The sequence below is a fragment of the Chryseobacterium ginsenosidimutans genome, from assembly GCF_039536845.1.
In the GTDB taxonomy this organism is placed as follows: domain Bacteria; phylum Bacteroidota; class Bacteroidia; order Flavobacteriales; family Weeksellaceae; genus Chryseobacterium; species Chryseobacterium ginsenosidimutans_B.
Genome location: NZ_BAAAZJ010000010.1, coordinates 691,779 through 749,449, shown reverse-complemented (window position 1 = coordinate 749,449; position 57,671 = coordinate 691,779). Strand labels below are relative to the sequence as shown.

58 protein-coding genes and 1 pseudogene (1 of these 59 only partly in view) are annotated in these 57,671 nt (G+C 33.2%); 30 read left to right on the top strand and 29 right to left on the bottom strand.

Translation table 11 applies throughout. The features are described 5' to 3' along the window. On the top strand, positions 1-491 hold the end of the coding sequence (gene gldG / locus ABD745_RS15360; protein ID WP_425549809.1) for a gliding motility-associated ABC transporter substrate-binding protein GldG. Its footprint begins 1,093 nt before the window's first position; only the last 491 of its 1,584 coding nucleotides appear in the window; its start codon lies off the left edge, out of view; it ends in the stop codon at positions 489-491. A gap of 154 nt (positions 492-645) precedes the next feature. On the opposite strand, the gene ABD745_RS21630 is transcribed toward gldG, so the two are convergent. The 8 genes from ABD745_RS21630 to ABD745_RS15325 all read right to left on the bottom strand — a co-directional run bounded on the left by ABD745_RS21630 (position 646) and on the right by ABD745_RS15325 (position 5,782). Beyond that, a complete protein-coding gene (locus ABD745_RS21630) occupies positions 646-858 on the bottom strand; it encodes a type II toxin-antitoxin system RelE/ParE family toxin (protein ID WP_425549802.1) in 213 nt (70 codons plus the stop codon). Continuing rightward, positions 800-1,084: a hypothetical protein gene (locus tag ABD745_RS15355; protein WP_344831778.1), complete on the bottom strand. Its 285-nt coding sequence runs from the start codon at positions 1,082-1,084 to the stop codon at positions 800-802. The genes ABD745_RS21630 and ABD745_RS15355 overlap by 59 nt, the downstream gene beginning before the upstream one ends. Positions 1,085-1,186: 102 nt before the next feature. Then, entirely contained in the window at positions 1,187-2,101 is a 915-nt protein-coding gene (locus ABD745_RS15350) for a helix-turn-helix domain-containing protein (protein ID WP_344831777.1), read from the bottom strand. A gap of 279 nt (positions 2,102-2,380) precedes the next feature. Further along, complete coding sequence (locus tag ABD745_RS15345; RefSeq protein ID WP_344831775.1) at positions 2,381-3,220, bottom strand: oxidoreductase; 840 nt, start codon at positions 3,218-3,220, stop codon at positions 2,381-2,383. Positions 3,221-3,381: 161 nt separating this feature from the next. Beyond that, on the bottom strand, positions 3,382-4,119 hold the full coding sequence (locus ABD745_RS15340; protein ID WP_344831773.1) for an SDR family oxidoreductase: 738 nt from the start codon (positions 4,117-4,119) through the stop codon (positions 3,382-3,384). A 128-nt stretch (positions 4,120-4,247) separates the two neighbouring features. Then, positions 4,248-4,817 (bottom strand): Crp/Fnr family transcriptional regulator, encoded by a 570-nt coding sequence (locus ABD745_RS15335; RefSeq protein ID WP_344831770.1) that lies wholly within the window; start codon positions 4,815-4,817, stop codon positions 4,248-4,250. 92 nt (positions 4,818-4,909) lie between these two features. Then, positions 4,910-5,311 carry a hypothetical protein gene (locus tag ABD745_RS15330; RefSeq protein WP_344831767.1) on the bottom strand — a complete coding sequence of 134 codons (402 nt, stop codon included), beginning with the start codon at positions 5,309-5,311 and terminating at the stop codon, positions 4,910-4,912. Positions 5,312-5,353: 42 nt separating this feature from the next. Continuing rightward, positions 5,354-5,782 (bottom strand): DUF4268 domain-containing protein, encoded by a 429-nt coding sequence (locus ABD745_RS15325; RefSeq protein ID WP_344831764.1) that lies wholly within the window; start codon positions 5,780-5,782, stop codon positions 5,354-5,356. 306 nt (positions 5,783-6,088) lie between these two features. On the opposite strand from ABD745_RS15325, the gene ABD745_RS15320 reads away from it, so the two are divergent. The 6 genes from ABD745_RS15320 to ABD745_RS15295 all read left to right on the top strand — a co-directional run bounded on the left by ABD745_RS15320 (position 6,089) and on the right by ABD745_RS15295 (position 10,816). Beyond that, positions 6,089-6,496, top strand: a complete 408-nt coding sequence (locus ABD745_RS15320; protein WP_047398206.1) for an RrF2 family transcriptional regulator — start codon at positions 6,089-6,091, stop codon at positions 6,494-6,496. A gap of 87 nt (positions 6,497-6,583) precedes the next feature. Beyond that, positions 6,584-7,276 (top strand): phosphoadenylyl-sulfate reductase, encoded by a 693-nt coding sequence (locus ABD745_RS15315; RefSeq protein ID WP_344831756.1) that lies wholly within the window; start codon positions 6,584-6,586, stop codon positions 7,274-7,276. Positions 7,277-7,296: 20 nt separating this feature from the next. Then, positions 7,297-8,205 (top strand): sulfate adenylyltransferase subunit CysD, encoded by a 909-nt coding sequence (gene cysD, locus ABD745_RS15310; protein ID WP_344831754.1) that lies wholly within the window; start codon positions 7,297-7,299, stop codon positions 8,203-8,205. Positions 8,206-8,304: 99 nt separating this feature from the next. Continuing rightward, complete coding sequence (locus tag ABD745_RS15305) at positions 8,305-9,546, top strand: sulfate adenylyltransferase subunit 1 (protein WP_344831751.1); 1,242 nt, start codon at positions 8,305-8,307, stop codon at positions 9,544-9,546. 2 nt (positions 9,547-9,548) lie between these two features. Then, on the top strand, positions 9,549-10,433 hold the full coding sequence (locus ABD745_RS15300; RefSeq protein WP_344831747.1) for a sulfite exporter TauE/SafE family protein: 885 nt from the start codon (positions 9,549-9,551) through the stop codon (positions 10,431-10,433). A gap of 92 nt (positions 10,434-10,525) precedes the next feature. Continuing rightward, positions 10,526-10,816 carry a putative quinol monooxygenase gene (locus tag ABD745_RS15295; RefSeq protein WP_344831743.1) on the top strand — a complete coding sequence of 97 codons (291 nt, stop codon included), beginning with the start codon at positions 10,526-10,528 and terminating at the stop codon, positions 10,814-10,816. A gap of 119 nt (positions 10,817-10,935) precedes the next feature. Here ABD745_RS15295 and ABD745_RS15290 read toward each other — a convergent pair whose 3' ends face one another. Next, entirely contained in the window at positions 10,936-12,210 is a 1,275-nt protein-coding gene (locus ABD745_RS15290; protein WP_344831738.1) for a T9SS type A sorting domain-containing protein, read from the bottom strand. Between the two features lie 232 nt (positions 12,211-12,442). Then, positions 12,443-13,246 carry a T9SS-dependent choice-of-anchor J family protein gene (locus ABD745_RS15285; protein WP_344831733.1) on the bottom strand — a complete coding sequence of 268 codons (804 nt, stop codon included), beginning with the start codon at positions 13,244-13,246 and terminating at the stop codon, positions 12,443-12,445. Between the two features lie 95 nt (positions 13,247-13,341). On the opposite strand from ABD745_RS15285, the gene ABD745_RS15280 reads away from it, so the two are divergent. From ABD745_RS15280 to def, 9 genes are all read left to right on the top strand, one after another. Then, positions 13,342-15,480 carry a TonB-dependent receptor plug domain-containing protein gene (locus ABD745_RS15280; RefSeq protein ID WP_344831727.1) on the top strand — a complete coding sequence of 713 codons (2,139 nt, stop codon included), beginning with the start codon at positions 13,342-13,344 and terminating at the stop codon, positions 15,478-15,480. Positions 15,481-15,491: 11 nt separating this feature from the next. After that, positions 15,492-16,592, top strand: a complete 1,101-nt coding sequence (locus ABD745_RS15275) for an HmuY family protein (RefSeq protein ID WP_344831723.1) — start codon at positions 15,492-15,494, stop codon at positions 16,590-16,592. Between the two features lie 25 nt (positions 16,593-16,617). Next, a complete protein-coding gene (locus tag ABD745_RS15270) occupies positions 16,618-17,496 on the top strand; it encodes a heme/hemin ABC transporter substrate-binding protein (protein WP_344831719.1) in 879 nt (292 codons plus the stop codon). Next, positions 17,480-18,520 carry a FecCD family ABC transporter permease gene (locus ABD745_RS15265; protein WP_344831715.1) on the top strand — a complete coding sequence of 347 codons (1,041 nt, stop codon included), beginning with the start codon at positions 17,480-17,482 and terminating at the stop codon, positions 18,518-18,520. Before ABD745_RS15270 ends, ABD745_RS15265 begins: the two co-directional genes overlap by 17 nt. Continuing rightward, positions 18,520-19,290, top strand: coding sequence for a heme ABC transporter ATP-binding protein (locus ABD745_RS15260; RefSeq protein WP_344831710.1), 771 nt, complete (start codon positions 18,520-18,522; stop codon positions 19,288-19,290). Before ABD745_RS15265 ends, ABD745_RS15260 begins: the two co-directional genes overlap by 1 nt. 1 nt (position 19,291) lies before the next feature. Then, complete coding sequence (locus tag ABD745_RS15255; RefSeq protein WP_344831707.1) at positions 19,292-19,942, top strand: class I SAM-dependent methyltransferase; 651 nt, start codon at positions 19,292-19,294, stop codon at positions 19,940-19,942. A 4-nt stretch (positions 19,943-19,946) separates the two neighbouring features. Next, the gene (locus ABD745_RS15250) at positions 19,947-20,975 is read left to right on the top strand and encodes a hemin-degrading factor (RefSeq protein WP_344831705.1); all 1,029 of its coding nucleotides are present in this window, start codon (positions 19,947-19,949) and stop codon (positions 20,973-20,975) included. A gap of 233 nt (positions 20,976-21,208) precedes the next feature. Beyond that, positions 21,209-22,081, top strand: a complete 873-nt coding sequence (locus ABD745_RS15245; protein WP_344831701.1) for a ChaN family lipoprotein — start codon at positions 21,209-21,211, stop codon at positions 22,079-22,081. A gap of 137 nt (positions 22,082-22,218) precedes the next feature. Then, positions 22,219-22,848: a peptide deformylase gene (gene def, locus ABD745_RS15240; RefSeq protein WP_344831699.1), complete on the top strand. Its 630-nt coding sequence runs from the start codon at positions 22,219-22,221 to the stop codon at positions 22,846-22,848. 21 nt (positions 22,849-22,869) lie between these two features. Here the strand turns inward: def and ABD745_RS15235 are convergent, their stop codons facing one another. The 15 genes from ABD745_RS15235 to ABD745_RS15165 form a co-directional block, all read right to left on the bottom strand. After that, a complete protein-coding gene (locus tag ABD745_RS15235) occupies positions 22,870-23,703 on the bottom strand; it encodes a DUF4886 domain-containing protein (RefSeq protein WP_344831695.1) in 834 nt (277 codons plus the stop codon). Between the two features lie 64 nt (positions 23,704-23,767). Beyond that, a complete protein-coding gene (locus ABD745_RS15230) occupies positions 23,768-24,913 on the bottom strand; it encodes a lactonase family protein (RefSeq protein ID WP_344831690.1) in 1,146 nt (381 codons plus the stop codon). A 46-nt stretch (positions 24,914-24,959) separates the two neighbouring features. Then, positions 24,960-25,328 carry a hypothetical protein gene (locus tag ABD745_RS15225; protein WP_344831686.1) on the bottom strand — a complete coding sequence of 123 codons (369 nt, stop codon included), beginning with the start codon at positions 25,326-25,328 and terminating at the stop codon, positions 24,960-24,962. A gap of 26 nt (positions 25,329-25,354) precedes the next feature. After that, positions 25,355-26,083: a lipoyl(octanoyl) transferase LipB gene (gene lipB, locus ABD745_RS15220; RefSeq protein WP_344831681.1), complete on the bottom strand. Its 729-nt coding sequence runs from the start codon at positions 26,081-26,083 to the stop codon at positions 25,355-25,357. A 31-nt stretch (positions 26,084-26,114) separates the two neighbouring features. Beyond that, positions 26,115-26,849: a tryptophan synthase subunit alpha gene (trpA, locus tag ABD745_RS15215; protein ID WP_344831676.1), complete on the bottom strand. Its 735-nt coding sequence runs from the start codon at positions 26,847-26,849 to the stop codon at positions 26,115-26,117. Positions 26,850-27,058: 209 nt separating this feature from the next. Then, on the bottom strand, positions 27,059-28,237 hold the full coding sequence (gene trpB / locus ABD745_RS15210; RefSeq protein WP_344831671.1) for a tryptophan synthase subunit beta: 1,179 nt from the start codon (positions 28,235-28,237) through the stop codon (positions 27,059-27,061). After that, on the bottom strand, positions 28,227-28,742 hold the full coding sequence (locus ABD745_RS15205; protein ID WP_344831668.1) for a hypothetical protein: 516 nt from the start codon (positions 28,740-28,742) through the stop codon (positions 28,227-28,229). Before ABD745_RS15205 ends, trpB begins: the two co-directional genes overlap by 11 nt. Positions 28,743-28,878: 136 nt before the next feature. Further along, positions 28,879-29,331 (bottom strand): IS200/IS605 family transposase, encoded by a 453-nt coding sequence (gene tnpA, locus ABD745_RS15200; protein WP_344831665.1) that lies wholly within the window; start codon positions 29,329-29,331, stop codon positions 28,879-28,881. Between the two features lie 88 nt (positions 29,332-29,419). Then, positions 29,420-30,091 (bottom strand): phosphoribosylanthranilate isomerase, encoded by a 672-nt coding sequence (locus ABD745_RS15195; RefSeq protein ID WP_344831662.1) that lies wholly within the window; start codon positions 30,089-30,091, stop codon positions 29,420-29,422. Positions 30,092-30,110: 19 nt separating this feature from the next. Beyond that, positions 30,111-30,890, bottom strand: coding sequence for an indole-3-glycerol phosphate synthase TrpC (gene trpC, locus ABD745_RS15190; RefSeq protein WP_344831660.1), 780 nt, complete (start codon positions 30,888-30,890; stop codon positions 30,111-30,113). A gap of 5 nt (positions 30,891-30,895) precedes the next feature. Next, a complete protein-coding gene (gene trpD, locus ABD745_RS15185) occupies positions 30,896-31,882 on the bottom strand; it encodes an anthranilate phosphoribosyltransferase (RefSeq protein WP_344831658.1) in 987 nt (328 codons plus the stop codon). Positions 31,883-31,906: 24 nt separating this feature from the next. Next, positions 31,907-32,521: an anthranilate synthase component II gene (locus tag ABD745_RS15180; protein WP_344832337.1), complete on the bottom strand. Its 615-nt coding sequence runs from the start codon at positions 32,519-32,521 to the stop codon at positions 31,907-31,909. A 1-nt stretch (position 32,522) separates the two neighbouring features. Then, positions 32,523-32,786, bottom strand: a complete 264-nt coding sequence (locus ABD745_RS15175; RefSeq protein ID WP_344832335.1) for a four helix bundle protein — start codon at positions 32,784-32,786, stop codon at positions 32,523-32,525. Positions 32,787-32,935: 149 nt separating this feature from the next. Beyond that, positions 32,936-34,360 (bottom strand): anthranilate synthase component I family protein, encoded by a 1,425-nt coding sequence (locus tag ABD745_RS15170; protein WP_344831656.1) that lies wholly within the window; start codon positions 34,358-34,360, stop codon positions 32,936-32,938. 276 nt (positions 34,361-34,636) lie between these two features. Continuing rightward, the gene (locus ABD745_RS15165; protein WP_344831653.1) at positions 34,637-36,220 is read right to left on the bottom strand and encodes an AraC family transcriptional regulator; all 1,584 of its coding nucleotides are present in this window, start codon (positions 36,218-36,220) and stop codon (positions 34,637-34,639) included. A gap of 156 nt (positions 36,221-36,376) precedes the next feature. On the opposite strand from ABD745_RS15165, the gene ABD745_RS15160 reads away from it, so the two are divergent. The 6 genes and pseudogenes from ABD745_RS15160 to ABD745_RS21625 all read left to right on the top strand — a co-directional run. Next, entirely contained in the window at positions 36,377-36,598 is a 222-nt protein-coding gene (locus ABD745_RS15160) for a hypothetical protein (RefSeq protein ID WP_344831650.1), read from the top strand. Further along, positions 36,598-36,975, top strand: coding sequence for a c-type cytochrome (locus ABD745_RS15155; protein ID WP_344831647.1), 378 nt, complete (start codon positions 36,598-36,600; stop codon positions 36,973-36,975). The genes ABD745_RS15160 and ABD745_RS15155 overlap by 1 nt, the downstream gene beginning before the upstream one ends. Positions 36,976-36,978: 3 nt before the next feature. Then, the gene (gene rlmF, locus ABD745_RS15150) at positions 36,979-37,908 is read left to right on the top strand and encodes a 23S rRNA (adenine(1618)-N(6))-methyltransferase RlmF (protein ID WP_344831646.1); all 930 of its coding nucleotides are present in this window, start codon (positions 36,979-36,981) and stop codon (positions 37,906-37,908) included. Between the two features lie 121 nt (positions 37,909-38,029). Beyond that, positions 38,030-39,730 (top strand): lysine--tRNA ligase, encoded by a 1,701-nt coding sequence (gene lysS / locus ABD745_RS15145; RefSeq protein ID WP_344831644.1) that lies wholly within the window; start codon positions 38,030-38,032, stop codon positions 39,728-39,730. 160 nt (positions 39,731-39,890) lie between these two features. Continuing rightward, positions 39,891-40,475, top strand: coding sequence for an OmpA family protein (locus tag ABD745_RS15140; RefSeq protein WP_344831642.1), 585 nt, complete (start codon positions 39,891-39,893; stop codon positions 40,473-40,475). Positions 40,476-40,493: 18 nt separating this feature from the next. Further along, positions 40,494-40,658: pseudogene (locus tag ABD745_RS21625) on the top strand (OmpA family protein); the annotation flags it as partial. 17 nt (positions 40,659-40,675) lie between these two features. Here ABD745_RS21625 and ABD745_RS15135 read toward each other — a convergent pair. Genes ABD745_RS15135 through ABD745_RS15125 form a run of 3 tightly spaced genes read right to left on the bottom strand, consistent with a single transcriptional unit; the run spans position 40,676 to position 43,306 of the window. Beyond that, a complete protein-coding gene (locus ABD745_RS15135) occupies positions 40,676-40,945 on the bottom strand; it encodes a hypothetical protein (protein WP_344831640.1) in 270 nt (89 codons plus the stop codon). A 16-nt stretch (positions 40,946-40,961) separates the two neighbouring features. Next, on the bottom strand, positions 40,962-41,966 hold the full coding sequence (locus ABD745_RS15130; RefSeq protein WP_344831637.1) for a cytochrome d ubiquinol oxidase subunit II: 1,005 nt from the start codon (positions 41,964-41,966) through the stop codon (positions 40,962-40,964). Then, positions 41,963-43,306 carry a cytochrome ubiquinol oxidase subunit I gene (locus ABD745_RS15125; protein WP_344831634.1) on the bottom strand — a complete coding sequence of 448 codons (1,344 nt, stop codon included), beginning with the start codon at positions 43,304-43,306 and terminating at the stop codon, positions 41,963-41,965. Before ABD745_RS15125 ends, ABD745_RS15130 begins: the two co-directional genes overlap by 4 nt. Positions 43,307-43,535: 229 nt before the next feature. Between ABD745_RS15125 and gyrB the strand changes: the two genes are divergently transcribed. The 8 genes from gyrB to ABD745_RS15085 all read left to right on the top strand — a co-directional run bounded on the left by gyrB (position 43,536) and on the right by ABD745_RS15085 (position 56,094). After that, complete coding sequence (gene gyrB / locus ABD745_RS15120) at positions 43,536-45,470, top strand: DNA topoisomerase (ATP-hydrolyzing) subunit B (RefSeq protein ID WP_344831632.1); 1,935 nt, start codon at positions 43,536-43,538, stop codon at positions 45,468-45,470. 140 nt (positions 45,471-45,610) lie between these two features. Beyond that, entirely contained in the window at positions 45,611-47,506 is a 1,896-nt protein-coding gene (locus tag ABD745_RS15115; protein WP_344831628.1) for a DUF3857 domain-containing protein, read from the top strand. 104 nt (positions 47,507-47,610) lie between these two features. After that, a complete protein-coding gene (locus ABD745_RS15110; protein ID WP_344831623.1) occupies positions 47,611-49,431 on the top strand; it encodes a DUF3857 domain-containing protein in 1,821 nt (606 codons plus the stop codon). Between the two features lie 132 nt (positions 49,432-49,563). After that, entirely contained in the window at positions 49,564-51,456 is a 1,893-nt protein-coding gene (locus tag ABD745_RS15105; protein ID WP_344831618.1) for a DUF3857 domain-containing protein, read from the top strand. A 1-nt stretch (position 51,457) separates the two neighbouring features. Next, the gene (locus tag ABD745_RS15100; protein WP_344831614.1) at positions 51,458-53,389 is read left to right on the top strand and encodes a transglutaminase-like domain-containing protein; all 1,932 of its coding nucleotides are present in this window, start codon (positions 51,458-51,460) and stop codon (positions 53,387-53,389) included. Between the two features lie 80 nt (positions 53,390-53,469). Beyond that, positions 53,470-54,300: an RsiV family protein gene (locus ABD745_RS15095; protein ID WP_344831612.1), complete on the top strand. Its 831-nt coding sequence runs from the start codon at positions 53,470-53,472 to the stop codon at positions 54,298-54,300. 85 nt (positions 54,301-54,385) lie between these two features. After that, positions 54,386-55,198, top strand: a complete 813-nt coding sequence (locus ABD745_RS15090) for a DUF3298 domain-containing protein (protein WP_344831609.1) — start codon at positions 54,386-54,388, stop codon at positions 55,196-55,198. 44 nt (positions 55,199-55,242) lie between these two features. Continuing rightward, positions 55,243-56,094 carry a diacylglycerol/lipid kinase family protein gene (locus ABD745_RS15085; RefSeq protein ID WP_344831607.1) on the top strand — a complete coding sequence of 284 codons (852 nt, stop codon included), beginning with the start codon at positions 55,243-55,245 and terminating at the stop codon, positions 56,092-56,094. A 320-nt stretch (positions 56,095-56,414) separates the two neighbouring features. On the opposite strand, the gene ABD745_RS15080 is transcribed toward ABD745_RS15085, so the two are convergent. Continuing rightward, on the bottom strand, positions 56,415-57,671 hold a 1,257-nt coding region (locus ABD745_RS15080; protein ID WP_344831604.1), incomplete at its 5' end, for a dicarboxylate/amino acid:cation symporter.

Sequence of the window (57,671 nt, the reverse complement as noted above, 5' to 3'; positions counted from 1 at the left end):
CAAATTATGTTAGCTTAGAAGAAATCAACAGTGTCGACAGTCTTGGACAAATGGAAAAACCAAGTACGCCAAAGATTTTTGCAGTGGCGTTGCAGGGGAAATTCACTTCGGCTTATGCTTCAAGAATTGAAAGAAAATCTTATCCCGGTTTTAAAGCTTCAAGTCCTGAAAATAAAATGATCGTTATTGCAGACGGAGACATCGCAAGAAATAAAGTCGTAAAAGGAAAACCGCTTCCTTTAGGAATGGATGTCCTTACACAGGAACGTTTCGGAAACGAACAGTTCTTAAAAAATGCGCTGGATTATCTGTTGGACGACAGCAATCTGATGGAATTGAGAAACCGTAATATCGAAGAAAGACTTCTCGACCGATACCTGATTAGTGAAGAAAGAAATTACTGGCAATGGTTTAATTTGCTGCTTCCTTTAGTGATTATTGGTATTTTGGGAGGTTTGTTCTTCTGGTTGAGGAAGAAGAAGTTTGGATAATATAAAATAAAAAAGAGAAGTGTGAGCTTCTCTTTTTTTGTTATTTAAAGTTATTGTCTTTCTTGAATTTTTCGGGATTTTGCCTTGCATCAAAAACATCATTGATTTCTACTCGTTCTTTTCTTCGTTGAACCAATAAATGATTTTATAATTTTTATAAATCAGATATCTGAAATTTTCTTTTCTTGATGAAAGAAGTTGTTTTTTTTTGTCCTATTTCTTTTTGAAAATCAAGGGTATTTGTCTTTTCAACAATTCCGGTAACTAAATTTTTTGCAATTTTAGGACTGGCTTTTAATTTGTAATAATCAAAGATGTTCCTTAATTGCTCTTTTGCAAAATCTGTCCAGAATATCTTTACTGCCATTGCTTAATTTCAGAAAGTAAATTTTCGACTCAATAACTTTGTCGTTTTTAGAGTCTTCTAATGATTGATCAATCCGTTTATTTAGTTCTTCAACTGAAAATGGTTTAGTATGATCTTCTTTCTCTAATTTTGATAAAATATATTCCTCAATTTTTTCAAAGAAACTCTCATCCTGAAGCTGAGCAAGATAAGTGATTAAATTTAATTTTCTGGTTTGAATATCCATGACTGATATATTTGAATCAAAATTGCAAATTAATTTTTAAAGTTGAATTTTTGTTATAATTATAGACAAGTAACTTTTATTTGTTAAAGTAATAAAACAATATCAATTAAACAACCTCCTAAATTCCCCCGGCGACTGATTCGTCTTCTGCTTAAATAACTTGCTAAAAGACTGCGGATGCTCAAATCCCAGTTCATAAGCGATTTCACTGACGGATAAATTTGTCGTGCTTAATCTCTCTTTTGCAGAATCAATCAATTTATTCTGAATATGTTGCTGCGTGTTTTGTTGGGTGTGAATGCGCAACAAAGTTCCCAGATAATTAGGTGAAATATTCATCTGTTCGGCAATTATTTTTACAGACGGAATTCCGTTTTCAAGAAGATTTCCGTTGCTAAAATGTTGAGAAAGAACTTCTTCAAATTTATCCAGCAACTCGTGACTGGATTTTTTTCGGGTAAAAAACTGACGCTCATAAAAACGTTCAGCATAGATCAAAAACAACTCAAGCTGAGCAACAATTAATTCCTGAGTAAATTTATCAATATTCGTCTGATATTCCTTTTCGATATTTTTGAACAAATCAACAATAATTTTCTCTTCTTTATCAGATAGAAAAAGCGCTTCATTGATCTGATAACTGAAAAATTCGTAAGATTTGATTTTCTTAATAAGAGACGTTCCCCAAAGGAAATCGGGATGAATAAGCAATAAATATCCTGTCGGTTCTACTTCAACGTCGGGCTTCATTTCCAGACTCAAAAACTGAAGCGGTGAAACGAAACACAAAACCCCCGAGTCAAAATCATACTGTTGCTGACCGTAATTGAACTTAGCATTGACATTCCGTTTCAAGCCGATCGAATAAAAATTCTGGATCCATTTCAGCTCATCATCATTCACAGGATAACGGACCTTGCTATAATCTATCAGGCTGATCAACGGATGTTCCGGATTCGGAAGATTACAGAAAGCATGAAATTCGGAAATGGAATTAAAACGGAATGTCTGTTTCATAATTGCTAAGTTATTTAATTATTTTTAATTTAAACTTCAAGTTCAACTGTTAGTATTAGCGTTGTCATCCTGAGGCTCTCGAAGGATTCCCTATTTATTTTATAAAAAGGTTTCGAACACCTCAGCCTGAGATCTCTAAACTTTATGTTTAAATTACAGAGAAGAATTAAAGTCTAGTATTAACGATGTCATCCTGAGGCTCTCGAAGGATTCCCAATTTATTTCTAAAAAAGCATCGAGAACCTCAGTCTGACAGAATAGGATTTAATAGCTGACAAATTAAATCACAGTCGACAGCGTCAAGCTTTCCCACTTTTCAGCATCTCCTTTAATCATACCAATTTTAGTGTCCAACAACTCCGATGCACCGCTTCCCAATAAGAAATGTACAGGCGGATTTTGTTCTTCACTGATTGTAATCACGGCTTCTGCTGCTTTTTCTGGATCGTTGGGCTGATTACCGTTTATTTCATTCAGGTGAGCTTGTTGAGAATTTCTTGCCGCTTCATAATCCGGAATAGCATTTTCAGGTGTTTTTACAGAATCTTTGCTTAAAAAATCTGTTCTGAAATATCCAGGATAAACAACGGTTGCTTTCACTCCGAAATCCTTAATTTCTTCTGCCAAAGATTCCGTAAGTCCGGCAACGGCAAACTTAGTGGCACAGTAAATTCCCCAACCCGGAAAACTTGCAAAATAGCCTCCTATCGAAGAAATATTGAAAATGTGCCCTGATTTTTGCTGACGAAGATAAGGCATTGCATTTCTGATTACATTCAAAGTTCCGAAGACATTGATGTCGAAATTGGTTCTGGCTTCCTTGTCTGAAAGTTCTTCCAAAGTTCCGATTTGTCCGTATCCTGCATTATTAACGATCACATCAACTTGCCCGAAATGTTCAATACTTTTTGCGATCGCCGATTTTACATCTTCATTGTCCGTTAAATTTACTTCAAGCGGTAAAAATGTTTCCGATGTTTCACCAACTTCTGAAATTAAAGATTGAGAGTTTCGGCTTGTAGCAACAACACGGTAATTGTTTGCTAATAATTTTTTAACTAGGGCTAATCCAAGACCTTTTGAAGCTCCTGTCACGAACCATACTTTTTTTGTTTCCATTTTTAAATATTTTATTTGTTTTAAATGATGGTACAAAGATGGAAAGTTGCGGAACGGAAAAAGTAGCTCAATCAATGAATGATGTGTCCAAATCGTGAATGATATAAAAAACAAAAGAGAAACCCGAAAGTCTCTCTTTTGTAATTGGTTTAAACCTTTTCTTACCAAGGACTAATTCCTGTTTCATCCTCAATATCATTGCTGAAATATTGTCCGGTCGGTCCGTTTTCGTCTGTCAAAGTATGTTTGATGATAAACGAAGCTGCACTTTCTACAGAACCCGGTCCGCTGTGATGATTGAAGTCTGTTGCAGTATAACCGGGGTCGATCACATTTACTTTAAAGGATAATTCTCTCAATTCATAAGCTAAAACAATTGTATAAGCGTTTAAAGCTGATTTTGAAGGTCCGTAAGCTGCTGCTTTTACATGATAATATTTCCATGTCGGATCGCTGTGCAACGTTAAGGATCCAAGTCCTGAAGTAATATTGCTGATTCTCGGACTGTCAGATTTTTTAAGCAAATCTAAGAAAGTCTGTGTAACATTGATTACTCCGAAGAAATTAGTCTCAAAAACTTCTTTAATGTCTTTAACGGAAGTTTCAGCTGCCGTTTGAGGATTTACACCCAGGATTCCGGCATTGTTGATCAGAATATCAAGTTTTCCCTGTTCGTTTTCGATAATATTTTTTGCTTTTGCAATTGATTCCGGATTCGTAACATCAATTTCGATTGCTTTAATATTTTGAAATCCTTTTTCGTTCAGTTCATTTACTGCTTTTTCACCATTTTCAAGGCTACGGCTTCCTAAGTAAACAAATAATCCTTTTTCGGAAAGTTGTTTTGCTGTTTCAAGACCAATACTTCTGTTGGCTCCTGTAATTAATACTGTTTTCATTTTTTGTTTAATTGATGATGTAAAATTCCGTCAATTAAACAGGATAACATTTGTCATTTGGCAAAAAGTGATTTATTATCTAAAAATTTGAATTTATTATTATTCATTTTTAGTTTTTCACTCTTCATTTATTTTATATTTTTCCTAATTCTACTTAATGAAGATTGCGTAACGCCCAAATAAGAAGCAACATAAGAAAGCGGAATACGGTTCACTGCGGTAGGATAGATCTCCAAAAACTTTAAATATCTTGTAGTTGCATCTTCAGAAACCAACGGACTTCTTCTTTCTACTTTTTGCATCAATGCCCGTGAAATGATTTTATGAACAATTGCATCGAATCCAACAATAGTTTGTAAAAGCTCCAACCAGTCTTTTCTTTGAAAAACGATGAGTTTACAATCCGTCACCGCCTGAACATAAGCGCTTGAACAGATCTGATTATCAAAACTTTCCAGATCTACAACCAGATTATTTTCTTCAATGAAATATTTTGTGATTTCTTCACTTTTATTGTTGTAATAGCAAACTCTAAGAATTCCGTCCACAACAAACCCGACTTGCTTTGCAATTTTTCCAGCCTCAGAAAAATATTCTTCTTTTGGAAGATTCAGTTCTGTCGCTTTACCTGCAATGAAATCCATTTGTTGTTGGTTGAGGTTTCCGAATCTTAAAATAAAATCGAATAGTTCTTTCATGAATGCAAGTTAGCTAAAGAATTTTTTTTGGCATTTGTCATTTGGTAAAAAGGAACGAGAAACTTTCGGTTTCTTGTTTGTTAAATGATTTCTTATTTTTTATTCTTTAAAATATCTTCTAATTTTTCCAAAACATTAAGTTTATAATTTTCAAGTCTTGAAGTTAAATTACTAGCATAAACAATGTTTGCTGTTTCCTTATCTTGTTTAGATGAATCATTTTTCCATATATTATCTTTTACGGCCTTACCATATTCAGCTTTGTTAAAATTTAGTAGTAGATTTAGATTTTCCTCACCTAATTCTTTTGAATAGGATAAAATTGTAGCTTTAGTTTCATTATAATATCTGTCCCTCTGAATGCCAATAGGAGAAGTTGATATATAGTTTTTTGTTTCTTCAAATTGTTTTATTTTTTTCTCTTTTTTTTCTTGTGCATTTATAGACATTACGGAACAATAGATAATAGCGGCGAAATAAATTGTTTTTCTCATAAGTTTTATTTTTTTATTAAATATAATGATTTTTTTTTAAAATCAAACATCCTTTATAAAATCCTCATACTCATAATAAAACCTTTCAAAGCCATCCATTTTCTCCACAAAAAATTCAAAAATTTCCTGCCAAGTATTTTTATTGAAAATAGAAACTCCATGTTTTTCAGTCCAGATTTTTGCGATTACTTTTCCGTTTTCTAGGGTAAAATATTCTTCTTTTTGAAAATCTCCTATAAAATCTTTAAGAATATCTTCCAGCGACCAGATCTTATCATAATAAGCATTTCGAAAAATCTCATCTTTCATTTCGATATCCAAAGAAACTTCTGCTTTTTTATTATCTGCATTGAATTTAAATGAAAAATCTTTGACTTTCGTGTCATACAAAATCCATTTTCTGGGAAAAGACTTTCCAAAAGCCGTCCAAAATTCTTTTTTTAATTGCTGTGCTTCCTGTTTACTGAACATAGAACAAACTTAATGATTTAAGCGGAAAATCACAAAAAAGCTGATAGCTGTTGTCATTCAGAACGAAGTATAGTTTAGTGAACAATCTACAACTGTCCCGATAAGATCCTTCGACAAGCTCAGGATGACATCACTAATACTAAATCTTTACACAGTGTCGGGCTGAGGCTCTCGAAGCCCTTTTTCTGTGAAAATCTGTGGGAGAATAAAAACTTCCCATTTGTGCAATTAGTGCAAAAATTAGTGCTATTTGTGTTTAAAAATCCAGTTTCATAATATTAAAACTATTTTCTTAAATTTGCTGTAATGCTGTCTAAAAAATCTCAATATGCTTTTAAGGCACTGTCATATCTTGTAGAAAGAAGGAATGACGGTCCGATTCTTATTTCTGAAATCGCAGAGCGAAAAAAAATTCCTTTAAAGTTTTTAGAAAATATCTTACTTGAGCTTAAAAAAGCGGACATTCTTGATAGTAAAAAGGGAAAAGGCGGCGGATATTTTTTCAAAGAAAATCCTGAAAATGTAAAACTCGCCAAAATTATCCGTTTGGTAAATGGTCCGATTGCACTTCTGCCTTGCGTAAGCTTAAATTTTTATGAAAAATGTGATGACTGCAACGAAGATCACTGCAGTTTGCATGATGTCTTAATAGAAGTTCGTGATGCTTCACTTAAAATATTAGAAGAAAAAACTTTACTGGATTTGATCGACTGATCTGATCCTTTTTTTGAATAATTAGTCTACTTGTTTGGTAGGATAATTATTTTATCAGATATTTGCAGTACTTCAAATGAACAAAATATGATTTCAAAAGAAGATGCAGATACACTGAAAAAGCTTTCAGCAGAGGAGGGATTGAAATTTATCTCATCAAAATTCTCGAATGGAGTTGTTTTCTCCACATCACTTGGTCAGGAAGATCAGGTGATTACAGATATCATTTTCAGAAACCAATTGCCGATAAAAGTTTTCACATTAGATACAGGAAGACTTTTTTACGAACATTACGAATTACTCTCACAAAACAATTCACGGTATAAAATAAAAACGGAAGTCTATTTTCCGGAAGCTTCCGATGTAGAAAAATATGTGAATGAAAAAGGGATCAATGCTTTTTATCATTCCGTTGAAAATAGAAAAGAATGTTGCTTTATCCGGAAAGTTAAACCTTTAAACAGAGCTTTAGAAGATGCTAAAATCTGGATCACAGGTTTACGTTCCGAGCAGTCGGAAAACCGGGAAAATATGCCGATCATCGAGTGGGATGAAGACAGGAAATTATACAAATACAACCCATTGATCCATTGGAATTACCAGGATGTTTTAGATTATTTGGAACAAAATAAAGTTCAGGAACTGTCTTTGCATAAGAAGGGCTTCATAAGTGTTGGTTGTCAACCATGTACAAGAGCAATCGAACAGAGAGAAAATCCTCGCGCCGGACGTTGGTGGTGGGAAAGTTCACAAAAAGAATGCGGTCTGCATACGCATTAATTCAAAAAATTTAAACTAAAATGAGTACATATAAACTAGACTATCTGGAACAGTTAGAAGCCGAAAGTATCTATATCATGAGAGAAATTGCGGCTCAGTTTGAAAAACCTGCATTACTTTTCAGTGGCGGAAAAGATTCTATTACATTGGTTCATTTGGCGAAAAAAGCTTTTGCTCCGATGAGAATTCCGTTTCCGTTGGTTCATATTGATACGGGGCATAATTTTCCTGAAGCATTACAATTCAGAGATTATTTAGCAGAAAATATTGGCGCAGAATTGATTGTAAGAAAGGTTGAAGATACAATTAAAGCTAAAAATTTAACCGAGCCAAAAGGAAAATTTGCTTCAAGAAACTGGTTGCAGACTCATACTCTATTAGATACAATCGAAGAATTTCAGTTTGATGCGTGCATTGGCGGAGCAAGAAGAGATGAGGAAAAAGCAAGGGCTAAAGAGCGTTTTTTCTCTGTTCGTGATGAGTTTGGGCAATGGGATCCGAAATTGCAGCGTCCGGAATTGTGGAATATTTATAACGGAAGAATCAACAAAGGTGAAAATATAAGAGTTTTCCCGATTTCGAACTGGACGGAGCTTGATGTCTGGAATTATATTAAAAAAGAAAATATCCAATTACCGTCAATTTATTTCTCGCATAATCGTGATGTGATCGAACATGACGGACAGTTAATTGCTGTTTCTGATTACATTCAAATCGATGAAAATGATGAGATTGTGAATAAAAAAGTTCGTTACAGAACTGTTGGAGACATGACATGTACGGCAGCGGTTGAAAGTTCTGCCGAAACATTAGATGAGGTGGTGAATGAAATTACAGCATCAAGAATCTCCGAACGCGGTGAAACCAGAATTGATGATAAAGTGACAGAAGCCGCAATGGAAGACCGAAAAAAAGGAGGATATTTTTAATCTAAAAGCTACTGGATAGCTGAAAGTTGGAGGTTTTTAATCTTAACCTTAATCTCAAACACAACCTTAATTAAATTACTCATTATTAATAAAATAAACGTGGACATATTAAGATTTATAACGGCAGGAAGTGTAGACGACGGGAAAAGTACCCTCATCGGAAGGCTTTTGTACGACAGTAAAAATATATTGATCGACCAGCTTGAAGCGTTGGAAAAACAATCGAAAAATAAAAACGAAAACGGAGTAGACCTTGCAATTTTAACGGACGGATTGAGAGCCGAAAGAGAGCAGGGAATTACCATCGACGTTGCTTACAGATATTTTTCGACACCGAAAAGAAAATTTATTATTGCTGATGCGCCGGGACATATTCAATATACCCGGAATATGATTACGGGCGCTTCTAATTCACAACTGATTGTCATTCTGATTGATGCAAGACAAGGCGTCATCGAACAAACCAGAAGGCATTCGATTATTGCTTCTTTGTTGAAGATGAAAAATGTCGTTGTGGCGATCAATAAAATGGATTTGGTGGAATATTCTGAAGAAGTTTATAATGATATTAAAGCTCAGTATCAATTGGTTGCAAAGAAATTAGGCTTGGAGAATGTCAATTATTTTCCGATTTCTGCTTTTCATGGAGATAATATTGTTGAAAGATCTGAAAATATGCCTTGGTATGAAGGTTCTACCTTGTTGGATTTTCTTGAAAATATTGAAATCAACTCAGATAAAAACTTTGAAAGTCCAAGATTTCAGGTGCAATATGTGATTCGCCCGCAAACTGATGAACTGCATGATTACAGAGGTTATGCGGGAGAAGTGATCTCTGGAATTTATAAAAAAGGTGATGAAATTACCGTTCTTCCACAAAATATTCAAACTAAAATTTCCAAAATAGAAACGGGAGGAAAAGAAGTGGAAGCTGTTTTCACCAATCAACCTGCAGTTTTACATATTGAAGACGATACTGATATCAGCAGAGGCGATTTTTTAGTGAAAACTGAAAATCTTCCGAAAGTTGAAAATGAAATTGAAGCCGTTGTCTGTTGGCTCGATAAAAAAGAATTAAATGAAGGCAACAAATATTTTATTCAACATAAAAGCAAGGTTTTAAAAGCTATTGTAAAAGAAATCGATTATAAAATTGATGTCAATACTTTAGAAAAAACACCAATTTCTGAAAGTGTAAAATTAAATGAAGTCGTAAAAGTTCGTTTAAAAATAGCTTCACCATTGGTTTTTGACAGTTTTGAAGAGAGTAATGCTACGGGAAATGCTGTTTTGATAGACGAAACGAGTAATTCAACAGTTGGTGCTGTAATGATTTTATAATTATGGTAATCTCAAGGAAAATTCAGATCAGGCTCAATGTTTTTTTTGTGACATTGGCTTTATTGTTTATCGTCGTTTTTTCGATGTACGAAATGGGGTATCTCGATGAACTTTTAAATATTTTAGCCAAAGACAATTACATTTTTTACTGGATGATGCTGGTCGGAGTTTTAGCGGAAATCGTTGCAGGATCAATGGGAATGGGATACGGCGTGATCTGTACGACGACACTTTTATTCCTGGGAATTCCTCCGCACGCTGTAAGTGCAAGTATTCATTCTGCGGAAAGTTTTACAACGGCAGCCGGAAGTATCAGTCATATTAAATTGAAAAATGTAAGTAAAAGTTTAGTCAAAAAACTGGCAATTCCTGCCATTTTCGGAGCCATTATCGGAGCTGTTTCGCTGACTTATCTTGGAGAATATTATTCAAAAATCACAAAAACCATTATCTCTTTTTATACATTATACCTTGGAATTCAAATTTTATCAAATGCTTTTAAAGAAAAACAGGATAAAAGATTAAAAAGAAAAACGAATTTAACGAGATTGGGTGCAATTGGTGGTTTCATCGATGCTTTTGCAGGCGGAGGATGGGGACCGCTGGTGACGGGAACTTTAATTAAAAATTCTTTTACCCCAAGATTTGCGGTGGGAAGCTCTACGGTTGCGAAGTTTATCCTGACTTTAACGGCAGCAATTACTTTTATTTTTACATTGGGAATTCAACACTGGAATATTATTCTCGGACTTTTAATCGGCGGAATTGTTACTGCACCATTTTCTGCAATGCTGACGGCAAAACTTCCCGTAAAAAGTATGTTTATAGTCATCGGAATTTTGGTGATTGTGATGAGTTCTATAACTATTTACAAATCTGTTTTTTAAAGATAATTTCTCTTAAATGTGGAAAAATAAGATGAATAAAAGAACTTTTGGTTTTGAAAATATTCTACTTTTACATCATTAAAAAAATAACAATGAATTTACATGTAGTTGCACTTTTCAAGTTTAATGAAAATTATCTGATGGAAGCGGTGGAACTTTTTCAGACTTTGGTAAGAGAAACCAGAAAAGAAGAAGGCTGTCTGCAATATGATCTTATTGAAGATAAAGAGAATAAAGGAACTTTTTTCATGGTAGAATTGTGGGAAAGTGAGGAACATCTGAATCGCCACAACGGACAGGATCACTTGTTGGATTTCAGAAGAGATATTTCAAAAATGCTTGAAAGCTCGACTCAGGTTTATAAAGGATATAAAACTTTATAAATAAAATCTGAAATTAAAGATTTATACCTTCAATCTTATAGATAAAAAATTTAAAAGGCTGTCCACAATTGTGAGCAGCCTTTTATTAGAAAAAATAGAAAGTATTAAAATTTTAGATTTTATTTTACAATCAGTTTTTTGGTTTCCGTGCTTCCTCCGAAAGTAATTTTTACTAAATAATTTCCTGAAGAAAGGTGAGAAAGATTTAGATCCTGCTTATAAAAACCTGTCTGATTTGTAAGTTCTGCTGAAAATACTTTTTTACCTGAAAGATCGTAAACTTCTACATTACCTTTGCTGTTTACTTTTTCCTTAACATCAAATAAAACCGTAACCTGTTTGTCAGCCGTTGTCGGATTTGGATAGATACCGAAAGATGCTTTTTTGCCGGCAATATCTGTTGTACCTAAGAAAGACGTGATATTTTTGTATTTAAAATACATATTTCCTGTTGATGCCCCTCCATTTTGTGTGAAATACATTCTATAGTATTCTGATCCTTGTTTAATATAGTAAGCTACATCACTATAAACACCAGTTGTGGGTTTCCAAGAGTGACCAATTGTTGTAAGGTTATTAGAAAATGCAGCTGAAGCGGGGAGAGTTACTGTTGCCGTCTCCTGAGTTTCAGGCTGAACTTTTGCTACAGAGATGTTCGGACTTTGGATCGCTCCCGACAATCTGTACATCATGATGTTTGCATAGAAAGTCCAGTATCTTGTGAACATCAGATCCCAGTTTGCTTTTGGCGGCTCCATATTCGCAACTTTATCACCCGTCGTGAAAGAGAAATAGTTGAAGAATGCATCATCAGTACCATTTGCAAGGGTTTTTGTCTGTGTAGCATCCCAAGTTGTACCGTTCCATTTTGCATATTTGAATGTATAACCACCAAAATAATCAGTGATCATGAATTTATAGTAAGTATTTGTATTTAAGTATTTTAAAACAAAGATCACTTTTCCTTCAACGTGGTGATTTCCTACATTGTATTCTCCCCATCCGTATGTTGCAGTGCCTTGTTCGAAAGCTCCATCCTGAAGAGAAGTGGTCTGATCCGGATTATACAACGGGCTTCCCCAAGAAGAAATATTCGCAATATTGATATTATCCCATTCTGTAGGAACATTTGAAGCCTGATAAACTTCAATATTCTGACCGTCATTTACTCTTGATCCAAAACTCATGCTCGAATTTCTGTAAAATGCAATATCCCATGCATCTGCAGGTTGTGAAACGATGTTATTAGCACTAAAATCAAAGAATACACGGTTTTGATAATTTGCGCCTGTTGTAAGATTTACTGTAGTATATCCGTTGGCATCTACCTGAGATAAAACGGTTTGCTGTACACCAAAAGCAAGCATCGTAGCAAAAAGTAATTTTGTTTTCATAATATCTTAATGTTATATTTTATTATTTAGAATTATTCTACAAAACTAGATATTTATTTTTAACTATTCTAAATAAAAACATGATATTTATCGTGTTTTATTTTTATTCTTACTTTAAAAAGCGAGTCTTGATGCTGTTTTATGCTTGTTTGTTAAGTTTTATTCATAAAAAAAAGCTGATCTATGAAAATCATAAATCAGCCTTTTAAATTGTAAGTTAGTCTAATAAATCTTACTTTTTAATAAATTTTGATTTCACTGCCGAACCTTCTGCAGTTTCAATAATGATATAATAAACGCCTGTCTGAAGGGCGCTGATATCGAATGTTTTTCCTGATAATTTACCTTCAGCAACTTTTTGAGCTCCTGCAGAATAAATTTGGATGTTTTTAGGATCTTTTTTAGTTACGAATTGTAAAGCTGTGTTTTCAGAATTAACTGCAAACTGAATTTCTCCTTTAGATTTTACGTTATCTGAAACTGCTAAAGATGACGATGTATTGTAAACAACGTTATCAATTTGTATAGCAACGTGAGCTGCTGTAGGAGTAAATCTGAATACAATATACTGCGAAGTAGATGCAGGAATATTTACACTAATATTTTGAGTTGCTCCAACTGTAGATAAAGTTGTAGAACTTCCTACAGGTACAAAAGTAGTCATATCTGCAGGATTTGAAGCCAAACCAACCTGAATGCTTCCGGGAGCGGGCGAAGGAGATGCCAGTACAACCGTGAAAGATACTGTTTTATCACCCGTAGGTGCTACAATTTGTGGAGTAATTAGATAAGAAGGTTCACTGGTATTATTTCCTGAATATGCCTGGACGCCTTTGTTAGCATCTGTAGTAACGATCATTAATGGTGCAGGAGGAAAAGGCATTGGGTTGGCTGCCATTTTCGTACTCCATCCATTCTGTGGAAAAGTATTGTTACCGGAAGTAAATCCATCGAAATTTTCGTTGATTGTAGCTACTTGTGCATTAGCTGCAATAGCCGTAAGCATTAAAGTTCCAAGAAGTAGTCTTAATTTCATAACGTTATTTTTATTTAGAATTATTCCACAAAAATAAGTATTTATTTTTAATTGTTCTAAATAAAGCACTATATTTGTCGAAAATTTTTGCATCTATGAAGAAGAAAGTGCTTTCCATTCTATCTTTATCCACTATTCTATGGATGAATGCACAGGAAAATGATTCTCTTAATCAGAAGAAAATAGAGGAGGTTGTCATTACAGGACAATATATGCAGCAGTCCATTAATAAATCTATTTATAAAGTTGAAGTGATTGATGCACAGCAGATTAAAAATATGGCTGTTACGAATGTAGCAGAAGTTCTTAATCAAAACCTTAATATTTTAATTCAGCCCAATAGAGGCAGCGGAGATTCCAACGCCAATATTATGGGATTAAGCGGAGAATATACTAAAGTTCTTATTGACAATATTCCTGTTGTAAGTGATCAGGGAATGGGAAACCTGGTGGATCTTACAAAGCTTAACGTTAATAATATTGAACGTATAGAAATTGTAAAAGGTTCAATGGGTGTAGAATATGGTAATAATGCAGTAGCTGGTGTTATTAATATTATTACTAAGAAAACCTATTTTAAGAAATTCAACGCCTTACTTTCTTTACAGGAAGAAACGGTAGGGAAAGATTATGACTGGTTCAAAAAAGGAAACGGAAGACATGTTCAATCGTTAAATTTAGGATATAGAATTAACGATAACTGGTCGGTCACTGCAGATATTAATCATAATGATTTTCAGGGATATAAAGGCAGTCAAAATGGGTACAAATACTTTAATACCGGTAACGATCTTCTTAGAGGTTACGAATGGCAGCCAAAAGATCAGTTAATTACAAACGGAGCAGTTCGTTATTCAAAAAATAATACTACATTATTTTATAAAGTAAATTTTCTTACAGAAACTATTAATTTCCGCGACCCGAGGGTAACAGATTACCCACTTGGAGGCGGGCAGAGAACTTATGTTTCCGATGACATTGATTATTTTACAAAAAGATGGATTCATCAGTTTAATATTCAGACAAAATTGGGAAGAATAAACTATAATGGTGATTTTTCTTATCAAAGTCAGGAGAGAAAATCCCAGGATTATGTTTATGACGTTCCGGATAGAAGTGAAATTTCAAAAGAAGACAAAAAAACATATTACAAATCAGATGTTTTGTATTCAAGAGGAATGTTCAGCAATTTCTTAGACAGTGAAAAATTCAATTTTCAGCTTGGATATGAATTAGATAGAACAAAAGGATTTGCAGATGCTTCCACCGGGAATTTTGGAACTTCGGGAAATGAAAATATCAACAGAACAATTTTTAATTACGCTAATTTCTTATCTGCAGAGTGGAAGGTAACCGACCAGCTTTCTTTACGTCCGGGGGTGAGATTGGCGTTAAGTGATAAATTTGATTCTCAATTCAATTATTCATTTACAGCAAAATATAACTTTTCTGATAAATCTGATATTCGCGGAATTTTTGGTTCTGCAAACAGATTTCCAACTTATGATGAATTGTACACCTATATAGTCGACAATAACCACGATATCCGGGGAAATGCAGATTTAAAGCCTGAAACAGGATATTCAGCAGGCTTATTCTGGGATTACAATCTTACTTCTCCGAATGCATGGAAGTTTAACATCAGTCTTTCAGGAATGTATCTTGATGTAAAAGACAGAATTGAAAATGTAATCATCAATCCTAGCCCGCTTCAATATACTTATATTAATGTAGATAATTATAAATCAATTCTTTTTGGTGGGAATTTAAACATTAGAAAAGATAATTTAAGTATTAACACAGGAGTATCTACAATGGGAATTTCCAGAGTAATGAACACAGGAAACCTTACTTCTCCAGACAATTATAATTATTATGTTGAAGCAAATTTAGGGGCAAATTATACATTGTCAAAAACAAAAACATTATTTGCGCTTTACTACAAATACACTGGAAAAAGCAAACAATACGTTCATTTGGCCAATACTCAGGATCCTACAGATCCGGGACGATATGTTTTGGGTGAGATTGATGACTTTAGTATGTTGAATTTCACCGTTTCCCAGCCTTTCTTTAATAATCATCTGGAATTAAGCTTAGGAATTAAAAATATTTTTGATGTATCATCTATCAGAAATACAACCATTGCAGGAGATGGTCACAATGCAGGAGCGAACAATCAGAATCTTTTCTATGGCAGAAGCTATTTTGCCCGTTTAAATTATAATTTTTAAAAAGAATCAGAATGAAAAAAATACTTTTTTGCCTTTTAATTGGTTTTTCATTAGTTTCTCAGTCTTGCATTAACGATAATGAAGATCCTGTAGCTGTAGCTCCAGTTGAGGGATCAATCACAGATCCGAATGTGGGAGGTGCAACACAACCAAATCAGGTATGGATTGATCTAAGTGATGTAGATATAAATGGTAAGCCAAAACAGACTTTTACAAGAAGAACGGATTGGGATTTGGCTTTTTACACCGGTAGTGAGTTTAAAGTAGTTTTAAATTCATCAATCATGATGGCTGCCGCCAAAGTTCCTAATGTTACCACTTTGGATCAGGTAACGGATGCAAGTGTTTCTACATTAAAAAACCAGGTTCAGGTTGCTAATTTTAATCCTGCCAATGAAATTTATATTGATGATGTAAAGGGAAATTTTCCAACAGGCTATACAGCAATAGAAGGAATCAAGTCAAATGATTCTGAAAATGCAATTTACCTTGTTAATATGGGTAAAGATATCTATAACGGAGCTGTAGCTGTAGGTTCTGTAGCAACCGGCGGAGACAGCAGGGGCTGGAAAAAAGTACAGATTGTAAGAGCAGGAGACGGATATAAAGTAAAATCTGCCGATCTTGACGGTAATAATTATTATGAAGTTACTGTTACTAAAAATGCAGCATACAATTACAATTTTGTAAGTCTTCAAAATAAAAAGCAAATCTTTATTCAGCCGGAAAAAAACAAATGGGACCTGTGTTTTACAGTATTTACGAATACAATTACAGGAGCAGGAAGCTATATCTATGCTGATTTTGTGAATAATAATAATGTTGGTGGAGTAGGTGCATACGAAGTTGTGGTTACTTCAGGTTCAGGTTTGGATGCCTATAATAATTTCAAACTTGCAAACGTAGATCAGTCTAAATTTATTTATAACGATCACAGAGTTATTGGAGCAAATTGGAGAAATCCTGTTGGAACTAATGGTCTGGAAGTATATGGAGATCGTTTCTATGTAATAAAAGATTCTGATGGATATTATTTCAAACTGAAATTTACGAGACTTACAAGTTTAGATGGAGTAAGAGGTTTCCCTCAGTTCGAATACAAACCTTTATAAAATATAAATCAAATAATAGTATATCATGAAAAAATTCATTCTTGCGGCTTTTGTGCTTATGGCAGTATATTCTTGTAAAAAAGAAGAAGGCGCTAAAACAGGAAATAAAACAGAAGTTAGCTCCGAAACACCAAAATCCAATAATAAAATCGTTACCCTTAACGGCGGAATTACAGAAATTGTAAGTGCTTTAGGTCACGAAAAAGAAATCGTAGGAACCGATGTGACAAGTACTTATCCGGAATCTTTGAAAGCTACGGCTAAAGATTTAGGTCACGTAAGATCAATGACGATTGAGCCGATTATGGCTGTTTCTCCTACATTGATTTTAGCTTCTGATAAAGATATCAATCCTGAATTAATGGGAAAAATCAAATCTTCAGGAATCAAAGCTGAGATTTTCAAGCAGGAATTTACAGTTGATGGAACTAAAAAGTTAATTACAGATGTAGCAAAAGCTATCGGAAATACAGATTATCAGAAACTTAACGACAAAATCGATGCTGATTTAAAACAACTTCAGCCAATTGCTAAAAAACCAAAAGTACTATTCATCTACGCAAGAGGAAATATGTTGATGGTTTCGGGAAAAAATACTCCAATGGCTGCATTAATCGGTCTTGCAGGAGGTGAAAACGCTGTTAATGAATTCGAAGATTTCAAACCATTAACTCCTGAAGCAGTGGTAAAAGCAAATCCGGATGTGTTATTCTTCTTCACAAGCGGACTTCAAGGTGCCGGAGGAAACGAAGGAGCTCTTAAAATGCCGGGTGTTTCACAAACAAATGCTGGTAAAAATAAAAAGATCATTGCAATGGACGGAGGTTTAGTTTCAAGTTTCGGACCAAGATTAGGAGAGGCTGCAGTAGGATTAAATAAACTTTTAGTTGAAAGCACAAAGTAAATTATACTTGTACATTACAATAAGTACCATACTGCTTATCATCATAGCAGTATGGTCTCTTAATACAGGGGTTTACGACTTTGGAGGTAAATCTGCGTTTGAAGTTTTAGGAAAAGTAATCAGAGGAGATTCAGGTTTATCATTAAGTGATAAATATGTAGTTTGGGACGTAAGAGCAGCCAGAATTATTATGGCAATTCTTATCGGAAGTATGCTTGCAGTTTCGGGAACGGGTTTACAGGGATTATTTAAAAATCCTTTAGCAACGGGAGATTTAATAGGATTAACATCGGGAGCTACTTTACTTGCCGCCATTGCTATCGTTTTAGGAGGATATTTCAAGCAATATCTTCCTGAAGCCGTACAATTTTCATTGGTCGGTATTTCCGCTTTTATCGGTTCTTTTTTATCAATGTTGTTGGTGTACAGAATTTCTACAAGCGGAGGAAAAACAAATGTAGTCATGATGTTGTTAAGCGGAGTTGCCATTACGGCAATAGGTTTCTCCATTACAGGTTTTTTAATCTATATTTCAAAAGATGACCAGTTGAGAGATTTAACATTCTGGAATTTAGGAAGTTTGGCAGCTGCAACGTGGACGAAGAATATTATTTTAGGAGTCGTTTTACTTATTTCTTATATCATTTTGTTACCAAAAGGCAAAGCACTGAATGCAATGATGTTAGGCGAAAAAGATGCACAGCATTTGGGAATTAATGTGGAAAGACTGAAAAAGCAGATCATCATTATTACAGCTTTAATGGTAGGAACAACGGTGGCTTTTTCAGGAACGATTGGTTTTGTAGGTCTTATCGTCCCTTATATTTTAAGACTTTTATTTAAATCAAATTATACCTTCATTTTGCCATTATCAGCAGTTTTCGGAAGTATTTTACTGTTGACGGCAGATACATTCAGCAGAAGTATTGTAGAACCTTCAGAATTGCCGATCGGTATTTTAACGGCGTTAATGGGAGGTCCTATTTTCATAGCTATTTTAGTTAAATTCAAAAAAAGTTTGTAATGATAAAGGCACACCAGATTAGTTATAAACATAAAGAATTCCATATTCTTGATGCCGTTGATGTTTCTTTGGCTTACGGCGAGTTTTTAGCAATCGTTGGTCCGAATGGAGCAGGAAAATCAAGTCTTCTGAGCGTTTTGGCGAATGAAGTAAAGTCTAAACAGAAGATTTTATTTAAAGATAAAAACATCGGAGATTGGGAAGTAAGAGAATTGTCGAAACATAAAGCGAAATTTTCCCAACACAACAGCAATGACATTCCTCTTGAGGTGAAAGATGTCGTGATGATGGGGCGTTACCCGTATTTTGATGCTCAGCCGAGACAGGAAGACCATGAAGCAATGAATAATATGATGTACGAAACGGATGTTTATCATTTAAAAGACAGGGAATACAACACTTTGTCCGGTGGTGAAAAACAACGTGTACATCTTTCCAGAGTGATGGCGCAATTACAGAACGAAATTACCCATAAACTCGTTTTTCTCGATGAACCTTTGAATAATTTAGATGTAAAACATCAGTATAAAGCATTAGAAATCATTAAAAATTTCACTAAAAAGGCTAATTCTGCGATTGTTGTTCTCCATGATTTGAATCTGGCAGCACAGTTTGCAGATAAAATTTTATTGATGAAATCAGGAAAAGTTTCTTCTTACGGAACTCCGGAAGAGGTTTTTACATCGCAAAATATAAGCGAAGCGTACAACTTTCCGTGTACGATTTGCGATCATCCAATCACGAATAACCCAATGATTATTTTCGGATAATATGGAAAATGATAACTTAAAAATATTAGCTCAGAATCTTGCCAATCCTCAAGGTGAAAAAGGGATTGAAATCGGCGAAATGATGAATGCCACCAACATCGGAATGACGCTGGAAAGCATTAAAACACTTTTAATAGAAGATGAAGAACACGTTCTTGAGATAGGCCATGGAAATGCAGCTCACGTTAAAAGTATTTTAAATAAAGCTCAAAATGTAAAATATATAGGGATAGATATTTCCGAAACAATGAATAACGAAGCCAAAAGATTAAACGAAAAGTTTAAAAATCAGGCTGAATTTGTTTTGTATGAAGGAATAAAACTTCCCTTTGAAGATAAAGCTTTTGATAAAATATTTACAGTGAATACCGTCTATTTTTGGAAAGAACCAGTTGATTATTTAAATGAAATTTACAGAGTTTTAAAAGATAACGGAACTTTTGTTCTCACTTTCGGGCAGAGAGATTTCATGGAAAAATTGCCTTTCACTCAATTCGATTTTATCTTGTATAATACGGATGAAATGGAAGAAACGGTTTCTAAAAGCCACTTTAAAAGAATGAAAATTTCCGAAAAAGAAGAGCAGGTAAAAAGTAAAACAGGAGACGAAACAATAACAAGAAATTATACAGTTTTAACCATAAAAAAATAAAATAATGAGCACATTAGTAAACGATTTAAAGGAAAAATGGGAAGCTCTGAAAGCTGAAAACCCACATTTGAGAATTAGAAATGCAGCTGCAGAGCTTGGTGTAAGCGAAGCTGAATTATTAGCAACAAACGTAGGTGATGGCGTAACGGTTTTAAAGCCGGAATTTAAAGATATTTTAACGGAAGCAGAGCAATTGGGTAAAGTAATGGCTCTTACGCGTAACGACGAGTGCGTTCATGAGAGAAAAGGTACTTACCTGAACGGAGATTTCAGCAGTCCTCATGCACAGCTTTTTGTTGGAGAAGATATTGATTTGAGAATTTTCTTAAATCACTGGAAATTCGTTTTTGCTGTAATTGAAGGTGACAAAAAAAGTCTTCAGTTCTTCGGAAAAGACGGTTTGGCTCTTCACAAAATTTATTTGACAAAAGACAGTAACGAAGCTGCTTTCGATACAATTGTTGAAAAATTCAAAGCGGAAGAACAAATTCAGACTTTGGAGCTTGAAACTGTAGCTCCAAAAGCTCCTGAAAAAGCTGATTCCGAAATTGATGTTGAAGGTTTCCAAAAAGCTTGGACAGGATTGAAAGATACTCACGATTTCTTCATGATGACAAGAAAATTCGGAGTAAGCAGAACCCAGGCTTTAAGATTGGCTCCGGAAGGATTCACTAAAAAAATTGATAATGCAAAAGTGGTAAATGTTCTTGAAGATGCTTCTGAAAAAGAACTTCCTATCATGATATTCGTTGGAAACAGAGGGATTATCCAGATCCACACGGGAAATGTGAAAAAAACACTTTGGCATCAGCAATGGTTCAATGTAATGGATCCTGATTTCAATTTGCATCTTGATGTAACGAAAATCGCTGAAGCCTGGATTGTGAAAAAACCGACTGAAGACGGAGAAGTTACAGCTGTCGAAGTATTCAATAAAGAGGGTGATTTCATCGTTCAGTTTTTCGGAAAAAGAAAACCTGGAATTCCTGAGTTACAAGAATGGAAAAATCTTGTAGCTGAATTAGAAAAATAAATAGTTAGATGATTTTTATAAGGCCGTTTTGTATTTTTCAAGGCGGCTTTTTTATTAAGGTAAAATTGTAAATTTGGTTACCACAAAAGTCATAAGCATTTCCATTTATTCGCTTAGTTTGTCATCCCGTAGGGATCTAAGCAAAATTATTAGAGATTAAACTGGAAAGATTCGTGTCTAGATCCCTACGGGATGACAAAAATGCTGGTTGCTAAAACGATAAAAAAATAAAAATGAAAAATATCTTCATAGCCATATTGCTTACAGTTTTCAGTTCATTAAGTGCTCAAAATTTCAAAGCGTATCAATTTTATGATAAAAAAGGAAAAGAGATTAAGACTGAAAAATTAGTTAAAGAACTGGCAGATTATGATGTCGTTTTCTTTGGTGAAAATCATAACAGCTCGATTAATCACTGGCTTCAGTTAAAAATTACAGAGGCTTTATTTGAAAAGAAAAACGGACAGCTTATTTTAGGCGCTGAAATGTTTGAGAGAGATAATCAATCTCAGTTAAATCAATATTTAAGCGGAAAATTTGATGCTAAAACGTTGAAAGATTCAGCTCGTTTATGGAATAATTTTACAACAGATTATAAGCCGTTGGTCGATTTTGCCAAAGATAAAAAGTTGAATTTTATTGCGACCAATATTCCGAGAAAATATGCTTCTCAGACTGCAAAAGAAGGCTTGGAATCTTTGAATAATGTAAGCGAAAAAGAGAAGATTTATATTGCACAATTGCCTATAAAAGTTACGCTTGATACGCCCGGTTATCCCGAAATGAAGACAATGATGGGCGAACATGCAGACGGCACAAAAGTAATGAATTTTATTTCTGCACAAGCGACAAAAGACGCGACAATGGCAGAATCTATTTTGAAAAATCTTCAGGCCGGAAAGACATTCATCCATTACAACGGAAATTATCACAGCAAAGAATTCGGCGGGATTTACTGGTATATCAAACAGAAAAATCCTAATCTGAAAATGGCTGTAATCTCTGTTTTTGAATCCGAAAACCCGGAGTTGAAAATTCCTGAAAAAGAGTATATTCCAACGGACTTTAATTTGATTATTCCGGCAGATATGACGAAAACTTATTAAATATTATCTACATTATTTGTCATTCCGTAGGAATCTAGACTCCGATTTAAGTAAAACAATGCTGAGATTCCTACGGAATGACAAATGTTGTATTTGAAAGACATTAATTATCTTTGTTTATATTTTTGTTCAAAAAAATGAAAAAACTATCCATTCTCTTCATACTTTTCATCGGTTTAATGAATGCTCAGAAATTGACTTCAAGTGAACTTTCAATTATCAATCAGGGTGATAAAAATTCTGCTTTACCAATTTATCAGACAACTGATGAGAATCAACATAAAACTTTATTAAGTCTTTCCACGGAAATAGATCCGCTTGATAAAAATACCGCAACTTTGGTCAACAGAATGAAAGAATCTCTTACGGCAACAGATGGTGGAGTAGGAATTGCCGCGCCACAAGTCGGAATCAACAGAAAAATCATCTGGGTTCAGCGTTTTGATAAAACCGGAGAACCGTTGGAATATTTCATCAATCCTGTTATTGTCTGGAGATCGGAGTTGCAGAATCTTAGTCCGGAAGGAGATTTGTCGATTCCAGATTTTAGAGATCAGTTTTACAGAAGTAAAGTGATTCAACTGGAATATGTTGATCTGAAAGGACAGAAATTTTCTGAAATTGTGGAGGGTTTTACAGCCGTTATTTTCCAGCATGAAATCGACCATCTCTTCGGTATTTTAATTTCGGATAAAAAAGAAAAAGAGATGAATGATTCTTACAAAAAAGTGGATGCTTTTAAGAAAAGTGACTCTGTGACGAGGTGATGAATTTGTTAATATAATTTTTTATTCCGCAACTTTCTTTAATATTTCGGATATTTTAGGTTCAATTTCTCCATTATATTTTAAGTCAGATGCTTTATTATCTGTCAAGAGCTGATAAAAAACACAGGCGTTTAAAAAAGATCCGTATTTATTGGGATGGCTTTCATCTTCATAAAGCTCAATTTCAGGGTGTTTTGTGAGGATTTCAAAAAACTTGGTTCCGTTATCAGATTTAATTAGATTATTTTCTTTAGCAACTAACTGATAAGCTTCATTAATTGTTTCAACCTCATTTTCTAAATTTTTAAGAACAGGTGAACAACATTTCTCTTTTTGAATTGATTCGTGGATTAAATAAGATGGAAAACAATATTGTTTAGGATATCCTCTGTCTTTAGATGCCCAAGTATTGAAAAGTATAAATTTGCAATTTGGGTTCGAAACCAGTTTTTTAATAGCTGCAATAGCTTTATTTTCATTCAAATCACGATCTTCAGGAATTAAAACGGCGATGGTTCCAGTCTGCAGAATAATGACATCCCATTGTTTTTCGGCAATTTTCTTTTCTGTTTCTGTAATTTCTCCGGCTTCTTTTATTCTTGTATTAATTCCGTTTTCTGTTCTTGATGTGATGATTTGTGATAAATGTCCGGACAAACTTTGTCCCGGAAATGTACTCTGGTTAATTTTTATATTAGGATTTGTTTCATTTACCATTTTCTGAACAGTCTGTGGCATATCATGAAAATAAGTAAAGCTGTTTCCAATAAACAAGACATTGATTTCATCTGCTTTTTTTTGAGATTTGCAGAATATGGTACTTACTGTTAATAATAGTAAAAGAATATTTTTCATAATCGAATATTAATTTGCAGGATATATTGTAAATATTTGGTATTCAAATGTATGAAATTATTCATTATGTAGGGAAATAATTCCTGATCTTCACACAGGAAACATTCTTAATTTTAATCTTCTTGCCAACTTTTTTCAATAATCCCGTTTCAGGATTTCTCTTAAAAACAACGACATTTCCGGTTCCTGCATTTGTTGCAATTAAGAATTTTCCACTAGGATCAAGCCCGAAAACTCTCGGATGCTTCCCTTTTGTGGATTGATAGCCGATCGTTTTTAATGTTCCGTTATTTTGAATGGAAAATATGGCAATATTATTTTCCTTTCCACGATTTGAAGCATATAAAAATTTTCCGTCAGGAGAAATATGAACATCGGAACTTTCAAAATTATCTTTATATTTTTCAGAATGTGTATTGATTCTTTGAAGATTATTGAATTTTCCGTTATCAAAAGAATATATACTTACTGCGCCTCCCATTTCTTCGATACAATAAGCAAATTTTCCATTGGGATGAAAAGTAAAATGTCTCGGCCCGCTTCCTAAAGTGGTTTGAATAAAAGGATATTGTGATACTTTTAAAGGTTCATTGCTTTCACTTTCAAATTTATAGCTTCGAATTTTATCTGCTCCTAAATCGGGTAAAAAAATATATTCAAAATCAGGAGAAAAAACCGTCGAATGAATATGAGAACGATCCTGTCTATCCGGATTTATGCTTCCCTCCGAAAATTGAAAATTCTGAACATAAGGCTCAATTTTTCCGTCTTCTAAAATGGGATAAACAGAAACACTTCCTTCCGTATAATTTCCATTAACCAGCCATTTTCCACTTTGATGAACGGTCAGATAAACAGGGTTTTCACCACCACTTTTTTGACTGTTGATAAAAGTCAATGATTTATTTTCAGGTTTAAATTCAAAACTGCTTACCTTTCCACCGTTCTGAGTTTTACTTTCAGTACACGCAAAAACATATTTTCCGTTTGGAGATAAAGTGAGAAAAGAAGGATTTAAAATACCTGTGAAAGACGTGATTTTGGATAAATTTCCGCTAATGGTGTCTAATTGATACACGTAAATCCCTTCCGTATTTTTATCTCTATTAAATGAACCGAAAAAGGCATATGTATTTTGTGAATAGAAATTGATGCAGGTACAAAATGTAATGGTTAATACTAAAAGATTTTTCAAGGTGTGGTTAATCATAATTTAAAGAAAATATTTTACGAAAACTATATAATTTTTTATAGATTTAATGTTTATAATTCTTTAAATAAGAAGTAAGCCAATTATTTTTGATTACTTTATTATTTCTGAAAACATATTCAATAGAATCTCCTTTATTTTTTGAAACAGAATCTCCGACTTGATAAGGATAATCTAAAAGTTGTTCTTTTCCGTTGGAATATTTTACAAAAGTAAAATTATGTTCATCTCTATTTTTGTAAATACGAATAACCTTTGAGTGTATTTGACTGTCTAGTAATATCTTATTTGTAATTTCGTCTCCATATAAATATTCCCGAATAATAAAAAAAGATATAAGAATTGCAAAGAAAACAATTAGATAAATTTTGATTTTCTCTTCTATTCTAATTTCAAACTCAAAGATATTATTCAATTTATTAATTTATTAATTCAGCAAATTTATTTACTCACCAATTCCGCTTCAAAAACATCCGCAAAATGTTTTCTGATCTTAGCTTTAATATCTTCCATTTCTTCGGGAGTCAGGTCTCTTTCCAGCTCTCTTTTAATAGAAGTCACTTGTTTATCTTTAATTCCGCATGGAATAATGTATTCAAAATAACGCATATCAGTATTTACATTTAATGCAAAACCATGCAATGTTACCCAACGCGAAGCTTTTACACCCATTGCACATATTTTTCTGGCATAAGGTTTTCCTACATCAAGCCAAACTCCTGTTTCTCCGGGAGAACGTTCACCTTTCAGGCCGTACTCTGCAATGGTTCTGATGATTACTTCTTCTAGGTTTCTCATGTATTTATGAATATCCGTAAAGAAATTTTCAAGGTCTAAAACAGGATAACCAACAATTTGTCCATAACCATGATAGGTAATATCTCCACCACGGTTCACTTTTACGAAAGTGGCGTCGATTTCTTTTAATTTGTCAATTCCGGCAAGCATATTTTCTTCGTGTCCGCTTTTTCCTAACGTATAAACGTGAGGATGTTCCACTAAAAGAAAATGATTGGGAGTTGTAATATGTTGCTCAGCAGAGAGATCACGGTTTTTTACTTTGAGATCGATAATATCTTTCATCAGTTTTTCCTGATAATCCCAAGCGGGTTGATATTCTTTTATACCTAGATCTTCAAATTCTACTACTTTATTTTGATGTGTGTTCATACCATTTTTTGATATACAAATCTAGTGATTTTTACGCTTTTATGGAATGTATAAAATCTATAGCTTCTTTCTTCCAATCTCTATTTTGTAGTAGGATGTTCACAAAAGCAGTTCCAATGATTCCACCGTCTGCTTTTTCTGTTACGTTTTCGAAATCTTCTTTTGATTTGATTCCAAAACCTATCATTACCGGATTTTTAAGCGAAAGAGAAGCTAATCTTGAAAGATAGTCTTCATTTTTTAAAACTGCATTTTCATTTCCGGTTGTAGATGAAGAACTTACAGCGTATAAAAATCCTGAACTTAAAGAATCCAGATATAAAATTCTTTCATCTGAAGTTTCAGGTGTTACTAAAAAGGTGAAATTCAGACTGTATTTTTCTAGAATTTTCCTGTAATTTTTTTCGAATTCAATAGGAGGTAAATCAGGAATGATTAATCCGGAAACTCCGCTTTCAGAACATTCTTTACAGAAATTTTCAAATCCGAAACTTAAAACAGGATTGATGTATCCCATCAAAATCAACGGAATTCTTATTTCATTCTTAATTGTTTTTAATTGGGAAAACAATTTTTCAATCGTCATTCCGTTTTTTAGAGCTAATTCATGAGCTTTTTGAATGACCGGACCGTCCGCAACGGGATCAGAATATGGCATTCCGATTTCTATCATATCTGCTCCGGAATCCTGAATTAATTTTATAATATCGGCAGTATCTTCCAATTTTGGAATTCCTGCTGTGAAGTATATGTTTAGTTTTTTCATTTTAAAATTCTTTTTATCCTGTCATTTCGAACGAAATAAAATGTAGTGAGAAATCTTTAGTTGTAAAATATTTAGATTCCCTCGATTCTTCGGATGACAAATGTTGTTTTATGTCAAATGTGCGATCCGGCTTGAACGGAGCTCTTTTTGTGTAGCAAAGCGAAACAAAAAAGCGGGAGTGGAAGACGGAAATTATCGCCCAAATTATTTTATAAATGTTTCAAATACGTTTCCATATCCTTATCGCCACGACCACTCAAACAGATCACAACAATATCGGTTTCATTAAATTTCTTTTTGTCTAAAACCGCCAAAGCGTGTGAACTTTCCAGTGCGGGAATAATTCCTTCTAATTTTGTCAATTCAAAGGCTGATTTCAGCGCTTCATCATCATTAATACTGAAAAATTCCGCACGCTTTTCTTGAAATAAATTCGCATGAAAAGGTCCGATTCCGGGATAATCCAACCCTGCAGAAATGGAGTGTGGCTCAATAACCTGACCGTCTTTTGTCTGCATGACCAAACTTTTGCTTCCATGTAAAATACCCAGAGTTCCCAAAAAAGTTGTCGCTGCTGATTTCCCTGAATCAATTCCAAAACCTCCGGCTTCTGCGGCAATAATTTTTACGTTTTCTTCATTCACAAAATGGTAGAAAGTTCCCGCTGCATTACTTCCGCCGCCAACACAGGCAATCACATAATCAGGGTTTTTTCTTCCGATGTGTTCGTAAAGCTGTTCTTTAATTTCTTTTGAAATAATACTCTGAAACCTCGCTACCAAATCCGGAAAAGGATGCGGACCAACCACACTTCCAATCACATAATGCGTTGTCACAGGATTATTAATCCAGTCTCTTAAAGCTTCATTTACAGCATCTTTCAACGTTTTTGAGCCTGAAATTGCAGGAATAACTGTCGCACCCAACATTTTCATTCTTGCCACATTCGGAGCCTGTCTCTGAATATCAATTTCGCCCATGTAAACGATACATTCCAAACCCAATAAAGCGCAGGCTGTAGCGGTTGCAACGCCGTGTTGTCCGGCTCCGGTTTCTGCAATAATTCTCGTTTTACCGAGACGTTTTGCCAATAAAACCTGTCCCAAAGCATTGTTGATTTTATGTGCTCCGGTATGATTTAAGTCTTCTCTTTTTAAGTAGATTTGCGTGTTATATTTTTGGCTTAAATTTTTTGCAAAATATAAAGGTGTTGCGCGTCCAACGTAATTTTTTAATAAATCCTGATATTCCTGTTGAAATTCTTCGGATTCAATGATTTCAAGATAGTTTTTTTGCAATTCTTCTACATTCGGATACAGCATTTCGGGGATGAATGCACCTCCGAATTCTCCGTAATATCCGTGTTCATCAGGATTTTTATAATTCATTTTGTAATTTATTTATAAATGAGAGGTTATAATCAAATTGTTGTTTGTTGATCTGCTCGTTCTGAAATAATAACTGAACTTTCGTTGTCAGATCTATCAAAATATTTAAATCTAATTTGGAATCATACATTGTAACTGCAATTTCCAGATTATCAATTAAAAAGTAAGAATCAAATTTCTCATACAGACAAAAAATCTTACAATAGACGATTCCAAAATCATATTTTACATTTGCTTTTACGTTGCTGTCAAGTAATTTATCTGCAATAACAACCAAATGATAACTGTCCCAAAAATGGATGGTTTTGAAAAAGTATTCCACATCATTTTGGTTAAAATTTTTAATAATATTGATGAAATCACTTAATAAACTACCGAGATACCAATATTCTGTATTGCTGTCATTTTCAGAAACAAGCTGATATAAATTCTTTACTTTTTCGTTCTCAAACTTCGTTGGAAAGAAGGCCCGACGAACAGATTTTCCTATAGATTCCAGATTCAATTTTTTTATTTTTAAAAGTTTGAGCTTTCTCGAATAATATTTTTTCAATGTTTTGTTTTTTTTATTTGTGATGAGTCCCGAAGAGACGGTTTAAATCAGGATTGGATGAAGTCTAATTAAAATGTTCAATTAAATATCAATCCCATAAATATTTTTCATCATATTTCATTCTGTGTTTTTCCAAAATTTCAATCAGTTCGTCTTTATATTCTTTTGACTGATGATACTGTCTTTGATTTTTAATATAATTGATGGTAGGATAAAGATTCTCTTCACTCACGGAAAAAGCTCCGTAACCATCCTGCCAATAAAAATTTTCATATTTTTCACCTTTTGTTTTTATCCATTTTGATGAATGTGCTTTTATCTCCTGAATCAATTTCATTAATGCGATTTTCTTTGAAAGAGTACAAAGAATATGGATGTGATTATCAGTTCCTCCTATTTGTAATGCAATACTTTCAAAATCTTTACATAAAACTGCAATGTATGAGAACAATTCTTTTTCTATTTTTTCATCAATAAAATCTTCTCTATGCTTTGTGCTGAAAACAATATGAATATAATTTTTTACTAATGACTGTGACATTTTTGTGCTTTTTATTTGTGTTATTTTTTTATAATCGGATTTGCATCCGATCCTGATTTAAGTCGTCCTTTCAGGACTCCATATTATTTTATATAATTTTTCTTAACGTCTTTATCTGGTTTAAATTTTTAATTCCGGGTTCGGTTTCAAATTTCGAATTAATATCCAAAGAAAAAGGTTTTTGGTTAATAGTTGATAGTTGATGAATGTTTTTCAAAGAAATTCCGCCACTTAAAAAATAGGGTAGAGGAATTTCTATTTCGTTTAATAAATTCCAGTCAAATTGTTTTCCTGTTCCTCCGAAAGCTGTTGAATCTGTATCGAATAGTAAATAGTTGATTATTGTTGGTTGCTGATTGATTGTTTTTTGAATCTGTTCCGATTTTCCGGCTCCAATTCTTATCACTTTAATCATTCCAATTTCAGGATTTAATTTTTTTTTCAATTCAATAATAAAATTTTCATCTTCATCGCCGTGAAGTTGGATAAAATTCAGATTGGCTTTTTGGCTTATTTCAAAAATTTTTTCAATACTTTCATTCACAAAAACTCCAACTTTACCTTGATGTTCAACTTTTGAAATATCTTCTAAGCTCAAATGATTCAAAACATACCTGAGCGACTTTTCATAGAAAATAAAACCTAGGAAATCCGTGTTCATAGAAATTAATTCTTGAACTTGATCCAATCCTGTTAAACCACAGACTTTAAGTTTTAGTTGATTGTTACAAGTTGATTGTTGATTGCTTTGTAAATCCATTTGTTAGATTATTGCATTTTTAAATTGCTGCATTCGAAATAAATTCTTCGAATTTTTTCGCCGGATTTTCATGTTTCATGAAATATTCTCCCATTAAAAATCCGTCAAAGCCTTTCTCTTTTAAATAATTAAAATCTTCAATATTGTAAATTCCGCTTTCTGCAACGGACAAAACATTTTTTGGAAGCTGATTTTTCAAATTCACGGAATGCTGCAGATCAACTTTAAAATCTTTTAAATTTCTATTATTAATTCCAACCAAATCAATTTCCGAATGGTAATGTTTCAGTTCTTCTTCCGTATGAATTTCGAGTAAAACTTCTAAACCTGATTCATGAGAAAGTTGCGTAAATTCCTGAACCTGCTGAGGTGAAAGACAGGCTGCAATCAGTAAAATAACATCAGCTCCGATACTTTTTGCTTCATAAAACTGATATTCATCGATCATAAAATCTTTTCGCAGAATCGGAATATTTACAGAATTTCTTACATTTAAAATATCTTCAAAACTTCCTCCGAAAAAATCTTTATCCGTTAAAATTGAGATTCCACTTGCTCCAAAATTTTCATAGGCTGAAACTACTTCTAAAGGTGAAATTTTATCATTAATAATTCCTTTGGATGGAGATTGTCTTTTAAATTCAGCGATGATTCCGCTTTTACTTTTTATATTTTCTTTTAGGGAAAGGGTTTTTCTTTCAAAAAAAGCAGAATCTTTCAATTCCTGTATGGAGACTTGTAATTTTGAGATTGAAACTTCTTCTTTTTTTCTTTGGATGATTTTATCTAAAATATTCATAATCATTATTCTAATAGCAATTCCAGACTTCTCAAAGCTTTTCCTCCATACAAACTTTCCTGAGCTAATAAAAGACAATCTTCATAACTGCCAAATTTATCCGTGTGATACAACGCAACGGAAGCATTTGCCAAAACCACGGAATTTTGTTGCTCCGTACCTTTTCCGTGAAGGATATTTCTGAAAATTTTTGCGGTTTCATGAGGTGTTTCACCAGCTTTTATACTTTCATGAGTAATAGAATCAAATCCTAAATCTTCTGTTGAATACACTTCTTCACCTTTTTTTGTGATAATTTTACTGTCATGGGTTAGACTTATCTCGTCATAGCCATCCATTCCGTGAACAAGAATAAAATGGCGGTCGTCTTTTTGCAATAAATATTGATAAATTCTTGCAATTTCCAAATTGTAAACTCCGATCATTGAAAATTGAGGTTTTGCGGGATTTACAAGAGGTCCAAGTAAGTTGAAAAACGTTCTGAGACCTAAAGATTTTCTCAAAGTACCAACAGATTGTAAAGCAGGATGAAAATAAGGAGCATGCAGAAAACAAATGTTGGCTTTTTCCAGATCATCTTGTAATCGGTCTGAATCAACTTTAAATTCGTAACCTAATTCTTCCAAGACATTGGATGATCCTGTAATGGTTGAGGCTCCATAATTTCCGTGTTTTGTTACTTTTTGCCCGGCTCCGGCAACTACAAAACTTGCCAATGTTGAAATATTTATCGTGTTTTTTCCGTCACCACCAGTTCCAACAATGTCAATGGCATCAGTTGCATCCAAACTCATGGGAACTGCCATTTGCAGGAGGGCTTCACGGAAACCTTCGAGTTCTTTCAAAGTGATATTTCGCATCAGGAAAACGGTCATAAAGGCCGTAACTTCTGTAGAATTGAATTTATTTTGAGCAATTTCAATCATAATCGCTTTTGCTTCAGATTTCGACAAAGTATGATGATTGAAAAGATATTCAAGGATTTCTTTCATTTGGAGAAATTTTAAAGATTGTAATTAATTCAGAAGAAAATTTTTAATAATAATTTCTCCTTGAGGTGTCAAAATGCTTTCAGGATGAAACTGAACACCGTGAACATCATAGGTTTTATGCTGTAACGCCATGATCATTCCGTCTTTGTCTACTGCCGTGATTTCCAGTTCTTCGGGGAAATCTTCGCGATTCACAACCCAGCTGTGGTATCTTCCGACTTCCATTCCGCTGGAAAGATTTTTGAAAATTTTAGTGTTATTTTTTACCAAATCGGTAGAAGTTGCCACCCCATGAAAAATCTCAGAAAGGTTGATTAAACTTCCGCCAAAAGCTTCTGCAATAGCTTGCTGGCCAAGACAAACGCCCAAAATACTTTTTGTGGGAGCATATTCTTTAATTAAATCCAGTAAAATTCCGGCTTCTTCAGGAATTCCGGGACCTGGTGAAAGAACGATTTTATCGTATTTATCGACTTCTTCTAAAGTGATTTCATCGTTTTTTACGACATCAACTTTTATATCCAAAACTCTTTCAATAATTTGGACCAAGTTGTAAGTGAAACTGTCGTAATTATCGAAAACTAAGACTTTTGTTGATAGTTGATTGTTATTTGTTGATTGTTCTATAGTATTTTTCATTTTATTTTTGTCTGTAATAATTAATAAATCCATTTAATAACTTTTTACAAAGTATGATTTGGTTTAAAGTAATTTTAAGTCTTTCTTCAGTTAAATAATTTTGGTCTGATGATAAATAAATTTGAGTTTCCAATTCATAAAGAGATCCTCTTGCGATGAATAAAAAATGTATTGTTTCTTTTGATGTATTTCTTCCACAGCCTTCTGCTATATTAGAAGGAACGGAAACAGCACATCTTCTAATTTGATTTGTCAGTCCAAATATTTCTTCTTTTGGATAATTTTTAGTTAAATCATAAACAAGATTAGTAAGCTTTCTCGATTCAATTCAAACATCTAAATTTATATATTCCATTTTTTGTGTTTTTGTAAATTTCTGTTAGCCGTCAAGTATCAGCCAATAACTAACAACTATTAACTATCAACCAACTTCTCCGCTTTCTCCACGGCTTTTTTCAATGCGTTCAGTTTATTGTTAACTTCCTGCAATTCACTTTCGGGATTAGATTTTGCAACTAATCCGGCTCCGGCTTGATAATACAGTGTGTTGTTTTTACTTAAAAAAGTTCGGATCATAATTGCCTGATTGCAGTTTCCGTTTAATCCGATGATTCCAATACAGCCGCCATAATATCCACGGGAATCTTTTTCGTATTTATTGATTAATTGTAATGCTTTATGTTTCGGAGCACCACTTAAAGTTCCTTGTGGGAATGTTGCAGCGACTACTTCAAAAGGATTTGTTTGTTTCGGTAAATCGGCTGTAACTTCGCTCACCATATGGATAACGTGAGAAAAAAGCTGGATTTCCTTTAATTTTGTAACAGTTACATTTTTACCCAATTTTCCTAAATCATTTCTGGCTAAATCCACCAACATCGTGTGTTCCGCATTTTCTTTTGCATCGTTTTTTAATTCTTCAATAGACTGTAAATCAGTCTCAAAATGTCCTGTTCTTTTAAAAGTTCCTGCAATCGGATGCATAGTTGCTTTGTTGTCTTTGATAATCAATTGGCTTTCAGGACTTGAGCCGAATAATTTGTAATTTCCGTAATCAAAGAAAAATAGGTATGGAGAAGGATTAATATTTCTTAAAGCACGATAAACATTGAATTCGTCACCTTTAAATTTTTGTTCAAATCTTCTGCTTAAAACCAATTGAAAAACATCTCCTCGCATACAATGTTTTTGGGCAGTTTTTACAAGATCAATATATTCTTCATTAGTAATATTGGAGGTTTCTTTTCCATTTTTTTCGAAAGGATAAATAACTGAATTTTGATTTTTAATCAGGCTTTCCAATAAATAAAGTTCGGATTTTACATCTTCGATCTGATTTTCAATAATATGCATTTCATCGTTATAATGATTGATAGCAATTACATATTGATACAATCTGTAACGAAGAATCGGGATTTCAACTTCCGGGCTTTGAGCTTTGAATGCTATGTTTTCAAAAAACTGAACCGCCTCAAAACTTGTGTATCCGAAAAGACTTTGCGCCGTTTCTTCAACCGGATCGTTAGTTTTTTCACATTCAAAAATATTGGAGAATTCCTGAAAGACATCTGCAATTTTATGTTCAATAATAAACTGTCTGATGGGCTCTTTTCGCGGCAGTTTTATTTCAAATTCAGTTAAATTTTTAATTTCTATTCCTGCAACGGCATTCACAGCAATAAAAGAAAAATTATTGTCGATATTTTTGGAGTCCGAGCTTTCCAGAAGAATGGTATCTCTGAACTTATCCCGAATCTGCAGGTAGATATTCATCGGAGTCTGAAGATCTCCTAATGTTTTTTTAGAAACGGTTTTTATTTTTATTTTTTTACTGAACATTTGCAGTTTATTTTAAATATAATTTAAACAAAAAAAGACTTCAACGGTATCCGTCAAAGTCTTTATATATTATTTTTATTATTCCTGTTGTAGATAATTAACAGCACGACAATAACTTCAGACCCGACGAAGAGTTTGAAAGCCACCACCAATTATTATTACTGTTATTAAACATGTCACAAATGTAAATATTTTTTTAATACAAAAAACAAAAAAATATGAAAATAAAAAAACTTAAAAATTGCAATCTTATCTTATCTGCTGAAATTTTATATTTTAACATTGGAGGTTGAGATATAAATTATCTTTCTTCAGTTTATTAATAAAATATAACGGAGTAATTCCTGTTTCATTTTTAAAAGCCTTTACAAAATCTTTTGACGAGTTATAGCCACATTTTTCCGCTAAAGAATTCATATCATATTCTCTGTAAGAAGAATCTGTTACTAATTTTTGGAGTATGTATTTGATTTTTAAGTTGTCAATATATTCAGAATAGGTATTGTTTTTATTTGCCATAATGAATTCCGAAAGGTATGTCGTATTCGTATCCAAATCATTGGCAAGGGAAGCCAGACTTATGTTTTCCGTAATGTATTTCTTAGATTTTTCAAAGTTTTCGAGCGCCTGAAGTAAATTTTCATTCGAAGAAATTTCTTGATTTTCGTCTATTGAATTTAATTTTGTGATTAGTTTTTCATATTTTTTGCGGAGAATTTTATTTTTTCTTTTCCAATAAATAATGACAGCGAATAAAAGCAGGCATGAGATTACCGATACAGTGATAATTTCTTTCAAAGATTTTCTTTTTTCAATTTTTTTTGAATCCGAAAGCAAAACATTAAAAGATTGGTCGGCATTATTTTTTTCCGTGATCCTGATGCTGTCTTTTAGATGGGTATATTTATCCATATACAGCTTTGCATTTTTCGTATCTCCCAACTCAGTATACGCACTGGAAAGAAATTCAAAAGATTCAACTCTGTTGGTAGGATCAGGAAATTGTTTTTCAAGATCTCGCGCTAAATTGGCATATTCTATTGTTTTTTTATACTCTTTTTTTTCGAGATATAGCCAACTCAGCTGATTCATTAATATTACATTATCATTTTCTAATAAATTATATTTATTGACAATATTTAAACTTTTTGTCAGGTATTTTTCAGCAATTTCAATATTTCCGGGTTTATTCGCCTCCTCTAAATAAAGAATTGCAAGACGCACATAATTGAAAGATATATTGCTATATTTTTTTTCGGTTGTAATCTCCTCATGCTTTCCTGTGATAAGCTCGGAAGCTGCAATACTTTTTTTGTGATAACTAATAATAGAATCTTTATAACTTTTATTTTCTAATCTTTTATTAAAAAAATAAAGCGTTATATTGGAATAAATTAAGCCTGAAGTATAATTTTTGACGTCGGGATCTTCAATTTTCTTTGCATAGGCTACAGCTGTTCTAAAATCTTTTAAGCTGGCTTCATCTAAGCCCAAATATCCCAGTGACAATGCACTTGCCCGGTAAAGATTGGCCATGGTTCGGGCGGCTTTAGGTCCCGCATCAATTTTCTTTAGCTCAGTAGCAAGTTTGATAATTTCTTTATTTTTATTTTGTCTCTCATAAATTTCTATGACACGGCGTCCGCTTTTTAGAATTCCCCAGTTGTAGCCGATTTTTTCAGATTCAGCTTTTAATTTGAATAAGGCTTTTTCTTTGTCGTTATCAGAAATTTTTTCATCAAATCTTAATTCTTCTAATTTGTTATCAATATATTCTTCATTTATAATCGGTTTTGTTTGTGCTGAAATTCTGATTATCAGTAAGAAAGAAATAAAGAAAAGGAGTAAAGATTTTTGCATATCAGTTTATGTATAATTTAGATTACAATAAGTATAAGAGTTCCACAAATTTATATTTTAAAATAAAATTTTCTTTTATCTCATGCTAAATTAAAAACAATTCATATTCTTTGCGAGCAATATTTTTTCATATTTTTGTCAGCAAATTAGAAAACAATGAAAAAAGTATTAGCAATCGCATTTATCGGAGGTTTATTGGTAGTTAACTGTTCAAAAAAGCCTAATCACGACTTACAGGACAGCAACACCATGTTATCGGAACCGGATGCGCCAACTGTTGTAGATTCTACTGCTAAAAAAACTGACACTCCTGCTGCAACAACTCCTGCACCGGCAACTGAAGCTCCTAAAACAGATTCCGCAGCGGCTAAAAAATAATGAAAAAATTATTTTTAACAGGACTTTTAAGCTTACTGATATTTTCCTGTTCTAAAAAAGAAAATACGCCGATTGACGCGACATCTTCTGAGACAACAACAATTTCAGAACCTGCAAAAAACAATCTTTCCGGGGATCAGATTATTGAAACGCTGGATTGTTCTGGCTGTCATTCTGCAAATGAAAAAATGACAGGACCTTCTTATCAGGAAATTGCAGATAAATATTCAGATAAAGATATTGAACTGCTGGCTTCTAAAATCATAGAAGGTGGAAGTGGAGTTTGGGGAAGTGTTCCGATGTCTGCCCATCCTCAAGTATCTAAAGAAGACGCAAAAAAAATGGTGGAATATATTCTGACATTAAAGAAGAAATAGAAAATGTCTACCGAAAAATCCAGTCTGCACACAAGAAGTTTACATCGTAATCCTTATGATTTTGATAAGCTTATTTCTTGTGTGCCGGAACTGAAAGAATATGTTTTCACCAATTCTTATCAAACAGAAACAATTAATTTTAGCCTTCCGAAAGCTGTAAAATTACTTAATAAAGCTTTATTATCACATTTTTATAATATTCAGAACTGGGATATTCCTGAGACTAATCTTTGTCCTCCGATTCCCGGACGGGCAGATTATGTACATTATATTGCAGATTTATTAGCCGAACAACAAAATAAAATTCCACAAGGTTTTTCCATACAAGGTTTGGATATCGGAACAGGAGCAAACCTTGTTTATCCTTTAATTGCCCACAAATCTTATGGCTGGAAAATCTTGGGAACAGATATTAATAAGAATTCTTTGAAAAATGCTCAGGAAATATTAAATAATAATCCTGATTTATTACCTGCAATTGGATTAAAATATCAACCTGAATCAGGACATATATTTAAAGGTATAATTAATTCAAAAGATAAGTTCACATTTTCTATGTGTAATCCTCCTTTTCATGATTCTGAAGAATCTGCCTTAAAGGGAAATCTTAGAAAAACAAAAAACCTTAATAAATCAAAAGTTCATAAGCCTTTACTTAATTTTGGAGGGCAACAGTCTGAATTGTGGTGTGAAGGCGGCGAACTGGCTTTTATCAAAAACATGATTGAAGAAAGTGTTTTGTATTCGTCACAGGTTCTTTGGTTTACCTGTTTGGTTTCTAAAAAAGATAATTTGTTTAAGCTGATTACACTTTTAAAGAAACTAAAAGCAATTGAAGTTAAAACGATTGACATGGCTCAAGGTCAGAAAATCAGCAGAATATTAGCCTGGACTTTTATTCCTCAACAAAATCGTAAAGATTGGTTCTCATAGTTTTTCAGTTTAAATCATCTTCTGAATTGAATTTTATATAAAATAAATTATATTTCTGAGAAAAGCCATTGACCATCAATTCAAAAATCACTAATTTTGCACGTTATTTTAAATAGATACAATGCAATTATCAGAACAAGAAATCATTAGACGAGAAAAGCTGAACAAGCTTGTTGAAATGGGAATCAATGCGTTCCCGGCAGATGAATACGTAATTACAGATACTACAGAATCTATAAAACAGGATTTCGCTGATAATAAACAGGTTAAGATTGCAGGTAGATTAATGTCAAGAAGAATTCAGGGAAAGGCTTCTTTCGCTGAATTGCAGGATTCTAAAGGCAGAATTCAGGTATATTTTAACAGAGATGAGATCTGTACAGGTGAAGACAAAACTTTGTATAATGAAGTTTACAAACACCTTTTAGATATAGGAGATATTATTGGTATTGAAGGAGAACTGTTCACCACTCAGGTTGGTGAAAAGACAGTTTTGGTGAAAAACTTCACAGTTCTTACTAAAGCTTTAAGACCACTTCCACAACCAAGAACGGACGAAAATGGAGTAGTACATGATGGTTTTAACGATCCTGAATTGAGATACAGACAACGTTATGTAGATTTATTGGTAAATCCTCACGTAAAAGAAGTTTTTGTGAAAAGAACAAAACTGTTCAATGCCATGAGAACTTTCTTTAATGAAGCAGGGTATTTTGAAGTTGAGACTCCTGTCTTACAGTCAATTCCCGGTGGAGCTGCTGCAAGACCGTTTATTACGCATCACAATGCTTTAGATATTCCATTATATTTAAGAATTGCGAACGAATTATATCTGAAAAGATTGATCGTGGGTGGATTCGACGGGGTTTATGAATTCTCAAAAAACTTCAGAAATGAAGGGATGGACAGAACGCATAATCCTGAGTTTACCGTAATGGAGATCTATGTAGCTTACAAAGATTACAACTGGATGATGGATTTCACCGAAAAATTGTTGGAATTCTGTGCAATTCAGGTAAATGGAACATCAAATGCAAAATTTGGTGATCAGGAAATCAGTTTCAAAGCGCCTTTTGCAAGAGTTTCTATGACAGAAGCTATTTTGAAATATACAGGTTTCGATATTACAGGAAAAACTGAACAGGAATTATTTGATTTTGCTAAATCTATCGGTATCGATGTAAACGAAACCATGGGCAAAGGAAAATTAATCGATGAAATTTTTGGTGAAAAGTGTGAAGGAAACTTCATTCAGCCGACTTTCATTACAGATTATCCTGTTGAAATGTCTCCTCTTACAAAGAAACACCGAAGCAAAGAAGGTCTTACAGAGCGTTTTGAATTAATGGTTTGCGGTAAAGAAATTGCGAACGCCTATTCCGAGCTGAATGATCCGATTGATCAAAGAGAGCGTTTCGAAGATCAGTTAAAATTATCTGAAAAAGGGGATGATGAAGCTGGACAATTCATCGATGAAGATTTCCTGAGAGCCTTGGAGTACGGTATGCCGCCAACTTCAGGAATGGGAATCGGGATGGACAGATTAATCATGTTCTTAACGAATAATGCATCAATCCAGGAAGTATTGTTCTTCCCTCAAATGAAGCCCGAAAAAACTGTTCCTCAGATCGAATTGGGAGAAGATGAAAAAGTAATTCTTGAAATTTTAAATTCTCAGGAAGAGCCATTTTCTTTAGCCGAAGTGAAAGAAAGAAGTCAGTTGTCGGGTAAAAAATGGGACAAAGCATCAAAAACTTTAACTAAAAATAATTTGGTGAAAGTTGAGAAAATTGATGAGAATGTCTTTATGAAATTAGTCTAAGATTTTCACAATAAAATATAAAAGAATCCTGAAATTTTTCAGGATTCTTTTATATTAAAAACTATAATCTGATATTTTTCGTTGTTTATAAAACTTGAAATCGGTGAAGTCTGTTCTTTTATTTTTGTTGATTTTCTTTTGTGTAAGTTTTAAGGCACAAATGCTTACATCTGTCTATTTTGAATATGACAGCTACAAACTTAACAAAGAATCTGAAAAAAGATTGGATAGTTTAATTCAATTAAAAGCAGATCTCAGATTCAGGATTTTTGGAAATTGTGATATTTCTGGGAGTTCAGAATATAACAAAAAATTATCTGAAAATCGCGCAAATGCAGTCAGTCAATATTTAGAAGAAAAGATTGGGAACAATATAAAGCTGGAAAGTGTTGTTGGTTTAGGCAAGGAAAAGCAGATTAATGATAACAGTTCGGAGCAACTGCGGAAAAAAAACAGAAGAGTAGATGTATTTATTGATAAGGCCCTCGTTTCAGGAGAAAGAAAATCAGGAAATACATTTGCTAGTTTTTTAAGTATGAATATTTCTCAGATGAAAGTAGGAAATACTTTTTCGCTTCCTGATGTTAATTTTATCGGAGGTCGCCACGTATGGCTTCCAAAAGGAAATGTTGTGCTTACTCAACTTTCCAATATTTTAAAAAATAATCCGACGGTTGAAATTGAATTACAAGGCCACATTTGCTGTGATTATGATAATTTTGATGGTGAAGATCTCGATTTGTGAACTTTTAATCTTTCATGGACGAGAGCTAATGCAATCAAAGAATTTCTTGAAAAACAGGGGATTGCTTCCAATCGAATAAAAGTAACGGGACAAGGACATCTTAATCCTGTTGTTTATCCGGAACGCACTGAAAATGATTTTATTAAAAACAGAAGAGTTGAAATAGTTTTACTTAAAAAATAGAGATTATTTTAACAGTTTTATTGAATCACTTTTATGTATCTCCGTTTATATTCCTCATCGTAACAATAATAAGAAAATATTCCGGCAATTTTTTCTAATCCGGGATCTCCTTCTTTTTCATACAATGAAATTTCTTCGTCATTAAGCTTGATCCAGACTTGCCAGATTCCATGCATTCCACAAGTTACTTCTAATAAAAAAGTATTTTGGCTATCTTTAAAAAGTTGATAGATATAAGGGTTGAAAGTGATCAGCTCAAAATCTTTTAAATTATATTCTTTATTCATTTATAATTTAAGTTAATTACTTCCGCTGCTTACTAAACGAAGCCATCAAATAAAACAAAAACGGTAAAATAAATAGAGAACCCAACATCAATGCCCATCCCAAAGCAGAAATGGTTTTCGGGGCAGCAACATGTTCTAATAATGATAAATGTTGTCCGTTGGCAAATAAAATAATATTCGGATTATGCTGATACGTTGCAGCTACCAGAATCATAATTACCTGGAATCCTGCCAAAGCCCTTACCGGAAGCAATTTTCGGGTATTCATTGCCCGTAAAATAAGGAATAAAGCAATTGTTGCAAAAAATGTAGCCATAATTCCCAAAGGTTTTGAGAAAACCCATTTCAAAAGAGGAATGTCAGAAAAATAAGCCGTTAAAAATACCAGTAAACCTGTTATGACCACAAAAATCATGGTCTGCTTTGATTTTTTAATCATTAAGCCTAATTGCAAACGGTCTGTTGTTTCCCTCAAAGCAAATACTGACGCCACATAAGCACAAATTGAAACCGTGAATAATCCAACACTAACTCCAAACCAATTCAGCCAGCTGAAAATATATAAGTCCAGAAAATTAGTAGCATCCGGATTGATCGAGTGCGAAACGGTTGCAGCAGCTATTAGTCCTAAGAAAAAGGGAGTTAATAAACTCGAAAAATAAAATATCTGGGTATAAACTTTCTGCCAATCGTCCTTTACGGCATCATAATGTCTGAAAGTGAAAGCTGTTCCCCTCGCAATAATCCCTACAAGCATTAAAACCAAAGGAATATGCAGATAAGTTGAAAGAGTAGTGTAAATTTCGGGGAAACCAACAAAAAGAATTACAATCGCGATAATCAGCCACATATGATTGGCTTCCCAAACCGGAGCGATCGATTCGTACATGATTTCCTGTGTTTTATGCCTTGCCCTTTTCTTGGTGAAAAGTTCCACAATTCCCGCTCCGAAATCAGCCCCTCCCAAAATCACATAAAGACAAATTGACAGCCAGAGAAAACCTATAACTACATAAATCATGATTTCTTGTTTTTAGAATTAAACTCAATATCAGTAGGATCATAAAGTTTAGGAACCATCTGTATCTGCCGTCTCAAAAGGAAAATAATAATTAATGATAATGAAACGAAAATGGCTGTAAAAAAATAGAATGAATACTGAATTCCAGGCATCGGAGTTACGGCATCAACGGTTCTCATAATTCCATAGATAATCCACGGTTGTCTACCAACTTCGGTGACTGTCCATCCCGCTTCCAAAGCGATATATCCGAAAGGTGTTGCGATTAAAAACGTTTTTAATAACCAGTTTTTAGTAAGCCATTCTTTCCTGAAAAATGTAGCATATAGATAAATCATTCCGATAATAATCATCACAACGCCAAAGAAAATCATTGTCTGAAAAGCGTAATGTACAACCGAAACAGGAGGCCATTCATCTCTCGGAAAATCTTTCAACCCTTTTACTTCGGCATTAAAATCATTACTTACCAAAAAACTTAGAACCTTCGGAATTTTTAATGCATATTTTATTTCACCTTTTTCTTCGTCAGGAATTCCGCCAATTACGAAAGATGCTCCTTTTTCTGTTTCAAAATGGGCTTCCATTGCTGCTAATTTGATGGGTTGTCTTTTAGCAACGGATTTTGCGGCGACATCACCGCTTAAAGGTGCTCCAAATGCTCCGATTAAGGCAAACCCTGCAGCAATTTTAAATGCTTTTGTATGAAATTCCACATTCTTTTTTTTCATAATTAAAAAAGCGTGAACTCCGGCAACTGCAAATCCTGTCGCACAAAAAGCAGCAACCGTCATATGTAAAGCCTGCGGAAACCAAGCTTCATTGAACATGGCTTTGATGGGGTCTATATTTATATATTGTCCGTTTATATAATCGAATCCGGCAGGAGAATTCATCCAGGCATTGGCTGCAACAACCAAAATTCCGGAAGCCAAACCACTTAAACCAACTAAAAATCCACAAAACCAGTGAAACCATTTATTGAATTTGTCCCATCCGTACAGAAAAAATCCGATGGCGATGGCTTCAATAAAAAATGCCGTTCCTTCCAGTGAAAAAGGCATTCCGAAAATCGGTCCTGCGTGTTTCATAAAATTGGGCCAGAGAAGTCCGAGTTCAAACGAAAGCATTGTTCCGGAAACGGCTCCGACGGCAAAAAGTATCGCTACACCTTTGCTCCATGCTTTAGTAAGGCCTTTATAAATTTCATTATTTGTTTTTAAATATTTCCAGTGGGCAAAAGCCATTAAGAAAGGCATCACCATGCCGACACAGGAGAAAATGATGTGAAAACCGAGGGACATTGCCATTTGGGCACGAGCTGCAAGGAAATCGTCCATAAAATATCAATTTTTGTGTAATAAAGGTAAGGATAAATTAGAGAGATTGAACATGACTTAAGACAGTTGCGGTTAAAAAAATACACTTTAACTTTGATCTTTTTTAAAATAATTCATTTCTTGTAAATGTTGAAAAATCTGTCGTTTTTTGACATACTTTAACTTTCATACCTCGAAAAAAATCACGATATTTGTGGGTATTTGCATTAGGCAAATTATTAATTTTTATATGAGTCAAAAACAATATACAGCTAGTAGTATCCAAGCCTTAGAAGGGATGGAGCACGTTCGATTAAGACCATCTATGTACATTGGTGATGTAGGAGTAAGAGGTCTCCATCATTTGGTTTATGAAGTAGTAGACAATTCTATTGATGAAGCTTTAGCAGGATACTGTGATACAATTAAAGTAACAATTCACAAGGGTGAAAGTATTTCTGTAAAAGATAACGGGAGAGGTATTCCTGTAGATTTTCACGAAAAAGAACAAAAATCTGCTTTAGAGGTTGTAATGACCAAAATTGGAGCAGGAGGAAAATTCGATAAAGATTCTTACAAAGTATCGGGAGGTCTTCATGGAGTTGGTGTTTCGTGTGTAAACGCACTTTCAACTTTATTGGTGGCTACAGTAAGTCGTGAAGGTAAATTATATCAACAAAAATATTCAGAAGGAAAGGCATTGGCCGATGTTGCAGAAATAGGAACTACCGACGAAAGAGGAACAGAAGTTTTCTTCCAGCCGGATGGAACGATTTTCCAGGAATTAATTTATAACTATGATACTCTTGCAACAAGACTAAGAGAATTGGCTTTTCTTAATAAAGGAATTACCATCACTCTTGTTGATGAAAGAGAACCCAACGAAGACGGATCATTCGTTACAGAAATTTTTCATTCTGAAGGTGGATTAAAAGAATTCGTAGAATATATCGATGGAAACCGTGAGTCTATTATGGAGCACGTAATTTTCATGGAAGCAGAAAGAGATGATATTCCTGTGGAGGTTGCAATGCGCTATAATACGTCATTCAGCGAGAATCTTCACTCTTATGTTAATAATATCAATACCCATGAAGGAGGAACTCACTTGGCAGGTTTCAGACGTGCCTTGACGAGAACTTTGAAGAAATATGCAGATGATTTGGGTATTCCTCAAAAAGAAAAAGTAGAAATTACAGGGGATGACTTCCGTGAAGGATTAACAGCCGTGATTTCTGTAAAAGTAATGGAACCTCAGTTTGAAGGACAGACCAAAACGAAATTAGGGAACTCTGAAGTTTCCGGGGCTGTAGATAAAATTGTAGGGGAAATGCTTACCAATTTCTTGGAAGAAAATCCTAACGAAGCAAAAATTATCGTTCAGAAGGTTGTTTTGGCTGCTAAAGCAAGACAGGCAGCAAAAAAAGCTCGTGAAATGGTTCAGAGAAAATCTCCGATGGGAGGTTCTGGACTTCCGGGAAAACTTTCAGACTGTTCATCAAAAAATCCGGCAGAATCTGAACTATTCTTAGTAGAGGGAGATTCAGCAGGTGGAACGGCAAAACAAGGTCGTGACAGGTTTTTCCAGGCTATTCTTCCGCTAAGAGGTAAAATTTTGAACGTAGAGAAATCTATGCTTCACAAGGTTTACGATAATGAAGAAATTAAAAATATTTATACCGCTCTTGGTGTTTCTGTAGGTACAGAAGAAGACAGCAAAGCATTGAATATGGCTAAGTTGAGATACCATAAAATCGTAATCATGACCGATGCCGATATTGATGGTTCTCACATTTCTACATTAATTCTTACTTTCTTCTTTAGATTTATGAAGGAATTGATTGAGAACGGATATATTTATATCGCTCAGCCACCTTTATATTTATTGAAAAGAGGTAATAAAAAAGTTTATGCTTATAACGAGAAAGAACGTGAAGAATTTACTTTAGAAATGTCTCCGGATGGAAAAGGAGTTGAGGTTCAACGTTATAAAGGTCTTGGAGAGATGAATCCTGAACAGCTTTGGGAAACAACTCTTAACCCTGAACACAGAATCCTGAAGCAGGTAACGATTGATAACGCCGTAGAAGCAGACAGTGTTTTCTCCATGCTGATGGGAGATGAGGTTCCGCCAAGAAGAGAATTTATCGAGAAGAATGCTAAGTATGCAAAAATTGATGCATAATTAAATTCTTACATATAAAATTAAAAAAAGACTTCAGAAATGGAGTCTTTTTTAATTTATTAATGTGAAGTCTTTTTAATACAATAAAAAATAGTTTCCTTAGTTATTAGATTTCATTATTTTTGCTAAATTTTAATTACATGATGAAAATACTTTGTATTGGAGCCCTTACTATGGGTTCATTTTATTACGCGCAGAGTTATCCTATTTCTGCAATTCCGGAAAACTTAAAGAAAAATGCAAGTGTTGTTATCCGAAAAGAAAGTATGGCAGTTGACATTAATAAGATAGATGATATTGTTTATAAAAAATCATCTGTAATTACAATTTTGAATAAAGATGCAATCAGTTATTCTATACCCAGAATTTCTTATGAAAAGGGTGATAACATATCTAATGTAAAAGTTATTGTTTACGATGAATCCGGGAAAAAGATAAAGAGCTATTCGAAAAGTGATTTTACAGATATTGCGGCAAATCCGCAGGGAACTTTTTATTCTGATAGCAGAATGCTTATTCTTCCTTTTACCGCTTCAAGTTTTCCTTATACAGTTGAGTTCAGCTATGAATTAAGTGATGAAAATACTGTTTTTATTCCTGATTTTGTCCCGTTTTATGAATACAATGTTGCTTTGGAAGAAAGTAATTACATTATTACAAATAAATCTGGAATTAATCTTCGTTCGAAAATATATGAATCTCCATTTAATTATACTTCGGTAGATGTGAAATCGTATGGAGAAAATAAAGTGTATGCTTATAAGAATGTTTCGGCAATAGACAATGGGCAATTAGTTCCAAGTCCTCAAAAAGTTCTGCCAAAAGTGAGTTTTTCTTTAGACAAATTTAATCTTGAAGGAAAGCAAGGAAGTATAGCTTCTTGGAAAGATTTTGGAGTTTGGTATTACCAAAATTTACTTACACCGGTTTCTGTTTCTACTCCACAAATTAAAGAAGAAATAGCGTCGTTGAATTTATCAGGAACAACTGAAGAAAAAGTAAAAAAAATATATCAATACATGCAGAATAAAACGAGGTATATTTTTGTTGCTTTAGGAATTGGCGGATGGCAGCCGATGCTTCCGGATGAAGTCCAGAGAAAGGGATATGGAGATTGTAAAGGTCTTACAAATTATATGAGAACCCTTTTGGATGAGGCGGGTATAAAATCTTACTATTCTATTATCAATTCTAATTCTTCACCTATTAGCTTTGATAAAGATTTTCCAAAAATGTCTGGTAATCACGTTATTTTAACAGTTCCAACTGAAAAAGGAAATATTTGGCTGGAAAATACTTCGCAACAAATTGCTTTTAATCATTTAAGCTTTAATACAACCGATAGAAATGTTCTTACTGTAAAACCTGACGGTATTGATATTATGCAAACTCCTAGTTCTCTGGCTGAAGAAAATAAAGAGAAGCAGACTTTATATATTCAATTAAATCCTGATAAGTCAATTACAGGAAAAGGTAAATTTTCTTATAAAGGAGCTCAGTATGATTTTAATTTGATGTATTTATTACTTCCTGAAAAAGATAAAACTGATGTAATGAAGAAAGTGTATTCTACACTGGATTTTGAAAATGTCGAAATGAAGGATTTTAATAATGATAAAACCTTGGCTGTTATTAATTTTGATTTAGATTTTAAGGCTTCAAATTATTCAAAACCAGTGGGTAATGGTTATATTTTCAGAGCAATACCAATTTATAAAGAAAGTTCTTATCATGAAGATTCTACGAGAGAATTACCTTTTGAGAGTCGATTTTCGTACCAGGATGAATCTGAAATTGTGTATGAGGTACCTCAGAATTATTATCTGGAAGAAATTCCACAAAACGGAAATATAGATTCTGAATTTGGTTCATATAAAGTAACCTTTGAGAAACAGGAAAATAAACTTCTTGTAAAACGCTCCATTAAAATAAATAAAGGTATTTATCCTAAAGAAAAATACAATGATTATATCAGCTTTAGAAAAAAAATATTAAATGCTGATAATTCAAAAATTCTAATATCTAAAAAATCATAATGAAACATATAACTAAATTAAGTTTACTTTTTGTATTTCTAACTAACCTATATTTTTCGCAAGAACATAAATTTCTTGTTTATCCAAAGTTTGATGAAAATGATTTGAAAAAAAGACAATCTCTTATTGAAAAAAATGCGCCTGCTGAAATTATTTATAACAGTTTGAGTATTGACCTTTCTCCTTCTTCTCAATATTTTTACCAAAAAAAATACTTTTCTAAGATTAAAATTTATGATAAAAAAAGAGCAGAAGAATGGTTGAATCTTGATATACCTATTACAAGTGGAGAAAGTCTTGATGATTTTGAACTGATTATTTATAATTATCAGAACAGTCAAGTGGAGAAAACGGTGATCAATAAAAAAGAACAACTAAAAGAAAATTTTGTAAAAGGATTAAAGTTTTATAAACTTGCAATCCCCAATATAATGGACGGGTCTGTAATAGAATATCATTACAGAGTTGAAACTAGCAATGTCTTTAACTTGACTCATTATCTCCAGCATAGTATTCCGGTTATATATCAGGAATATATTTTTGAATATCCCGAGACTTTGACGTATACTTTTAATGGTACAGGAAATAGTATTGCGCCAAAGTACAATGTAAGTACTGCATTAACACGTTTAGGAATAAATATGAATGTTTATAAATTTGGCTATGAAAATACGGCTTCGGTACAAAAAGAACAATATTTAAAAGGTAATGATAGGGATAGAGCTCAAGTAAAACCTGAATTAAGGAAATATGCTGCAAGATATTTTACTTTTGAATCTTCAGATAAATGGAGTAAATTAGCAGAAAAGCTAAAATACTCTGATAATTTTGGAGGATATTTGAAAAGTAATGTAAAGGGTATTATTTCTAATGATATCAAAACTTTTTTTAATCCTTTAGAAAGAGCCAATAAAATATTTGATTTTGTTAAAAATAATTACAAATGGAATAGAAGTTTTGGAATTATTACCAGCCAAGGATTAAGACAGCTTATAAAACAAAAATCAGGAAATGCTGCAGATATTAATCTACTTTTAGTTATGCTTTTGAAAGATGCCGGACTTGATGCCAATCCGCTCTTAATCTCAACTGTTGACAATGGGGTTTTAAATGTCTTGACACCCAATCTTAATAGTGTAAATATGGTTTTGGCATCTGTGAAAATTAACGACCAACTTTATTTATATGATGCTACATCATTGGCTTCTAAAGTTAATGTATTACCAGAAAGAGATTGGAATGATTTCGGTGTTCTGCTTGAGGATGAGAAAGCAATTGATTTTTCATTTTCTAATACAAACATAAGTAAAAAAGATTTAGTGATTAAAGCAAATCTAAATCTGGATAATTCTGAAATTACAGGAACTTTCAGTCAAAAAGAAAATGGTTTATATGCCATTGAATCTTATGATGAGTTTGACATTAATAAAGAAAAATATAATCAAAGTTTTAAAACTGATTTTGGAGCAAATATGAAAGAGGTTGAATCTAAATTACTGAATAATGGTGATTTTGAATCCCAAATGAAATTTTCAAGTAATAACTTAGTGGATGTTGTGGGAAACAAAATCATTTTAAATCCTCTTTTATTTCTTAACATAGGTAACGAAAAATTCGATCAAATTGAGGAAAGAAAAAATCAGATAGATTTTATTTCAGCATTTACTAGAGAAAAGAGAGTGGAAATAACAATTCCTGATGGATATAAAATTTCGGATCTTCCTAAACCAAAGAAAATTGAAACCGATGATAAAGAAATTGCTTACACTTATAAGGTAGAATTTGCAAACAACAAACTTTCAGTAATTTCAAAAGTTGATGTTGCCAGCCAGAATTATCCGAAAGAATATTATAAATTTTTTAAACAAATTTGGAAAATTATATCTGAAAGTGAAAATCAGGTTATCAGTTTAATTAAAAACTAAAGATATCATTTTATTATAAAGACTTCAGAAATGAAGTCTTTTTTTAATTATTAATGTGAAGTCTTTTTAATACAATAAAAAATAGTTTCCTTAGTTATTAGATTTCATTATTTTTGCTAAATTTTAATAACCATGATGAAAATACTTTGTATTGGAGCGCTTTCGATGGCCTCACTTTATTATACCCAGAGCTTTCCGGCGTCTGCGATTCCTGAAAACTTGAAAAAAAATGCGGATGCTGTTATCAGAAAGGATTTCACGACGATTCAGATCAATAAAATTGACGATATAAAATACCAGTTTTACACGGTAACAACAGTTCTTAATAAAGATGGAGATTCGGATGCGCAGATTTATATTCCTTATGAAAAAGGAAATAGTATTTCTGATATAAAAGTGAATATTTATGATGAATCCGGAAAAAAAATAAAATCATATTCAAAATCTGATTTTGGAGACTTTGCCAATAATAATCAGGGGACTTTTTATTCGGATAACAGAGTGATGGCTTTGTCGTACACACCGACGCAATATCCTTACACCGTTGAGTTTTCTTATCAGATTGGTGATGAAAATACGGTTTTCTTACCAGATTTTGTACCTTTTAAAGGAACTAATATTTCTTTGGAAGAGGCTCAGATGAAAATTATTAACAAATCAGGAATTGAACTTAAAACCAAAACCTACCCTTCAAAATACAATTATACTTCTGTCATAGAAAGTGATAATGCTGGTGAAAAAACGTATGCTTACAAAAATGTTCCTGCGATTGATGATGCCTTTTTGTTGCCGCAGCCTGTAAAAATTTTACCAAAAGTAAGTTTTGCCTTAACGAAATTCAATCTGGAAGGAAAGCAGGGAAGTATGACCAATTGGAGTGACTTCGGATCTTGGTATTATAACAGTATTTTGCAGCCTGTTTCTTTGTCGACACCTGCGATAAAGACGGAAGTTGCAGGTCTGAATTTGCAGGGAACAACTGAAGAAAAGGTTAGAAAACTGTATCAGTATATGCAGGCAAAAACGAGATATATTTTTGTTGCTTTGGGAATTGGCGGTTGGCAGCCGATGCTTCCTGATGAGGTTCAGAAAAAAGGGTATGGAGATTGTAAAGGTCTTTCTAATTATATGAAAACTTTGTTGGATGAAGCCGGAATTCCTTCGTATTACTCGGTGATTAACTCAAGTTCTTCACCAGTTTCTTTTGATAAAGATTTTCCTAAAATGGGTGGAAATCATGTGATTTTAATGGTTCCGACAGAAAAAGGAAATATTTGGCTGGAAAATACTTCGCAGCAGATCGCTTTTAATCATTTAAGTTACAGCACAACAGAAAGAAATGTTCTTTCCATCAGAAAAAATGGAATTGAATTAATTGACACTCCGGTTTATACAGCGGATCAAAGTAAAGAGAAACAGACTCTTAAAATCAAACTTAACGAAGACAACAGCATTTCGGGAGAAGGTAATTTTTCTTATACAGGAATTCAGTATGATAATAATCTGATTTTAGCAACCATGTCTCCGAAAGACAGAAATGAAGCAGTAAAAAACCTTCTTGATGTTTTGCATTTCGAGAAAATTGAAATGAAAAATTTCCTGAATGATAAAGATAATGCAGTCGCAAAATTCGAGCTTGATTTTAAAGCAAATAATTATTCTAAAAATGCGGGAAGCAGTATGATTTTCAGAGCGGTTCCTATTTATTCGAATACAATTTATAAGACTGATGAAAACAGAGAATTGCCTTTTGAATTGAGACAGTCTTTTGAAGATGAATACGAAATTAGTTTTGCCATTCCTAAAAACTATAAAATAGAAGAACTTCCTGAAAATGTTGCTCTTAATTCAGAATTTGGAACTTACAAATTGAATTTTGTAAAAAACGGTGAAGAATTAAAAGTAAACAGAGTCATCAAAATCAATAAAGGTCTTTACCCGAAAGAAAAATATAACGAATACGTTAATTTCAGAAAAAAAACGATAAACATCGACAATTCAAAAATTTTAATTTCTAAAATTTAGCATGAAAAAACTAATACTAATCGCTTTTTGTTTAATGAATTTTATTTTTATTGAAGCACAAAAGCATGAATTTCTTGAACCTCCAAAATTCAGTGATGCAGATCTTTCAAAGCAAAAATCGGCTTTAGATGAGAATGCGCCTGCGGAAATTTTATATAAATCGTTACATTTTAATATCGATTATAACTCCGGAAATCTTATTAAAAAAGCTTTTTACAGAGTCAAAATCTACGATAAAGACAAGGCTGAAGACTGGTTGAACCTTGAAGTTCCTCTTTATCAGAACGGAAGCGATCAGGAAACACTTTCCAAGATGAAAGCTTTTACCTATAATCTGGAAAATGGCGTTGCAGTTCCTACAAAAGTTGATAAAAGTTCGAAATATAAAAGTAAAGAAAGTAAATATGTTTCTATTACTAAATTTGCTTTTCCTAATGTAAAAAACGGTTCTGTAATCGAATATCAGTATGAAGTTACGTCTCCTTTTTTATTCATAGTTCCTGAAATTATGATTGAAACAGATACGCCCTCTTTATACACGGAATATGTTCTGGACAGTCCGTCAAATATCGCTTACAACGTAAATTATACAGGTTTTCTGAACCCGAAATACAGAGAAGTGGAAGAAAGAACAATGTATGGAATGAACTACAGAACATATAGATTCGGTTATGAAAATGTAAAAGGTTTCAAAACTGAAAAATTTGTTAATAACGATAAAAATTACAGAACAAAAATTAGCGCAGAGCTGCATTCTACGAATTTCAGAGAGCTGAAGCTGTATTCTTCATCTTGGGAACAGATTAAGCAAAGATTATATGAAAATGAAGATTTTGGTGGTGAGTTGAAGAAAACCAAACTGGCAAAAGAAAATATGCCTGCAAATATTTCAGGAATTACTGATGAAATTGAGAAAGCAAATGCTGTTTTCAATTATGTTAAAAATACCTTCACCTGGAACAAAGACAGAGGGCTTTACACGGAAGACGGTATCAAAAAAATGCTTGAAACAAAAACCGGAAATGCTGCAGAAATCAATCTTTTTCTTGTCATGATGCTTCGTGAAGTGGGGATTAAGGCAGATCCGCTTACAATTTCTACGGTAAGTAACGGTTTGATTAATATCGCTTCTCCTAATGTTTCCAATATGAATTTTGTGATTGCTGCGATTCAGACAAAAGACGGTTTTCACTTGTATGATGCAACTTCGAAGCAGTCTTCGATAGATCAGTTACCTCCAAGAGACTGGAATCAATTCGGGATTTTAATTAATAAAGAAAAAGTTCAGCAACTGTCTATGGTGAATGCGAAAACGAGTTTCACTTATCTTACTGCAGAAGCAAAAATTAATGATGACGGAAGTATTTCCGGAGATTATTCTGACAGGGATACAGGAACTTACGCAATGTTTGCAAAGGAAAATTATGATGACAATAATGATAAATATAAGAAACAGTATAAGGAAAATTTTTCAATAGATTTTACGAATATTGATTCTAAGGTTCTTGAAAATGGTGATTTTGAAAGCAAAATGAAATTTTCCTCAGATAATTTGATTGACAAGATCGGGAAGAAAATGATCATTAATCCTATGTTGTTCTTAAATAAAAACTCCAATGAATTTGATCAGACAGAAGAAAGAAAATATCTGATTGATTTTACTTCGCCATTTACAAGAATTAAAAAAATTGTTCTTGAGATTCCTGAAGGTTATACCATTGAAGAAATGCCTAAAAACAAGAAAATTGTAACGGATGATAAAGAAATTGAATACAGTTACATGGTAGAACAAAAAGGTAATAAATTGGAAGTAATTTCAACAACCAAAGTAATGAGTCCTAATTATCCTAAAGAATATTATCCTGCTTTCAAACAAATTTGGGGTGTCGCTTCAAAACAGGAAAATCAGGTAATCAGCTTGGTGAAAAAGTAAAAAATACCAGAATTTTAAAAATAATTTTAAAACCATTCATTTTTTGAATGGTTTTTGTATGTAAGAAAGAAATTAAAATTATGAAAAACACAGTTGCTGTTATTGCACTTTCTTCTTTCTTCATTTTTTCGGCTTGCAAAAAGTCTGACAACAACAATATAGTTACGACTAAAACCGAAGTTGCTGAACCGGAAAAATTTATCATTGATTCTGTGAAAATAAATGATTCAATAAAACTTGCTGATTCTTTGAAGGTTAGATATACTTCAAAAATGTTGGTCTTTCCAACGATCAAGGATAAAAAATTATTAGACAGTATTTATTTCGGAGACAAAAATATTCAGGATTTTTCTAAAAGCGGGCTTCAGACTTTTCTTGAAAAGAACAAAAATGAATATTTTAATAATGTTAAAAAAGATTCAAAAGACTGGATTTCAGATATTACTTATGCTCAGGAATGGTATACCGATACGGGAATGAATGTGAAGTCAAATATCAACGATTATCTTCATATAGAATATATCTGGGGTTCTTACGAAGGCGGAGCACATGATAATTATGGCTTTTCAGAAAGAGTTTTTGATTTAAAAAATAATAAAAAAGTAGAATTAAAAGACATTACTTCAATGCCAAAAAGCAAACTGGAAACTTTATTAATGAAAAACATCAACAAGGTAAATAGCGGAACAACAGACGAACAAGGAAAAGTGAATAATTCAGAAATGCTTTTGGTAGATATAATTCCCGCGACGGCAAATTTCTATTTTGATGATAAAAATCTGTATTTCCATTACAGCCCTTACGAAATTACGGCTTTTGCAGCGGGAGATATTATTATCCCGATTTCTTGGGAAGAACTAAAAACAACTCTTAATCCTGAGTTTAAAAAAAGAATGAATATCAATTATTAAATAGAAGGCTTCCATATTGGAAGCTTTTTTATTGATTTGGAACGTTTTTTGAGATTTAAAATAAACACATAAGCACACAGAATTGATGAAAAAATCTTATTTCATATGGATAATCACACTACTTGCTATAATTTTTGCATGTAAAGAAATCGGAAACAGAAATAAAAATTCTACAACCGATGCCTATACAAAACTCATTATAGATTCTGTAATAGAAGAAGATTCAACAAAACTGTTCGATTCTGTAATGATAAAATATTCTTCAAAACTCCTGTGGTTTCCAAATTTTGAAAACAAAAAGCTTCTGAAGGAAATTTATTCAGGTAAAAATATTACCGATTTTTCTAAAGATGGATTGCAGAAATTTTTAACTGATGAAAAGACAAATTTATACGAACAGCTTAGAAAATCAAATGAAAATTCTGATATTAAATCAAAACAGCAATGGGAATATACCTGTCAGATGAATCTTAAGATGAATAAAAATGATTATTTGTATATCCAATATTATAATAATCATTTTAAAGGAATAGATAAAGATCAATATAGTTATCAGGAAAAGGTTTTTGACCTTATAAAAGACAGAAAAGTACAGCTTTCAGACATTATAGCTATCTCAAAAGAAGATCTTTCTCAACTTTTAAAAATCAATCTTGAAAAAACAACAATGATGCAGCAAATGAAGAAATATGATCAGAAAGGTTATGCGGCATTATCGACAATACCTATTCCGGTGACGGAAAACTTTTATTTTGACGATAACAATCTTTATTTTCATTACAATATGAATGAGATTACCAAAAATTATGACATTGGAGATATCGTCATCCCGATTTCCTGGGAAGATCTGAATGGAAATACAAAAACAGATTTCAAAGAAAGAATGAAAATTAACTAACATTAATGCTTCCAAATAAGGAAGCATTTTTTAATTTTGTATCAATGGAAAAAGTAGCCTTTATTATCAATCCTTTTTCGGCGAAAAAAAATTATCAGCCGTTTCTGAACGAACTGAAAGCTAAGGTGAAAGATCCTCTGTATTACATTTCTCAATCTATTGCTGGAACAGATGAGTTTATTTTGAAGCATTTCAATGAAATAGATATTTTCGTGGCAATCGGAGGTGACGGAACAATTTCAACTGTAGCTCAAAACCTTATTAATACCAAAAAAATTCTTGCAATTTTCCCTGCAGGTTCGGGAAATGGTTTTTCCAATGAAACGCAATTCGGTAAAAATCTTGATGAATTACTGGAAAAAATCAATGCTAAAAATTCCAGAAAGATTGATACTTTTACAGTTAATGATAAACTTTCAATTAATGTTTCAGGAACCGGATTTGACGGAAAAGTAGTGAAAGAATTCGAAAAAACCGATCGAGGATTCAAAAATTACATCAAAGTTTCTCTGAAAACGTTTTTCAATTACAAACCAATTAAGGTTAAGTTTTTTGATGAAAAATATCAACAGTACAACGGCAAATATCTAATGTTGAATATTGCGAACACCCGTCAATTCGGTAACAATGCATACATTGCTCCAAAAGCCAGTAAAAGTGACGGCTTGGTAGATATGGTTTTGGTGAAAAAGTTTCCATTGACCTATTCTGCGCTTTTTGCATTCAGAATGTTCACAAAAAAATTGAAGGACGACGATTATGTGACTTATCTTCCCGTTTCTGAAATCGAGTTCAAAGTAAACACCAAAAATTGGCATCTTGACGGTGAATTCAACAAAATAAAATCTCCGATCCACGTCAAAGTACAGCCCTCAAGCTTGAATATTTTAATTTAGGTCATTGCGAGGAGCGAAGCGACGAAGCAATCTAAAAATATTACTTATTACCAATTACTCATTACCTATTTTTAGGAGCTATTTCCCGCTTTCCGTTGCAATCTTTTTTTTCAAAAAAGGATTTCCACTGCAATCGGGGCTAGGATATTTGTCTGCGAAATTTAAGCAAGAACAAAAATACAGACTTTAAATAATAATGCAAAAATGCTTCAAGAGCCTTAACATGACATCGCTAAAAATAAACTACAAAATTAGTATAGTTAGTATTAGGAATGTCATGTTGAGGTTCTCGAAACATCTAAAAACAGACAATTCTAAGATCAAACCTCCAATCTCTTCTCAACCTCATTCGGATGATCCAGACAATATTGTAATTGGTTTTTGTCTAATTGTTTTTCCCAGTTTGCCACAACTACAGTTGCCACAGAGTTTCCGATAACATTGGTCAAAGCACGGCATTCACTCATAAATTTATCAATTCCTAAGATCAAAGTCATTCCCGCGATCGGAATTTCAGGAACAACAGCTAAAGTTGCTGCCAATGTTACAAAACCAGCTCCGGTAACTCCGGCTGCACCTTTTGAACTTAACATGGCCACCAAAAGCAACATGATTTGTTTCTCAATCGGAAGATGAATATTCAAAGCCTGGGCAATAAATAAGGAAGCTAAAGTCATATAAATATTAGTTCCGTCAAGATTAAAAGAATATCCGGTCGGAACAACTAAACCTACAATTGCTCTTGAACAACCTGCTTTTTCAAGCTTTTCCATAATTCCCGGAAGGGCAGATTCTGAAGAACTCGTTCCTAAAACCAAAAGAAGTTCTTCTTTCAGATAATACATTAATTTAAAAATATTAAAACCGTTGTACCAAGCAACCGCACCTAAAACCAAAACCACAAACAGGGCAGAAGTAATATAAAAGGTTCCGACTAAAAACAGCAAGTTCAGAACAGAATGAAGTCCATATTTTCCAATAGTAAAAGCCATGGCTCCAAAAGCTCCGATGGGAGCCAGTTTCATCAGCATATGCACAATTTTAAAAATCGGAGTAGAAAGATCCTGTAAAAACTCGGTTACTTTATGGCTTTTTTCTTTTGTAAGAACCAATGCAACTCCCATGAGAATAGCAACTAAAAGAACCTGCAGAATGTTTTCACCAACCAACGGACTAAACAATGTTTCTGGGATAATATTCATCATGAAACCTGTTAAAGTTGTTTCATGAGCTTTTTGCTGATACTGTGAAACATCTCCTGAAAGTGTTGCCGGATCAATGTTTAAGCCGTGACCAGGTTGCAAAATATTTCCGACAACCAATCCGATAATTAAAGCTAAAGTTGAAAAAGTGACAAAATAAATCATTGCTTTTATAGCAATTCTTCCCACTTTTTTCAAATCCGTCATATGTGCAATTCCTAAAGTCAGTGTGATGAAAATCACCGGAGCAATGATCATTTTCACCAATTTGATGAATCCGTCACCGAGAGGTTTCATTTTTTCACCCAGTTCAGGATAGAATTTTCCTAAGAGAATTCCTGCAATAATCGCTATAATGACCTGAAAATAAAGTTG

Bases quoted from the DNA above. Each gene is read 5' to 3' on its own strand.
- ABD745_RS21630 (WP_425549802.1), bottom strand. From the start codon at position 858: ATGGCAGTAAAGATATTCTGGACAGATTTTGCAAAAGAGCAATTAAGG.
- ABD745_RS15355 (WP_344831778.1), bottom strand. From the start codon at position 1,084: ATGGATATTCAAACCAGAAAATTAAATTTAATCACTTATCTTGCTCAG.
- ABD745_RS15350 (WP_344831777.1), bottom strand. From the start codon at position 2,101: ATGAAACAGACATTCCGTTTTAATTCCATTTCCGAATTTCATGCTTTC.
- ABD745_RS15345 (WP_344831775.1), bottom strand. From the start codon at position 3,220: ATGGAAACAAAAAAAGTATGGTTCGTGACAGGAGCTTCAAAAGGTCTT.
- ABD745_RS15340 (WP_344831773.1), bottom strand. From the start codon at position 4,119: ATGAAAACAGTATTAATTACAGGAGCCAACAGAAGTATTGGTCTTGAA.
- ABD745_RS15335 (WP_344831770.1), bottom strand. From the start codon at position 4,817: ATGAAAGAACTATTCGATTTTATTTTAAGATTCGGAAACCTCAACCAA.
- ABD745_RS15330 (WP_344831767.1), bottom strand. From the start codon at position 5,311: ATGAGAAAAACAATTTATTTCGCCGCTATTATCTATTGTTCCGTAATG.
- ABD745_RS15325 (WP_344831764.1), bottom strand. From the start codon at position 5,782: ATGTTCAGTAAACAGGAAGCACAGCAATTAAAAAAAGAATTTTGGACG.
- ABD745_RS15320 (WP_047398206.1), top strand. From the start codon at position 6,089: ATGCTGTCTAAAAAATCTCAATATGCTTTTAAGGCACTGTCATATCTT.
- ABD745_RS15315 (WP_344831756.1), top strand. From the start codon at position 6,584: ATGATTTCAAAAGAAGATGCAGATACACTGAAAAAGCTTTCAGCAGAG.
- cysD (WP_344831754.1), top strand. From the start codon at position 7,297: ATGAGTACATATAAACTAGACTATCTGGAACAGTTAGAAGCCGAAAGT.
- ABD745_RS15300 (WP_344831747.1), top strand. From the start codon at position 9,549: ATGGTAATCTCAAGGAAAATTCAGATCAGGCTCAATGTTTTTTTTGTG.
- ABD745_RS15295 (WP_344831743.1), top strand. From the start codon at position 10,526: ATGAATTTACATGTAGTTGCACTTTTCAAGTTTAATGAAAATTATCTG.
- ABD745_RS15290 (WP_344831738.1), bottom strand. From the start codon at position 12,210: ATGAAAACAAAATTACTTTTTGCTACGATGCTTGCTTTTGGTGTACAG.
- ABD745_RS15285 (WP_344831733.1), bottom strand. From the start codon at position 13,246: ATGAAATTAAGACTACTTCTTGGAACTTTAATGCTTACGGCTATTGCA.
- ABD745_RS15280 (WP_344831727.1), top strand. From the start codon at position 13,342: ATGAAGAAGAAAGTGCTTTCCATTCTATCTTTATCCACTATTCTATGG.
- ABD745_RS15275 (WP_344831723.1), top strand. From the start codon at position 15,492: ATGAAAAAAATACTTTTTTGCCTTTTAATTGGTTTTTCATTAGTTTCT.
- ABD745_RS15270 (WP_344831719.1), top strand. From the start codon at position 16,618: ATGAAAAAATTCATTCTTGCGGCTTTTGTGCTTATGGCAGTATATTCT.
- ABD745_RS15260 (WP_344831710.1), top strand. From the start codon at position 18,520: ATGATAAAGGCACACCAGATTAGTTATAAACATAAAGAATTCCATATT.
- ABD745_RS15255 (WP_344831707.1), top strand. From the start codon at position 19,292: ATGGAAAATGATAACTTAAAAATATTAGCTCAGAATCTTGCCAATCCT.
- ABD745_RS15250 (WP_344831705.1), top strand. From the start codon at position 19,947: ATGAGCACATTAGTAAACGATTTAAAGGAAAAATGGGAAGCTCTGAAA.
- ABD745_RS15245 (WP_344831701.1), top strand. From the start codon at position 21,209: ATGAAAAATATCTTCATAGCCATATTGCTTACAGTTTTCAGTTCATTA.
- def (WP_344831699.1), top strand. From the start codon at position 22,219: ATGAAAAAACTATCCATTCTCTTCATACTTTTCATCGGTTTAATGAAT.
- ABD745_RS15235 (WP_344831695.1), bottom strand. From the start codon at position 23,703: ATGAAAAATATTCTTTTACTATTATTAACAGTAAGTACCATATTCTGC.
- ABD745_RS15230 (WP_344831690.1), bottom strand. From the start codon at position 24,913: ATGATTAACCACACCTTGAAAAATCTTTTAGTATTAACCATTACATTT.
- lipB (WP_344831681.1), bottom strand. From the start codon at position 26,083: ATGAACACACATCAAAATAAAGTAGTAGAATTTGAAGATCTAGGTATA.
- trpA (WP_344831676.1), bottom strand. From the start codon at position 26,849: ATGAAAAAACTAAACATATACTTCACAGCAGGAATTCCAAAATTGGAA.
- trpB (WP_344831671.1), bottom strand. From the start codon at position 28,237: ATGAATTATAAAAATCCTGATGAACACGGATATTACGGAGAATTCGGA.
- tnpA (WP_344831665.1), bottom strand. From the start codon at position 29,331: ATGTCACAGTCATTAGTAAAAAATTATATTCATATTGTTTTCAGCACA.
- ABD745_RS15195 (WP_344831662.1), bottom strand. From the start codon at position 30,091: ATGGATTTACAAAGCAATCAACAATCAACTTGTAACAATCAACTAAAA.
- trpC (WP_344831660.1), bottom strand. From the start codon at position 30,890: ATGAATATTTTAGATAAAATCATCCAAAGAAAAAAAGAAGAAGTTTCA.
- trpD (WP_344831658.1), bottom strand. From the start codon at position 31,882: ATGAAAGAAATCCTTGAATATCTTTTCAATCATCATACTTTGTCGAAA.
- ABD745_RS15180 (WP_344832337.1), bottom strand. From the start codon at position 32,521: ATGAAAAATACTATAGAACAATCAACAAATAACAATCAACTATCAACA.
- ABD745_RS15170 (WP_344831656.1), bottom strand. From the start codon at position 34,360: ATGTTCAGTAAAAAAATAAAAATAAAAACCGTTTCTAAAAAAACATTA.
- ABD745_RS15165 (WP_344831653.1), bottom strand. From the start codon at position 36,220: ATGCAAAAATCTTTACTCCTTTTCTTTATTTCTTTCTTACTGATAATC.
- ABD745_RS15160 (WP_344831650.1), top strand. From the start codon at position 36,377: ATGAAAAAAGTATTAGCAATCGCATTTATCGGAGGTTTATTGGTAGTT.
- ABD745_RS15155 (WP_344831647.1), top strand. From the start codon at position 36,598: ATGAAAAAATTATTTTTAACAGGACTTTTAAGCTTACTGATATTTTCC.
- rlmF (WP_344831646.1), top strand. From the start codon at position 36,979: ATGTCTACCGAAAAATCCAGTCTGCACACAAGAAGTTTACATCGTAAT.
- lysS (WP_344831644.1), top strand. From the start codon at position 38,030: ATGCAATTATCAGAACAAGAAATCATTAGACGAGAAAAGCTGAACAAG.
- ABD745_RS15140 (WP_344831642.1), top strand. From the start codon at position 39,891: ATGCTTACATCTGTCTATTTTGAATATGACAGCTACAAACTTAACAAA.
- ABD745_RS15135 (WP_344831640.1), bottom strand. From the start codon at position 40,945: ATGAATAAAGAATATAATTTAAAAGATTTTGAGCTGATCACTTTCAAC.
- ABD745_RS15130 (WP_344831637.1), bottom strand. From the start codon at position 41,966: ATGATTTATGTAGTTATAGGTTTTCTCTGGCTGTCAATTTGTCTTTAT.
- ABD745_RS15125 (WP_344831634.1), bottom strand. From the start codon at position 43,306: ATGGACGATTTCCTTGCAGCTCGTGCCCAAATGGCAATGTCCCTCGGT.
- gyrB (WP_344831632.1), top strand. From the start codon at position 43,536: ATGAGTCAAAAACAATATACAGCTAGTAGTATCCAAGCCTTAGAAGGG.
- ABD745_RS15115 (WP_344831628.1), top strand. From the start codon at position 45,611: ATGATGAAAATACTTTGTATTGGAGCCCTTACTATGGGTTCATTTTAT.
- ABD745_RS15105 (WP_344831618.1), top strand. From the start codon at position 49,564: ATGATGAAAATACTTTGTATTGGAGCGCTTTCGATGGCCTCACTTTAT.
- ABD745_RS15100 (WP_344831614.1), top strand. From the start codon at position 51,458: ATGAAAAAACTAATACTAATCGCTTTTTGTTTAATGAATTTTATTTTT.
- ABD745_RS15095 (WP_344831612.1), top strand. From the start codon at position 53,470: ATGAAAAACACAGTTGCTGTTATTGCACTTTCTTCTTTCTTCATTTTT.
- ABD745_RS15090 (WP_344831609.1), top strand. From the start codon at position 54,386: ATGAAAAAATCTTATTTCATATGGATAATCACACTACTTGCTATAATT.
- ABD745_RS15085 (WP_344831607.1), top strand. From the start codon at position 55,243: ATGGAAAAAGTAGCCTTTATTATCAATCCTTTTTCGGCGAAAAAAAAT.